The 56,675-nt window shown below is 62.9% G+C and carries 53 protein-coding genes and 2 pseudogenes (1 of these 55 running past the window's edge); 36 read left to right on the top strand and 19 right to left on the bottom strand.

Annotated features, from left to right (window positions below; genetic code table 11):
• The 6 genes and pseudogenes from AC1D3B_RS21465 to AC1D3B_RS21440 form a co-directional block, all read left to right on the top strand.
• On the top strand, positions 1 to 399 hold the 3' portion of the coding sequence (locus AC1D3B_RS21465; RefSeq protein ID WP_478192697.1) for a LysR family transcriptional regulator. It extends 531 nt beyond the left edge of the window; only the last 399 of its 930 coding nucleotides appear in the window; its start codon lies beyond the left edge, outside the window; its stop codon occupies positions 397 to 399.
• A 39-nt stretch (positions 400 to 438) separates the two neighbouring features.
• Positions 439 to 1,707 carry an FAD-dependent oxidoreductase gene (locus AC1D3B_RS21460; protein WP_478192696.1) on the top strand — a complete coding sequence of 423 codons (1,269 nt, stop codon included), beginning with the start codon at positions 439 to 441 and terminating at the stop codon, positions 1,705 to 1,707.
• A gap of 96 nt (positions 1,708 to 1,803) precedes the next feature.
• Entirely contained in the window at positions 1,804 to 2,505 is a 702-nt protein-coding gene (locus AC1D3B_RS21455; protein ID WP_478192695.1) for an alpha/beta fold hydrolase, read from the top strand.
• A 61-nt stretch (positions 2,506 to 2,566) separates the two neighbouring features.
• Positions 2,567 to 3,301, top strand: coding sequence for an aspartate/glutamate racemase family protein (locus tag AC1D3B_RS21450; protein ID WP_478192694.1), 735 nt, complete (start codon positions 2,567 to 2,569; stop codon positions 3,299 to 3,301).
• 132 nt (positions 3,302 to 3,433) lie between these two features.
• Positions 3,434 to 3,850, top strand: a complete 417-nt coding sequence (gene pcaC / locus AC1D3B_RS21445; protein ID WP_478192693.1) for a 4-carboxymuconolactone decarboxylase — start codon at positions 3,434 to 3,436, stop codon at positions 3,848 to 3,850.
• A 98-nt stretch (positions 3,851 to 3,948) separates the two neighbouring features.
• Positions 3,949 to 4,269: pseudogene (locus AC1D3B_RS21440) on the top strand (IS6 family transposase); the annotation flags it as partial.
• 111 nt (positions 4,270 to 4,380) lie between these two features.
• Here AC1D3B_RS21440 and AC1D3B_RS21435 read toward each other — a convergent pair.
• The 5 genes from AC1D3B_RS21435 to AC1D3B_RS21415 all read right to left on the bottom strand — a co-directional run bounded on the left by AC1D3B_RS21435 (position 4,381) and on the right by AC1D3B_RS21415 (position 8,567).
• The gene (locus tag AC1D3B_RS21435) at positions 4,381 to 5,379 is read right to left on the bottom strand and encodes an NADPH:quinone reductase (protein ID WP_478192692.1); all 999 of its coding nucleotides are present in this window, start codon (positions 5,377 to 5,379) and stop codon (positions 4,381 to 4,383) included.
• A gap of 58 nt (positions 5,380 to 5,437) precedes the next feature.
• On the bottom strand, positions 5,438 to 6,346 hold the full coding sequence (locus tag AC1D3B_RS21430) for a zinc-binding dehydrogenase (RefSeq protein WP_478192691.1): 909 nt from the start codon (positions 6,344 to 6,346) through the stop codon (positions 5,438 to 5,440).
• A gap of 109 nt (positions 6,347 to 6,455) precedes the next feature.
• Positions 6,456 to 7,238: an alpha/beta fold hydrolase gene (locus AC1D3B_RS21425; RefSeq protein ID WP_478192690.1), complete on the bottom strand. Its 783-nt coding sequence runs from the start codon at positions 7,236 to 7,238 to the stop codon at positions 6,456 to 6,458.
• Entirely contained in the window at positions 7,235 to 8,119 is an 885-nt protein-coding gene (locus AC1D3B_RS21420; protein WP_478192689.1) for an amidohydrolase family protein, read from the bottom strand. Before AC1D3B_RS21420 ends, AC1D3B_RS21425 begins: the two co-directional genes overlap by 4 nt.
• Before the next feature lie 25 nt (positions 8,120 to 8,144).
• Entirely contained in the window at positions 8,145 to 8,567 is a 423-nt protein-coding gene (locus tag AC1D3B_RS21415; RefSeq protein WP_478192688.1) for a nuclear transport factor 2 family protein, read from the bottom strand.
• Between the two features lie 15 nt (positions 8,568 to 8,582).
• Between AC1D3B_RS21415 and AC1D3B_RS21410 the strand changes: the two genes are divergently transcribed.
• Positions 8,583 to 8,981, top strand: a complete 399-nt coding sequence (locus AC1D3B_RS21410) for a hypothetical protein (protein ID WP_478192687.1) — start codon at positions 8,583 to 8,585, stop codon at positions 8,979 to 8,981.
• 333 nt (positions 8,982 to 9,314) lie between these two features.
• A complete protein-coding gene (locus AC1D3B_RS21405) occupies positions 9,315 to 10,343 on the top strand; it encodes a tripartite tricarboxylate transporter substrate binding protein (RefSeq protein ID WP_478192686.1) in 1,029 nt (342 codons plus the stop codon).
• Positions 10,344 to 10,352: 9 nt separating this feature from the next.
• On the opposite strand, the gene AC1D3B_RS21400 is transcribed toward AC1D3B_RS21405, so the two are convergent.
• Complete coding sequence (locus AC1D3B_RS21400; RefSeq protein ID WP_478192685.1) at positions 10,353 to 11,261, bottom strand: LysR family transcriptional regulator; 909 nt, start codon at positions 11,259 to 11,261, stop codon at positions 10,353 to 10,355.
• A gap of 324 nt (positions 11,262 to 11,585) precedes the next feature.
• Between AC1D3B_RS21400 and AC1D3B_RS21395 the strand changes: the two genes are divergently transcribed.
• From AC1D3B_RS21395 to AC1D3B_RS21370, 6 genes are read left to right on the top strand one after another with little or no spacing between them, the layout of a single operon-like run.
• A complete protein-coding gene (locus AC1D3B_RS21395) occupies positions 11,586 to 12,560 on the top strand; it encodes a Bug family tripartite tricarboxylate transporter substrate binding protein (RefSeq protein WP_478192684.1) in 975 nt (324 codons plus the stop codon).
• Between the two features lie 59 nt (positions 12,561 to 12,619).
• Positions 12,620 to 14,194 carry a flavin-containing monooxygenase gene (locus tag AC1D3B_RS21390; protein WP_478192683.1) on the top strand — a complete coding sequence of 525 codons (1,575 nt, stop codon included), beginning with the start codon at positions 12,620 to 12,622 and terminating at the stop codon, positions 14,192 to 14,194.
• 23 nt (positions 14,195 to 14,217) lie between these two features.
• On the top strand, positions 14,218 to 15,180 hold the full coding sequence (locus AC1D3B_RS21385) for an alpha/beta hydrolase (RefSeq protein ID WP_478192682.1): 963 nt from the start codon (positions 14,218 to 14,220) through the stop codon (positions 15,178 to 15,180).
• 4 nt (positions 15,181 to 15,184) lie between these two features.
• The gene (locus AC1D3B_RS21380; protein ID WP_478192681.1) at positions 15,185 to 15,946 is read left to right on the top strand and encodes an SDR family oxidoreductase; all 762 of its coding nucleotides are present in this window, start codon (positions 15,185 to 15,187) and stop codon (positions 15,944 to 15,946) included.
• Positions 15,946 to 16,635 (top strand): carboxymuconolactone decarboxylase family protein, encoded by a 690-nt coding sequence (locus AC1D3B_RS21375; RefSeq protein ID WP_478192680.1) that lies wholly within the window; start codon positions 15,946 to 15,948, stop codon positions 16,633 to 16,635. The genes AC1D3B_RS21380 and AC1D3B_RS21375 overlap by 1 nt, the downstream gene beginning before the upstream one ends.
• Complete coding sequence (locus AC1D3B_RS21370) at positions 16,636 to 17,598, top strand: fumarylacetoacetate hydrolase family protein (protein WP_478192679.1); 963 nt, start codon at positions 16,636 to 16,638, stop codon at positions 17,596 to 17,598.
• Between the two features lie 496 nt (positions 17,599 to 18,094).
• Here AC1D3B_RS21370 and AC1D3B_RS21365 read toward each other — a convergent pair whose 3' ends face one another.
• Positions 18,095 to 18,997 (bottom strand): NADP-dependent oxidoreductase, encoded by a 903-nt coding sequence (locus AC1D3B_RS21365; RefSeq protein ID WP_478192678.1) that lies wholly within the window; start codon positions 18,995 to 18,997, stop codon positions 18,095 to 18,097.
• Positions 18,994 to 19,881, bottom strand: coding sequence for a DODA-type extradiol aromatic ring-opening family dioxygenase (locus AC1D3B_RS21360; RefSeq protein WP_478192677.1), 888 nt, complete (start codon positions 19,879 to 19,881; stop codon positions 18,994 to 18,996). The genes AC1D3B_RS21365 and AC1D3B_RS21360 overlap by 4 nt, the downstream gene beginning before the upstream one ends.
• 141 nt (positions 19,882 to 20,022) lie before the next feature.
• On the opposite strand from AC1D3B_RS21360, the gene AC1D3B_RS21355 reads away from it, so the two are divergent.
• On the top strand, positions 20,023 to 20,922 hold the full coding sequence (locus AC1D3B_RS21355; RefSeq protein ID WP_478192676.1) for a LysR family transcriptional regulator: 900 nt from the start codon (positions 20,023 to 20,025) through the stop codon (positions 20,920 to 20,922).
• A 94-nt stretch (positions 20,923 to 21,016) separates the two neighbouring features.
• Here the strand turns inward: AC1D3B_RS21355 and AC1D3B_RS21350 are convergent, their stop codons facing one another.
• The 5 genes from AC1D3B_RS21350 to mdlC form a co-directional block, all read right to left on the bottom strand.
• Entirely contained in the window at positions 21,017 to 21,982 is a 966-nt protein-coding gene (locus tag AC1D3B_RS21350) for a Bug family tripartite tricarboxylate transporter substrate binding protein (protein WP_478192675.1), read from the bottom strand.
• 49 nt (positions 21,983 to 22,031) lie between these two features.
• Positions 22,032 to 23,717: an FAD-dependent oxidoreductase gene (locus tag AC1D3B_RS21345; RefSeq protein ID WP_478192674.1), complete on the bottom strand. Its 1,686-nt coding sequence runs from the start codon at positions 23,715 to 23,717 to the stop codon at positions 22,032 to 22,034.
• A gap of 115 nt (positions 23,718 to 23,832) precedes the next feature.
• Positions 23,833 to 24,798, bottom strand: a complete 966-nt coding sequence (locus tag AC1D3B_RS21340; RefSeq protein ID WP_478192673.1) for a Bug family tripartite tricarboxylate transporter substrate binding protein — start codon at positions 24,796 to 24,798, stop codon at positions 23,833 to 23,835.
• A 23-nt stretch (positions 24,799 to 24,821) separates the two neighbouring features.
• Complete coding sequence (locus tag AC1D3B_RS21335; RefSeq protein ID WP_478192672.1) at positions 24,822 to 26,273, bottom strand: aldehyde dehydrogenase; 1,452 nt, start codon at positions 26,271 to 26,273, stop codon at positions 24,822 to 24,824.
• Between the two features lie 36 nt (positions 26,274 to 26,309).
• Positions 26,310 to 27,938, bottom strand: coding sequence for a benzoylformate decarboxylase (gene mdlC / locus AC1D3B_RS21330; RefSeq protein ID WP_478192671.1), 1,629 nt, complete (start codon positions 27,936 to 27,938; stop codon positions 26,310 to 26,312).
• 86 nt (positions 27,939 to 28,024) lie between these two features.
• On the opposite strand from mdlC, the gene AC1D3B_RS21325 reads away from it, so the two are divergent.
• Positions 28,025 to 28,939, top strand: a complete 915-nt coding sequence (locus AC1D3B_RS21325; RefSeq protein ID WP_478192670.1) for a LysR family transcriptional regulator — start codon at positions 28,025 to 28,027, stop codon at positions 28,937 to 28,939.
• A gap of 27 nt (positions 28,940 to 28,966) precedes the next feature.
• Here the strand turns inward: AC1D3B_RS21325 and AC1D3B_RS21320 are convergent, their stop codons facing one another.
• On the bottom strand, positions 28,967 to 29,914 hold the full coding sequence (locus AC1D3B_RS21320; protein WP_478192669.1) for a LysR family transcriptional regulator: 948 nt from the start codon (positions 29,912 to 29,914) through the stop codon (positions 28,967 to 28,969).
• Positions 29,915 to 30,034: 120 nt separating this feature from the next.
• Between AC1D3B_RS21320 and AC1D3B_RS21315 the strand changes: the two genes are divergently transcribed.
• From AC1D3B_RS21315 to AC1D3B_RS21290, 6 genes are read left to right on the top strand one after another with little or no spacing between them, the layout of a single operon-like run.
• Positions 30,035 to 30,640, top strand: a complete 606-nt coding sequence (locus AC1D3B_RS21315) for a nuclear transport factor 2 family protein (RefSeq protein WP_478192668.1) — start codon at positions 30,035 to 30,037, stop codon at positions 30,638 to 30,640.
• Positions 30,641 to 30,656: 16 nt separating this feature from the next.
• Positions 30,657 to 31,667 (top strand): Bug family tripartite tricarboxylate transporter substrate binding protein, encoded by a 1,011-nt coding sequence (locus AC1D3B_RS21310; RefSeq protein WP_478192667.1) that lies wholly within the window; start codon positions 30,657 to 30,659, stop codon positions 31,665 to 31,667.
• An 11-nt stretch (positions 31,668 to 31,678) separates the two neighbouring features.
• Positions 31,679 to 32,884 (top strand): FAD-dependent monooxygenase, encoded by a 1,206-nt coding sequence (locus AC1D3B_RS21305; protein ID WP_478192666.1) that lies wholly within the window; start codon positions 31,679 to 31,681, stop codon positions 32,882 to 32,884.
• Between the two features lie 16 nt (positions 32,885 to 32,900).
• On the top strand, positions 32,901 to 33,746 hold the full coding sequence (locus AC1D3B_RS21300) for an intradiol ring-cleavage dioxygenase (RefSeq protein WP_478192665.1): 846 nt from the start codon (positions 32,901 to 32,903) through the stop codon (positions 33,744 to 33,746).
• A complete protein-coding gene (locus AC1D3B_RS21295; RefSeq protein WP_478192664.1) occupies positions 33,743 to 34,042 on the top strand; it encodes a Dabb family protein in 300 nt (99 codons plus the stop codon). Before AC1D3B_RS21300 ends, AC1D3B_RS21295 begins: the two co-directional genes overlap by 4 nt.
• Before the next feature lie 30 nt (positions 34,043 to 34,072).
• Positions 34,073 to 35,158 carry a maleylacetate reductase gene (locus AC1D3B_RS21290; RefSeq protein ID WP_478192663.1) on the top strand — a complete coding sequence of 362 codons (1,086 nt, stop codon included), beginning with the start codon at positions 34,073 to 34,075 and terminating at the stop codon, positions 35,156 to 35,158.
• A 194-nt stretch (positions 35,159 to 35,352) separates the two neighbouring features.
• Here the strand turns inward: AC1D3B_RS21290 and AC1D3B_RS21285 are convergent, their stop codons facing one another.
• The 3 genes and pseudogenes from AC1D3B_RS21285 to AC1D3B_RS21275 form a co-directional block, all read right to left on the bottom strand.
• A complete protein-coding gene (locus tag AC1D3B_RS21285) occupies positions 35,353 to 37,782 on the bottom strand; it encodes an efflux RND transporter permease subunit (protein ID WP_478192662.1) in 2,430 nt (809 codons plus the stop codon).
• An 8-nt stretch (positions 37,783 to 37,790) separates the two neighbouring features.
• On the bottom strand, positions 37,791 to 38,444 hold the full coding sequence (locus AC1D3B_RS21280; RefSeq protein WP_478192790.1) for a YCF48-related protein: 654 nt from the start codon (positions 38,442 to 38,444) through the stop codon (positions 37,791 to 37,793).
• A 51-nt stretch (positions 38,445 to 38,495) separates the two neighbouring features.
• Positions 38,496 to 38,825: pseudogene (locus tag AC1D3B_RS21275) on the bottom strand (WD40/YVTN/BNR-like repeat-containing protein); the annotation flags it as partial.
• Positions 38,826 to 40,028: 1,203 nt separating this feature from the next.
• On the opposite strand from AC1D3B_RS21275, the gene AC1D3B_RS21270 reads away from it, so the two are divergent.
• From AC1D3B_RS21270 to AC1D3B_RS21260, 3 genes are all read left to right on the top strand, one after another.
• Positions 40,029 to 41,708, top strand: coding sequence for a DUF1302 domain-containing protein (locus AC1D3B_RS21270; protein WP_478192661.1), 1,680 nt, complete (start codon positions 40,029 to 40,031; stop codon positions 41,706 to 41,708).
• Between the two features lie 22 nt (positions 41,709 to 41,730).
• On the top strand, positions 41,731 to 43,104 hold the full coding sequence (locus AC1D3B_RS21265; RefSeq protein WP_478192660.1) for a DUF1329 domain-containing protein: 1,374 nt from the start codon (positions 41,731 to 41,733) through the stop codon (positions 43,102 to 43,104).
• Between the two features lie 616 nt (positions 43,105 to 43,720).
• Positions 43,721 to 45,541, top strand: a complete 1,821-nt coding sequence (locus AC1D3B_RS21260; RefSeq protein WP_478192659.1) for an NACHT domain-containing protein — start codon at positions 43,721 to 43,723, stop codon at positions 45,539 to 45,541.
• A gap of 149 nt (positions 45,542 to 45,690) precedes the next feature.
• Here the strand turns inward: AC1D3B_RS21260 and AC1D3B_RS21255 are convergent, their stop codons facing one another.
• Positions 45,691 to 46,452, bottom strand: coding sequence for an IclR family transcriptional regulator (locus AC1D3B_RS21255; protein ID WP_478192658.1), 762 nt, complete (start codon positions 46,450 to 46,452; stop codon positions 45,691 to 45,693).
• Between the two features lie 206 nt (positions 46,453 to 46,658).
• On the opposite strand from AC1D3B_RS21255, the gene AC1D3B_RS21250 reads away from it, so the two are divergent.
• From AC1D3B_RS21250 to AC1D3B_RS21200, 11 genes are all read left to right on the top strand, one after another.
• Positions 46,659 to 47,813 carry an ABC transporter substrate-binding protein gene (locus AC1D3B_RS21250; RefSeq protein WP_478192657.1) on the top strand — a complete coding sequence of 385 codons (1,155 nt, stop codon included), beginning with the start codon at positions 46,659 to 46,661 and terminating at the stop codon, positions 47,811 to 47,813.
• A 16-nt stretch (positions 47,814 to 47,829) separates the two neighbouring features.
• Positions 47,830 to 48,711 carry a branched-chain amino acid ABC transporter permease gene (locus AC1D3B_RS21245; RefSeq protein ID WP_478192656.1) on the top strand — a complete coding sequence of 294 codons (882 nt, stop codon included), beginning with the start codon at positions 47,830 to 47,832 and terminating at the stop codon, positions 48,709 to 48,711.
• A gap of 1 nt (position 48,712) precedes the next feature.
• Positions 48,713 to 49,621, top strand: coding sequence for a branched-chain amino acid ABC transporter permease (locus AC1D3B_RS21240; RefSeq protein WP_478192655.1), 909 nt, complete (start codon positions 48,713 to 48,715; stop codon positions 49,619 to 49,621).
• Positions 49,618 to 50,400 carry an ABC transporter ATP-binding protein gene (locus AC1D3B_RS21235; RefSeq protein ID WP_478192654.1) on the top strand — a complete coding sequence of 261 codons (783 nt, stop codon included), beginning with the start codon at positions 49,618 to 49,620 and terminating at the stop codon, positions 50,398 to 50,400. Before AC1D3B_RS21240 ends, AC1D3B_RS21235 begins: the two co-directional genes overlap by 4 nt.
• The gene (locus AC1D3B_RS21230; protein WP_478192653.1) at positions 50,393 to 51,133 is read left to right on the top strand and encodes an ABC transporter ATP-binding protein; all 741 of its coding nucleotides are present in this window, start codon (positions 50,393 to 50,395) and stop codon (positions 51,131 to 51,133) included. The genes AC1D3B_RS21235 and AC1D3B_RS21230 overlap by 8 nt, the downstream gene beginning before the upstream one ends.
• Before the next feature lie 4 nt (positions 51,134 to 51,137).
• A complete protein-coding gene (locus tag AC1D3B_RS21225; protein ID WP_478192652.1) occupies positions 51,138 to 51,875 on the top strand; it encodes an SDR family NAD(P)-dependent oxidoreductase in 738 nt (245 codons plus the stop codon).
• 37 nt (positions 51,876 to 51,912) lie between these two features.
• Positions 51,913 to 52,746 (top strand): polysaccharide deacetylase family protein, encoded by an 834-nt coding sequence (locus tag AC1D3B_RS21220; RefSeq protein ID WP_478192651.1) that lies wholly within the window; start codon positions 51,913 to 51,915, stop codon positions 52,744 to 52,746.
• 5 nt (positions 52,747 to 52,751) lie between these two features.
• A complete protein-coding gene (locus AC1D3B_RS21215; RefSeq protein WP_478192650.1) occupies positions 52,752 to 54,212 on the top strand; it encodes an amidase in 1,461 nt (486 codons plus the stop codon).
• Positions 54,182 to 54,634, top strand: a complete 453-nt coding sequence (locus tag AC1D3B_RS21210) for an N-acetyltransferase family protein (RefSeq protein ID WP_478192649.1) — start codon at positions 54,182 to 54,184, stop codon at positions 54,632 to 54,634. Before AC1D3B_RS21215 ends, AC1D3B_RS21210 begins: the two co-directional genes overlap by 31 nt.
• A 16-nt stretch (positions 54,635 to 54,650) precedes the next feature.
• Positions 54,651 to 55,415 carry an SDR family NAD(P)-dependent oxidoreductase gene (locus tag AC1D3B_RS21205; RefSeq protein WP_478192648.1) on the top strand — a complete coding sequence of 255 codons (765 nt, stop codon included), beginning with the start codon at positions 54,651 to 54,653 and terminating at the stop codon, positions 55,413 to 55,415.
• Between the two features lie 565 nt (positions 55,416 to 55,980).
• Entirely contained in the window at positions 55,981 to 56,463 is a 483-nt protein-coding gene (locus AC1D3B_RS21200; RefSeq protein WP_478192647.1) for a hypothetical protein, read from the top strand.
• On the opposite strand, the gene AC1D3B_RS21195 is transcribed toward AC1D3B_RS21200, so the two are convergent.
• On the bottom strand, positions 56,454 to 56,675 hold a 222-nt coding region (locus AC1D3B_RS21195; RefSeq protein WP_478192646.1), incomplete at its 5' end, for an aldehyde dehydrogenase family protein. The two genes, AC1D3B_RS21200 and AC1D3B_RS21195, sit on opposite strands and share 10 nt — an antisense overlap.

Here is a 56,675-nt window from a genome sequence, read left to right as displayed (position 1 = left end):
GCCCCCGTCCATCCGGGCGAGCTCGCCAATCACCCAGTGTTGATATATGGATTCACCAGGGAGCACCTGTCCCAGCGTTTCACCCGAGGCGAGAAATCAGAGACGGTTCAGATCGAGCCCGCGCTGTTGTCTACCGAAGGCCGGGTGTTGTGTGAGGCGGCCCTGGCAGGCGGGGGAATCCTGTTCCAGCCTACGTACACGATCTTCGAGGACGTCCGGGCCGGTCGCCTCGTCCCCGTCCTGCACGATTGGGAACTGGCCCCCGTGGTCGTGAACCTCGCCTATCACACACGGAAGCTGCAGCCGGCGAAAATCAGAGTTTTCATGGACTACCTGCTGGACCAATTCGCGCAGGGAGCGCTCGAGCGCAAGTGGACAGATTGGCCACCGTCGCGATAAGACGGCCTTCAGGATTCCTCCATCTCTCGCAAGAGTGTCGTGCGGCTCGGGCATGTTTTCGAGCACGTAGGGCGACTAACCTCTTCTTCGAAATCACTGACGGAGAAGAAACTCATGCCTGTTCTGGACAGCGTGATCGTAGTTGGAGCTGGCCCGATCGGCCTGTTGACCGCACTCGGGCTCGCGCAGGCCGGAGTGAGAGTGACTGTTGTCGAGCGCGGTCAAGAGATCGTCGCGTCGCCGCGTGCAATCACCTATCACTGGTCTGCGCTTGACGGAATTGCCCGGCTCGGGCTGCTCGAAGAGGCGCTGCAACTTGGCTTTGCCAAGCAGGACTATTGCTTCCTCGACTTCCAGACAGGGGAGCAGATCAACTACAGCCTCGAGATCCTCGAGGGGCGAACCCCATACCCCTACAACCTACATTTGGGACAAGACCTGCTCGCCGACATCGCCCTGCGCCGCCTGCAGCAGCTCCCACATGCTGAGGTTAGATGGGGCACGGCGGTGCGCGGGATCACACAGGATGCCAATGGCGTCACTCTTCATGCCGAGGGCCCTCAAGGGAATGTTGATCTCCGTGCAGGCTGGGTGGTGGGTGCAGATGGCGCCGCCAGCGTGGTCCGCAGGGCCCTGGGTGTCGAGTTCGAAGGAATGACCTGGTCGAAGCGGTTCATCGCTGCCAACGTGCGGTACGACTTCTCGAAGCACGGCTACGCCAGGACGACCTTTCTGATCGACTCGACGTACGGTGCCATTATCGTGAAGCTCGACAAGGACGACCTATGGCGCTGCACTTACAGCGAGCCACTTGAGTTGCCGGAGCAAAGCATCGCGGAGCGCATGCCGGCCTACTTCAATGTCATCTTGCCTGGCGCCCGAGACATCGAAGTCGATGCCTTCGCTCCGTATCGCATGCACCAACGGGCAGCAACCCAGTACCGAGTAGGTCGCGTCCTCTTGGCCGGCGACGCCGCGCATGCGACGAACCCGAGCGGTGCGTACGGGCTAACCACAGGTCTGTTCGATGTATTCGTCCTGTACGACGCTCTAGCGGCAGTCATCCGTGGAGCCGCCGATGATGAAGTTCTGGATCGGTACTCGTCCGAACGGCGACAGCGTTTCTTAGAGATTGTCTCGCCGGCGGCGGTGGCGACCAAGCGGATGATCTTCGACACGACGGATCCGAAGGAACGCGCGGCGGACCTCGAACGACTGCGAAAACTCGCGACCGACAAGGACGTTCTGCTCGACCGCCTCATGCTCACCGCACGCATGCGCACGGAGCCGCTGGTGGCGCGCAACTAGCATTCATTCCTCAAGCATTGGTCGCTTAAAGGCACACCGATCCACATTCACCGAATCGGCAATCTCGAACCCCACGATTGCCCCGAAAGGAAAAACATGCCCCGCATTCCCATGATCCTCGTTCCCGGATTAGCAGCAGACGGCCGCCTGTGGCAGCCGGTGCTGGAGCAGCTGGTTGATCTGGTCGATCCAACCATTGCCGCCTGCCGGGGCAACAGCGTCGCAGACTGGGGCGCCGAGATTCTCTCTGATGCTCCAGACAGGTTCTACATCGCGGGAACCTCGATGGGCGGGTATGTCGCGATGGACGTCGCGCTGCGCAAGGACCCACGCCTTGCAGGGGTCATTCTGCTCAACACGAACGCACGAGGCGCGTCACCAGAACAGCGCCAGCGGGCCGCCGCGTTGGTGGACATGGTTCACAACGGTCTCTTCGACCAGGTCGTCGAGAAGGTGTCATCGTTCGTGGCAGGCGGCAAGACTGAGCTCGCCGAGCCCGTGGGTGCGATGACGCGCGACCTCGGACCCGAGGTCTTCGTGCGGCAGCAACTCGCGGTGGCCGAGCGGCGGGATCGGCGGGCGGAGTTGAAGCAACTCGAAATCCCAGCTCTCGTCATTGCAGGCGATGAGGATCGCCTCGCCCCACCCAGCCTCAATAACGAGATTGCGCGCGCCATTCCGCGTGCCGTACTCGAGATCCTTCCTTGCGGTCATTTATCCACACTCGAGCTTCCATCTGAGGTCGCGAGCACGATGCGACACTGGCTTCTCGCGAGCGAGGTCGCGGGGAAGAACTAAGAGAGCGATGTGATCCTTATTGCTTCGTGTCGAGTGTTGTCACTGAAAGAAAGGTTGAGTCATGCGAATCTGGCATCAGTCCGTCACGGAACTCGACGCGTTGCCTCACTACGCAGCCTCGCTGACACGGCGGTTCGCGGCAGTGGCCAGTCCAGGAACGAAAGTGACACTGCATGGCGTTCCGAGAGGAACGTACGGCGCCTCGTCTCCCGCCCAAGCGATCGCGGACCCTGCGGAGAGGAACAGGATTGCCAGCCTTGTGCTCCAACAGGCCGAGGGCGCTGAGCGTGAAGGGTTCGATGCGGTGATGATTGCCTCCTTCGCGGAGCCGGCGCTGCGAGAGTTGCGCGCGAGCCTGGATATACCCGTCACGTCGATGGCAGAAAGCGCGATCCTCGCCAGCTGCTCGGCGGCGTCGTCGGTGGGCATCGTGACCATATCGTCAGCGGGCGTGCGCATGCTCGAAGAGGGTATCGCTCGGCACAAGCTTGAACGCCGAGTCGCAAAGGTCCTCAGCCTCGAGCCGGAGGTCAATGAGTTCGACCTGCAAGCTGCGTTTCAACAGCCGGAGGCCGTGCGGGCCGCATTCGAGAGGGCTTGCAGGCAGGCGATCGACGCCGGAGCAGATGTCATCATTCCCGGCGAGGGGGTGCTCAACGAGCTGATCGTTCAACTCGGATTGAAAGAGATCGACGGCGTGGGCGTTCTGGACGGGATAGCGATCAATATCCTCCACACGGAAATGCTGGTGCGCGCCTACAAGATGGCCGGTCTGCGCACTGGTCGCCACTGGTAGTGACGCCGGGTTGTAAGCAGAGGTCCGCCGCGCACTTCAGGCGTACGCATCCTGAAAAGCTTCGCATGCAGATTGGAATCGAGCGCAATCCACGCTGCAGTCCTCAAAACTTTCGCTATAAGGAGAAAACCTGTGACTCGTTCCTATTCCCCCACTAACCAAGCACTCTTCGACCAAGGTCTCGCCACACGTCGGCAGGTGCTCGGGGCCGAATATGTCGATGCGGCCATCCAGAACGCCACCGACTTCAATATCGACATGCAGGAGCTTGTGACTCAATACTGCTGGGGTGACATCTGGAATCGACCAGGGCTCGACCGACGTACACGCTCCTTGCTGAACCTTGCCATGATGACGGCCCTGAATCGTCCCCACGAGCTGAAGCTGCATGTCCGCGGTGCGATCAACAATGGGGTGAGCAAGGATGAAATAAAGGAAGTCTTCCTTCAAGCAGCGATCTATTGCGGGGTGCCTGCAGCAATCGATTCATTTCGAGTTGCCGCGGACGCCCTAAAAGAAGTCGATTCACCCGGACGTGGGGCAGGTTAAGCGCGACACATGACGGCGAGTGCTTATGTGAGCATTGTCACGTTGGCGATGTCGTAAGCATTGCCGAATGCAAACGACGACGCGCGGCTTGCCCGGAGGTTCCCCGCAAGCTCGTCACCGATCGAACGCGCAGCTATCCGGCTGCGAAAGCCGAATTCCCGGAGCTGGCGAACGTGCGGCACGTGTTCGTGTAGTCCCGTGCCCGCGTGAACAACCGCGCCGAGAAAAGCAATCAGCCCACCCGTGAGCGCGAGAGCGCGAGCGGCGCTGCGAGGATTTCGCCCGCCTGAGCGTACCGAGGCTTACCTCTCAACCTTTGGCCCCATGCGCCAGCACTTCGCGTCCAGCGTCATCTGCTGCGTCCTTCGATTCTTCGCAAGCAGTTGGCTGCGCGCTTCAATGCCTGGCGCCTTACCACGGGCATGCCCGAAATCCGTCTACCGTCTTCTGAATGGCGGCCCCACCTGCCGTTGTGGTGTCCGCTGACTGCAACGCGCGTGGAGGCCTTCGAAGGCGTGATCTGGAGCAACTTAGTCTGCATCCTGCGCTTCCGCGACATCCACGATGACGCGGCCGGTCAAAGCCCCATCTTCGAGCCGGCGATGGGCATCGCGCACTGCATCCAGCGCGTAGTGTTGCACCGGCATTCCGCGAACTTCTCCGGTTCCGATGGCGCCATCGAGGAGCGCCGCTCCGATCGCATCCGCAGCAAGGCGCTTCGCCTGCTCGGTGATGGTATAGATCAGAACGAACTGGAAACGGGCATTTAGCGTCATCCACTCCCTCACCGGCAATGTCAACTCATTTCCGCCGTCGTTTGCGTAGATCGAAATGACTCCGTTGGGCTTCAGAGTCTCTTTGATCAGAGCCATGTTGGCGACCGACGAGACCTCCACCACGATATCCAACCCCGCAGGCGCGATGGCGCGTACCCGCTGGGCGACGTCTTCCACTTTGTAGTTAATGACGTTGACGGCGCCGGCCGCTCGAGCGAGTCGCTCCTTTTCAGCACTGCTGACGGTGGTGATCAAAGTCGCCCCTGCCCACGTGGCGAGTTGGATGGCCGCATGACCGACAGCGCCCGCACCTCCTGCGACGAGTACGACGTAGCCGGCAAGTGCGCCCGGGCTCAGTCGATCGGGGCCTCCCTCGCAAACAGTGAGTGCCCGGTGAGCCGTCATGTAAGGGATGCCGAGCGATGCCCCTGTGTCGAACGAAACAGGGTCGGGCAGCGGCTCAACGCGGGAGATCGGCAGGACGACGAACTCCTGTGCCGTGCCCCCCAATCGACGATAGGCTGCCTGCCATACCCAAACTCTTTTGCCGATCATCTGCTGGTTCACTCCGGCGCCCACTGCAACGACCACGCCTGCCCCGTCGTGATGGGGAATCTGATAGCCGTCTTTCGGGATGGGGATGTGCAGCGCACCCTTGCGAGACTTCCAATCCGTGGGGTTTACGCCAGACCTCAGGATCCGGACGCAGACTTCGCCTGCCTCGGGATGGGGAGTTCCAGGTATGTTCAGCATTTGCAGGACTTCGGGCGCCCCGGTTTGTGAGTATCCAACTGCGCGCACGGTGATCTCCTTACGTTAGGGCTGATTCGACATAGTGGTCATCCGGAATCAGGAGGACCTTGCCAGTGGTTTTCCGACTCTCCAATGCCAGATGAGCATCGCCCGCGCGCGACAACGGGAAACGTGAACCTATTGTGGGCTTGACCACCCCTTTCTTCATCCATTCGAAGACTTCAGCCAGGCGACGATCGAGCCCACCTGCGACGAGGAATTCGTTCAATCTCGGCCGGACGAATGTTCTGGACGCCAGTCGATCCAAGTCAATGCTCTTCACGGGCCCGCTCACCCAACCGTACAGCACAAGCGTTCCGGTCGGGCTCAGCGCGTCCAGGCTCGCCTCGAATGTCTGCGCCCCGACACCATCAAAAACCGCTGCCGCGCCGTTGCCGCCGGTCATCTCCTTCGCCTTGGCCAGAAAGTCCTCATATCCTGTCACAGCGATCGCGCCGGCCGCGACCGCAGCGGGCGCCTTGGCGGGAGTCGAAACCGTTCCAATCACCCGCGCGCCCATGTGCGTCGCTATTCGCGTCAACAGCAATCCAAGGCCCCCGGCAGCGGCATGCACGACGATGCAGTCCCCGCATTGGATGCTTGAGCACGAAGTCATGATCACGTGCGCAGTCAGGCCTTGGAGTTCGATGGCTGCAGCCTCCTCGAAGGTAATGTCGTCTGGAATGCGAGTCGCGGCGGTGTGCGGTACCGCCAACCGGCTGCAGTACGCGCCCTTCGGGACCATGACGACGACCCTGTCGCCGCGCCTGAACCGACCAGCCCGTGGACCGGCCGCGGCGACGACGCCGGCCGCTTCCTGTCCCAGTACGTAGTCCTTGCCGCTGGGATACATCCCTCGACGAAAGTAGATCTCCCTGAAGTTGACCCCGATTGCTCGAACATCGACGAGGATGTCCTCCTCGCCCACCGCAGGCTCCGGCAGTTCCTTCCACCTCAATACTTCCGGGCCTCCGACACCCTCCATACAGACACCGTACATGGCTACACCTTAGAGAAATGGTTCGTTGAACTGCGCGCTACGCGAGGAAAGCGACGATTCGTTGCGCGATGGCCTTCGGCGCCTGCTGAGCCATCATGTGACCGGCATTCGCGACGACTTCGAGCGTCGCGTCGGGAAGGCGTTGCAACAAGGCACGGATCGCCTCCACGGGTCGCACATCAAGGTCACCGGCCAGGAGCAAGGATCGTGTGCGCAATTGCTCAAGTGCCACATCCGACTCGGCGAATGCACGGGTGGCATGCGCAAAGGCGACCGGATCGTTCGCGAGGAAGCGGGCGTGATGCGTGGCGAATTCGGGCCCACGCAGAGGCGGCGGATACATGGCGTCCAAGGCTGCGTCAACCACGCGTGACATCTCCATGCCGATCATCCTTTCCGCACGCTCCAGTGTCGCCGCCCGCATCGTTTCGCTCAGTTGCAGTGCGGGGGCACATAGCAAGAGCCTATCGACACGACCGGGAGCCCGGATCGCCAGATCGCAAGCGACGGCACAAGCGCTTGCCACCGCTACCACTCCAACAGGCCGAGTGATTCCCAGCTCGTCGAGCACGGACCTTACGTCATCAGCAAGGACGGCAAAGGGATAGCTCGAATGCGGCTTCTCCGACTCACCGAAGCCGCGCTGGTCAATGCGAACGATTCGAAGGGGTTCGTTACCCAGAAGTCTTGCTACCTCGTCGAAGCTTCGTAGACTTCCGCCCATTTCATGAAGCATCACGATCGTTCTGGCGCCGGACCCTTGGCATTGCCAATGGATCGAACGGTCGGTGCGGACCCATCCCTCGGCGGTGCTCGTCATTGGCCGTAGACCGTCTGGGGATTGTTCACCAGTATCTGGCGGAGGGCCTCGTCTCCGCTCCATTCCCGGAGTCGCGAGAGCAGCTGGTTCAGGTTGGGCAGAGCGTCTCCCATGCCGATGAAGGGCCAGTCGCTGCCCCACAATAGGCGGTCGCCGGCCGCTTCCAACAGGACTTCGTGGAAGGGCCGTATGTCATCCATTCGAGGAAGGGCTTTGGAGTTCCTGAAGGCGGTGGTCTTCACCCAGGCGACGCCGTCACGCGCAAGGTCGACCACGGCCCGGAATCCCGGATCCTGCGTGCCTCTTGCCACATCGAACTGGCCCATGTGGTCGAAGACGATCGGAAGCTCCAATGACCGCAGCAGGGTGCTGCAGTCGGCGATGACATCGGCGGGCGCCCACACCTGAGCGTGCCATCCCAATTCTCGAAGACGGGGGGCGAAGGCACGAAGATCATCCAGCTTCAGGACACCGGTGGTCGCATTGGCCATCTGGCGCGACATCGTGAACCTCAGACCGCGCACACCCGAGTCGTGCAGGTCTGCAAGTTCACTGTCGGCTGTGTCGACAGGCACGACCGCAACGCCTCTCAGTCGCCCCTGTGCTCTCCGGAGTGCCTCGACCATCGCTGTGTTGTCGAAGGCCATGGCTGAAGGATGGACAAGTACACCATGGGCAAAACCCGCGCGGTCCAGGGTTTCGATGTAACGCTCATAGGGAGCGAGGGGCGGCTTGTATACAGCGCTCGGCGCGAGCGGGAACACGTCGTAGGGGCCGAAGACGTGTGCATGAACATCCCAGGCTCCCGGGGGCAAAGCCGGGACGGTGGGGGTAAGGTCGCGCATGAACTGGTTCATGTCCTCGTGCATCTTTTGGCTCATGGAGTCTGGCTCCTTGAATGCTGCTTCATGAAGCCAGCATGCGGATATGCCCCGCGTGGGATTTGATCTTCCAGCCGTCGGAGGTCTGCTCATAGCTCGTCGTGGCATCCACGACCGCTCGAAGCTGGAGCGAGGCTGGCTTTCCTTCGTCCTTCGGTGAGCCGGCGTACACCGTGACGAGCGCGCGAGAACTTGCTTGGTCGTTCGAGACATCCTCGAACTCGACGTTGCCTACGAGGTGCCTTATGACGGTTCCGGGGAACCTGTCGGCGAGCACGCGAGAGATTTCCTCGGTTCCTTGCAAGGGTTCACCCATCCTCGACCAAACGGCGTCGCGGGTGAATGCACTGACTGCATCTTGCACCCTGCCCGCATCCAGTGCGTTGTAGAACGTCATGAGGGTTCTTGCGCACAGCGCTTCAATATGGAGCAGCAGCGTTGGGTCCATTCATGTCTCCTTTGTTTGACCGAGATCGCCGGCCGCCAGTTCGACGTAGATCCCGTACCTGTCCAGCCCGTCGACTGCCCTGGTCTTGTGGCCGAGACCGAAGGTGTCCTCCACCAGCAGAATCTCGCCGGCTCGCACAATCCGGCTGTCACCGTCGCTCGTAGTGAACTCTGCTGCACCACCATGCAGGGTGATAACGAGCTGTCGACGGGGTGCGACGTGAAATCCAACGTCTTGGTCAGCCGGGGCGATTCGAAACCATACGTTGCTAGCCTTCGCGGGCTCGGAAACGACGCCTCCGGCGGCGACAAATGGCTGAAGGTCCACCGTGACATGGCGGAAGTGAGAGTGACCTTGGGCATCAGCCCAGATGTTCAAAATCTTGAGTCCCGCTGGGAACATGTCGGTACCTAGAGTGATGAGGGAAAGGGCCGACCCGGACGCTGCAGGTCGGTGCCGTCGTAACTCTAGGGATGATCGGGCCGCTCCCAAAGTGGGGCGCACGCAAGTCAGATGTGCAGTTAGCGCAAGTTTGAGGCGTCTCCAAGTCGCCCTCGGGAAGTGAAAGACTCTGCATCGTTGTGCAGGCGAGAGACCTGGACCGAGGCATCGGGAGGCGAGAGTCGGGTGCCTCAAAAGCTGCACTTCAGACTTGCAACTTCCGTGAAGTCCCCGGTGGGTCCAAAGCCTAGAGTAGGGCCTCGGGGGCGTTTCCGTCTATGGCAAGCAAGACAACTTGGAGAAGCAATGAGTACTTTGCAGGAGGCTGCGCCCGAAGTCGCACGCCGGAGCGCGCGGCAATCCTTGTCGCATGTCGTCCGGTCTTCGATTGCCGTGCTCGCGGCCTGCGGTAGTCTCGTTGCTGCAAATGCGCAAGCGACGGACAAGCCGATTCAACTCCTAGTGGGTTTCACCGCAGGTGGCATCGTAGACACGATGGCTCGGGCCGTCGCCGATCAAATGGGCAAGGCCTTGAGCGCTCCCGTCGTGGTGATCAACAGAGAAGGTGCCTCTGGAAGCATCGCGCTCATGCAGCTGCTTGTGGCCCCGCCGGACGGGCAGACGCTGAGCAACACCGGCTCCAGCTCGATCACAACCCTACCGCACGAAAACCCCCATATCAAGTACAACCCGGGTTCGTTCGAGTATGTCTGCCAGACCGTTCGAATCGAATACATCCTGGCGGTGCCTAGCAATTCGAGGTTCAAGACCATTCAGGATCTCATTGCGGCGCTGAAGGCCGAACCGGGGAGCCTGACCTATGGCCATGGTGGAAAGTTCGCAGCGCCGCACTTGGCCGTTGAATCGATCTTCTTTCCTGAAAAGTTGCATGCGGTCGATGTGCCGTACAAGGGTGAGGCTCCGATCGTGCCGGCGCTCGTGGGCGGGATGGTCGACTTTGGAGTCATTTCGGTCATGAATGCGGTCAAGCTTCAAGATCGCGTGCGGCCGCTCCTTATCGTCTCCGACTCGAGGTCGGACCTGCTCCCGCATGTGCCGACGTCGATCGAAGCGGGATTCACCGCGGCTCCCATTCAAGGTCTGACCGGAATAGTTGCGCCGAAGGGAACGCCTGCTGTCAAGCTGGCACGCCTGACGGACGCATGTAAGGCCGCAGTGGGAAGCCCGGCCGTTCTGAGTGCGGCAAAGCTGCATGGTGTACGAATCGCCTTCCAGGATGCGCAAGCATTCGAGCGCTCGGTCACCGAGGACTATCGGCGAAGTGGGGAGATCGTGAGGCGTCTTGCCACGGGCACCAACAATGTGACCCGGTGAAATTCCGCATCACCCGTCCCACTCTCCGCTAGCGATCATTTCTGCCGCTACTTGACGGATGAGCTTGGCCAATTCCCGTGCCGCCCGGCTTTCCGCTTTGCGGTGCGGTGTTGCCAGGAAGATGGAGCGCATGATCTCCGGGTTGACGACCGGAGCAGCGCTCAATTCTCCCCGGTCGAGCTCCCGGCGAACGGTGGTCCTAGTTAAAAGCGCGTAACCAACGCCGGCGGCCACCATGTCCTTCATCAGGGTCATGGAGTCGATTTCCGCGACGACGTTCAGCTTGATGCCCAACTTGCGCGCTGTGTCTGCGACCGCGATCCTGAAGGTGCTGGGCGCGGCAGGCTGCAGCAATGGAAGGCCATCTAGTGCTCTGAAGTCGATTTCGGCCTGCTGCGTCACGCGGTCCTGCTTTGGACCCACGAGACAACCTCGTGCGATTGCGAGAGGCGCTTCGTCGCTTTCCGACGGCGCCCGGAATACGAATCCCAGGTCAACCTTTCCATCCACCAGCCATTGCTCGATCTGGTTCGGGTAACCCTCGGCGGCATGCACAACCACTTCAGGGAATCGCTCGCGGGCCAATCGGACCACGCGCGTCAGCACAGGAGAGACCAACGCCGGCATGCAGCCGATATGCACCGTGCCGCGGCACATAGACGCAGTGTCGCTCATCTCCCGTCTGATGGCGGCCGCCTGTTCGAGGAGGGCGGCCGCCATCGGCAGGACGCGCTCGCCAAGGTGAGTCAGCTTGACGCCTCGGCCCGTCCGGTGCAGCAGAGGGCCGCTGCTTTCCAGTTCGAGCGCCGCCAGCTTGCGGCCAAGCGCAGAGGCGCTCAGGTCTCGCCGGATCGCTGCTTTCGAAAGGCTCTTCAACTCGGCGACGAGTACGAATAGCTGAAGCTGTTCAAGGTTCATGGACTGGCTGACACTCCCGGGCAGGGGAAAAGGGCTAGTTTGCATCATTCGTCCCACCTGAACATTCGGAATCGGTTGGCTTGGTGTCTTGGGCTACGCAGACCTGGTCGCTTCGTGTCGCGCTGTCTGCGCGCTCCTCCGGTCACCTGTGCGAATACCTGCACGGCATCCTGCGCTGGGCCTCTTTGCACGAGTGTCGCCGATCCGGACAGTCCCCGCGCTTGCTGGGAGGGCTGCTCGAGCTGCATGTCAGACTTGCGGCATTCGCACAGTCGCTGCCACCCGGTCAGCCTAAAGTTGGCATGTCGAAAGAACGGAGACGACATGAACCGAATCACTTTAATGTGGGCCGCCGCAGCGGCGGCGCTGATGATGGCTGCTTCCCCGGCGTTGGCGGAAACGTGGCCTGCCAAGCCTGTCCGGCTCTTGGTTTCGTCCACCCCGGGTACGGCCCCCGACGTACTGGTCCGCGCTCTGGCCGAGCGTCTCCACCAGCACTACAAGCAGCCGTTCGTGGTCGAGAATCGTCCGGGCGCCAATACGCTGATCGCTATGCAGGCCTGCGCCCGCGCCCCTGCCGACGGATACACGTTTTGTGTGACCACGAACGACAGCATGTCGCTCAACCCGCACCTCTACAGCAAATTGCCCTACAACCCGGACAAGGACTTCGCGCCGGTCGCGATCCTTGCCTGGCCGCATGGCGTGATCGTCGCCAACAGCCAGCTTGGCGTGCGAGAGTTCAAGGAAGTGGTGGCCCTTTCCAAGCAAAAGCCTGGAACGCTCAACTGGGGATCGTTCGGCATCGGCAGCAGCTCTCACCTCTACCTGGAGTGGATCACCTCACGCACGGGCTGGAGCATGACGCACGTCCCGTACAGCGGGCGCAGTGTGGTGCCGGTCGTCCTTTCAAACGAGGTGCAGGTCACCTATGCAGCCATCGGCGCGCTCAAGCCCTTCATCGACAGCGGTAAGCTGGTCCCGCTTGCGGTGCCCGGCAGCAAGCGTAGCCCGTTCCTGCCCGAAGTTCCCACGCTTGCCGAATCGGGCCTTGGAGACTTCGTCATGAGCAACTGGTTCGGAATGTTCGCCCCCGCGGCGATACCCGATGCCATCGTGCAGGACTTGAACAAGGCGATTGTTGCCATCACCCATGACGCAGCGTTCCGCTCCGCGACGATGGACGTGCTGACGCTGGTGCCGGATGGCGAGACGCCGGAGGAGGTGCGCGCCTTCCTGGTCAAGGACCGGGCCGCGGGAGCCGAACTGGTGCGCATCTCCAAGGTCAGGCTCGACTGAGCAATCCGCGCGGCGAGCATCGCTGCTTACATCGGAATCACCCACCGGCATGCGATGGCATGCGGCTGGAATCGATACGTCCATTTACTAGTTTGGAGGAGCTCGGCATGAGCGTGCAATCGAATGAAGGACCTCGTGTCATCGTGATCGGGGCCGGATTTTCAGGGCTGATCGCGGGAATCGAACTCCGCCACGCAGGTTTCGGCAACTTCACCATCTACGAGCGGGAAGCGAGCTTCGGTGGCACGTGGTACGTGAATCGCTTCCCAGGATGCGCCGTCGACACGGAATCCGAGATCTATCGGCTTTCGTACCTGCCCTACAACTGGAGTCGCAGTCATGCCACCGGCGGCGAGGTGCTGCAGTACATGCAGTACGCCGTCGATCGCTTCGGGCTGTCTTCGCACATTCAGTGCAAGTCGGTCGTCCGGCTTGTCGAATGGGATGAGGATCGCTCGATCTACAAGGTTCGGCTTGCGGACGGCAGGGAGGACGAGGCCAACGTCGTGATCAGCGCCGTGGGTATGCTGAGCGAGCCCAACTATCCCGATTGGCCGGGCCTGGACTCGTTCGAGGGGACGGTTGTACACACCGCCCACTGGGATTCGGCCATTGACTATCGGCACAAGCGCGTGGCCGTTGTGGGTAGCGGCTCGACCAGCGCGCAGGTCGTACCTGAGATGGCGAAGAAGGCCGCGCAAGTCCTCGTGTTCCAGCGGCAACCGGGCTGGGTGTTGCCCAAGACCGAAACTTTCGAGCAGGCCGAAGCCGGTCCGACGGCAAGTCCGCAGCAAGACCTCGCACACGATGAGGCGCGCCGATTGGCGCTGAAGGTCGCTGCGAAACTGTTTGCTGACGGTCGTTTGAGCCAGTTGGGCAGCGAGGCCAATCGCAGCGCCAAGGAATTCGCCGAAGCGCACTTGAGGGCGAGCCTCAAAGGGCGCCCGGATCTTGTCGACAAAGTTCTTCCGAACTATCCGTTCCTGGGAAAGCGGCCGGTCCAGAGCAACGAGTTCTATCCGGCACTGATGCGCGACAACGTGAAGCTGGTTGCCGGCGCGGTGACCGGGGCTACGGCCAGGGGCCTGATCGATGCCGACGGAGTCGAGCATGAAGTCGACGTCGTGGTGCTGGCCACTGGATATCGCGCCACCGAGTACTTGCGTTCCTTCGATGTTCTCGGAAGGCGCGGAAGGTCGCTGCAGTCCTTCTGGGGTGGCGAGGCGCGCGCCTACCTCGGTGTTGCCGTCCCGCAGTTCCCAAACTTCTTCATGATGTACGGACCGAACACCAATGCCACGGGTTCGCTGCTTCAGATGTTCGAGGAACAAGCGCTGTTCGGCGTCGAGTGCTTGCGCGTGATGGAACAGGAAGGTGTTGCCGCCATGGAAGTGAGCGAGCAGGCGTTCATAGACTTCAATGAGTGGCTCGACAAGTGCTTCGAGAACTCTGCGTTTCGATCGACGAGGAACTACTTTGTGAGCGAGAGCGGTCGCGTTGTCACCAACTGGCCGAGGTCGGTCCAGAGATACTGCGACATGCTGCGGGTCGGGCGCGCAACGGCGATGGTTGATGCCCGAACAGTCCAGCGGGAGACCGTCGATCTTGGAGCCGCTGCTGCGGCAGCGGTATGAAGGACGGGAGCTTCGAGCAGCAGGTGGCGATCGAACTCCGGCCTGGCCTGGAGGCGCTTCGATCGTCGATGGTTCACCCTGACCGGCGCCCCGAGACTCTTGCCGCACTGCGCGGGGTGAAGCTTGGCACTCTTTCCGAGGATTCGAAGGAAGCGGCGGGTGCCGAGGCTGGCGTCGCGTTCCGTGACCATGCTGTCAGGCGCGACGATGGGACGGCGCTGAAGGTCAGGTGCTACAGCCCGGACTCTGCCGGCGACCTGCCCGGCATTCTCTACATTCATGGCGGCGGGATGATCCGCGGCTCTATCGAGCGTGAACATTCCAGTGCGCTGCAGATGGCTGCCAATGTAGGCGCGGCTGTGGTTTCCGTGGAGTACCGCCTGGCGCCCGAATGCCCCCACCCAGCCCCGGCGCAGGACTGCTACATGGCGCTGTCGTGGATGGCACAGAACGCGGGTCGTCTGCGAATCGATGCGGGTCGGCTCGCCGTTGTGGGCGCAAGTGCCGGAGGCGGTCTTGCGGCGTCGGTCGCCGTGCAGGCGCGTGATCGCCAGGGACCCGCTCTGAGGTTGCTGGCACTGACATCCCCAATGCTCGACGACCGCACCATTGGCAAGCCGAATGACCTCTTCGAGGGCATTCCGGGCTGGAGCAATGCTATGAACCGGTTCGGGTGGAACTGCTTGCTGGGTGAGGGCGCGGGGTTGGACGACGATATCGACGCCTACGCGGCACCTGCCAGGGCCCGAGACCTCCGCTCGCTGCCTCCGACTTTCCTGATGTTGGGCCAGCTGGAAGTATTCCGGCAGGAAGGCCTCGATTTCGCGACGCGGCTTGCGTCTGACCTTGTTCCCGTGGAACTGCACATGTTTGCAGGTGCCTATCACGGCTGGGAACCGTTGAACCCCACGGCCTCCATTTCCCGAGCCGGTGCGCTCCTGCGCGAGAGAGCGTTGCGGGGCGCGCTTCATCCCAACTGCGAGTAATCCTATGACAGACAAACGCGTTGTAATTACCGGTGGTGCCGCGAACATCGGATTGGCGATCGCCAAGGCGTTCGATGCCGCCGGCGACCAGGTTTTCATTTGCGACATCGATGCCGAAGCGCTCGCGCAAGCGATGCAGCATGGCCGCTTGAGCGGCGCCGTGTGCGACATCACCGATCCCGGGCAGGTCGAGCGCTTCTTCGCCGAGGCGGTCCGAGTCATGGGCGGCATCGATGTCCTGGTGAACAACACCGGGGTGCCCGGCCCGACAAAGGCCCTGGAGGATATCGAGCCCCACGAGTGGCGCCAGGTGTTGGATGTCAACCTCACAGGTGCCTATCTGATGTGCCGGGCGGCCATTCCGCATCTCAAGGGGTCCAAGGAAGCGTCGATCATCTTCATGTCCTCGGTATCGGGACGGATGGGACACCCCAACCGCAGTCCTTACTCGACCTCCAAGTGGGGCATCGTCGGCCTCATGAAGACGCTCGCCAGAGAGCTGGGCAAGTATGCGATCCGATGCAATGCGATCCTGCCCGGCGCGGTCGACGGCGAGCGTTCGAGAAAAGTCATCCTCGCCAGCCTTGGCAGGGAAGTGGACGATGTCGAGGCAGCGGTGAGGGAGGGTTTGGCCTCGCGTCAGTCCATCCCCCAGTTGGTACCGATGGAGGCAATCGGAGACCTGGCTGTCTACTTGGCGTCGGATGCAGCCAAGCTGATCTCCGGACAGTCGATTCCCATCGACGGCGACATGAGGGCGGGGTGATGCCGATGCTGGACTCTCTTGCTGATTCTCTGCGCTCGAACGATCCCGAGTTCGCTCAGGCGTTTGTGAAATTGACAGCAGGCGATGCTGGAACGGGTCTGACGCCAAAGCTGCGCGAACTGACTTCCTTCGCGCTCAACATCGCCGTCAGCCACCTGAATGAAGTCTGGGCCAAGCACCATTTGCTGGCTGCGGTGGCACACGGCGCGACCCGCGAAGAGCTCCATCAGGTCTGCCGGCTTGTACTGCTTATCGGCATCCACTCTGTCACTCTGGCGGCCCCTTTTCTCGTGGAGGGGTTCGCAGACGCAGCATCCTCTCCCTTGTCTTCCAGCCAGCAGGAAGTTCGTGACGACTTCATCGCCGAGCGCGGCATGATTCCGGAGCCGCTCGACGCACTGATCAGACTGGATGCCGATTTCGTCGATGCGTACCGAGGGCTCTCGGCTCTTCCTTTTCGCGGCCCCTTGTCGAACAAGGATGCCGAACTGGTCGTCGTGGCGTTAGACGCCTCAGTCAACCACATGTTTGCACCGGGATGCAGGCACCACATCCTGGCGGCCCATCGCGCCGGCGCGAGCTTCGCGGAAGTGCTCGAGGTCCTGAAACTCGCCACCGGCATGGCGGGCCAGGGGACAGCGCTGGGACTGAATCTGATACATGACGCTATTCAAGCAAAGGAGATTTGAATGAAACTGGTCAAGGCCAAACTCGTATCGGGCGTGGAGATCGCTGGTCAATTGAAGGCGGGAAAGATCCATGTCCTGCCCGATAAGATGGACATCCTCGATGTCCTGGCACTCGGTACGGCTGAGAGACAACAGCTGGAGGCGAGTCTCGCGACTGGCCATTGCGTGGAGCTGTCGGCCGTCAAGTTGCAGATTCCGGTGCGCCCGACTAGCCTAAAGGATTTCATGGGCTTCGAGCGGCATTTCGCAGGAGCGCTCAAATGGATGTTTCCCAATGGCGGCGGCCCCGGCGGTGGAAAGGCCGGTGGCCTTCCCGCGAAGCTCTATGAGCGCCCTATGTTCTACGTCTGCGACAACAGCGCGCTGCTCGGCCCCGAGGAGCCGTTGATCATGCCCCCGCGAACCAAGCAACTCGACTGCGAAGTGGAATTGGCCGCGGTTCTCGCCAAGGGCGGCCGAGACCTCACGCCTGAACAGGCGCGCGAGGCCATCGGTGGATACACCATTTTCCTTGACTGGTCCGCTCGCGATATCTTGTCGGAAGACGCGCTCGCTCCTACCAAGGGCAAAGACTGCGGCAACACGCTGGGCCCCTGCGTCGTGACAGCCGATGAAATCGAGAGGTACCGCGTGGGCGATCGGCTGAAGGTACCGATGAAACTGTCCCGCAATGGCGAGGTGATCGGCGAGGGGGACACGGAGGAATCGATCTATTCGATCGAGGAGATGATTGCCTACGTATCCAGGGGAGCGACGGTATTGCCGGGCGATGTGATCGCCATCGGTACCGCGCCGCAAATGTGCTGGGTGGAGCACTGGGGCAATAACGGCGAGGCGCGGCCTGCGCCGATCGCTCCCGGAGACGTGATTTCGATGGAGGTTGCAGGCATCGGTTCGATGGCCATCTCGGTGAAGGCGTCCGCCCCCTTCGTGGAACTTCCGCCGGCACGTAGCTACCTCTAGGCTGGCGGGACCTGGCGAGAAGCCTATGCGGAGCAGGAGAAAGGCCGTCTGGCGTCGGTGTGTCCGTTCATTTGGACCGCACGCGCTTCCCTAAGGTCATGCGGGCCGGGCCAAGGCCGCCGCTCTCGCTGCCACCCCGGGACAAGCCCAGTGACCCACTACGCCAGCATCTGCTCGCGGATCGAGTGGCCTCTTAGCGGCCTGGCTTGTGATCGATCTCAAAATGGGCGGCCGTCTGTACGAAGCTGCATTCGCCGAATTCGTTCGGCTGTATGACACGGGTTCGCGAAGCGCAATCACCTGTATGACGCCGTTCGCCGATTTTGCGAGCGGGGTCAGATGGTTCTTGCGTTCGAAGGTCTGGTCGGCGCAGGCAAGCATCCCAGATTTGCCGTGATTGCTTGCATCGGAAAGCTCCTGACAAAGCTTAATGCCGTGGTCAAAGAACGCGGCCTGAATGCAGCGCTGAATCGCAATTGCTTTCGAGACTGGCTGCTCAGTGCCTCAGCACAACTTTTCCTTGCGCGCCGGCTGCAACCTCGTTCTGAGCTTCGCGGATCTGCTCCAAGGTGAAGGTCCGTGCGATAGGGATGACCAGCAGGCCACGTGCGGCGGCATCCAGTACCGCGTCAAGCGTGGCTCCGTCGGTGTGGTGATAAAGCTCGTGAATGTTCACGCGGTCGTCCGCGTTGGCACCCTCGGGCACCGGGACGATGCTGGCGACTTGTCCGCCGTCGCGGACCAGCGCGATGAGGTGGCCTGCCACGGGTGCCGCGGCGCTGATGGCGAAGTCGAACGTGGGCATTGCAGGCGGAACGGTGATGTCGAGCGCCTCGCCAGCAAGTTCACGCGCCTCGGCGAGCCGTTCGTGTCGAACGCCTGCCACCGGCGTAGCACCGAGCTGCCGTAGGTATTGGATAGCGGCACGTCCGACGGCGCCCAGGGCTCCGGAAATCAGCACGCGATCGCCGGCCTTGATACCGAGTGCATCGACGGTCTGCCGTCCCGTGAGACCTGCCTTCACGAGCGCCGCTCCCTGCTCGAAGCCAAGGCCTGCGGGCAGCTTTGCGATCGAACTGGCGGGGACCACCCCATACGCGGCATGCGCACCCCTGCCATTTGCCGCGAAGTCTGCGACGACACGGTCTCCGATCAGCCATCCGGTGACGCCCGCGCCCAATTCCGCAATCGTGCCGGCGGCGTCACCGCCCAGGATGGCGGGCAACGGGAGCGGGATGTATTGGGCCATGAAGCCCTGCCGCAGGATGAGGTCGAATGGATTGACAGCCGACGCGGCGATCTTGATGAGTACCTCGCCTGGCCCGGGCTTGGGCGTCGGCACTTCTTCGATCGAGAATTGATCGACGCCGCCGTAGGATTTCAAAAGCGCAGCCTTCATTGCATTTCTCCGGAAGTTGAATGTCGCCCCTGCGAAGGTTTCGGGTCGACGGTGCGATCGGCGGATGAGGTAGGAAAGCCGAATCGAAAGCTCGATGCGGTCAGGCCGCCAGCAAAATCCGTCTGGTGATAAGTGGTGGCTCCTGGCTCGTCCCAGGCCGCGCCCACAGCGACCATCAGCGGAAGCAGATGGTCCTCCCGCGGGTGGGCGATACGAGCTGAGGGCGCGGCTTCCCACCGCATCAGCCGTGCTGCCAGGTCATCCGATGAGGCTTGGACGAGCGTCTGCTGCAGCCACGCATCGAATTGTCGGGAGGGCTCGTACGCGCTCGTGTCACGCATGAGTCGCAGGTTGTGGAAGCTGAGGCCGCTCCCGACAATGAGCACGCCCTCGTCCCGCAACGGCGACAGGGCTCTCCCGGCGGCGAGGTGCAACGCGGGATCGAGGCCGGCGACCAAGGACAACTGGACGACGGGCACGTCCTCATCGGGATACAGCGGCTTCAGGATGCTGAACGTGCCGTGGTCGAAGCCGCGCGCGGGGTCGGACCTCGCGTCGAGGCCGTTGGTGCCCAGTAGCTCCGCTACACGCTGCGCAAGCGTCGGAGAACCCGGCGCGCCGTACTTGATTCGATACAGGTATTCGGGAAAGCCGTGGTAGTCATACACCATCCCGGGATGCGGATTCGAAGAGACCGCGAAACCCGGTTCTTCCCAATGACCTGAGATCACCAACACGGCCTTGGGCGCGTCACGGAGCTCCGCGCGCATGGCCACCAGGGATCGTTCGAGCTGGGCGAAGCGGTGGCGGAATCCGTCGGTCATGAAAGGCCAGGGGCCGCCGCCGTGGCTGATGAAATAGGTCGGGAGTCTCGGATCGGACATCTTGCGTTGCTCAAACCGCTCGCGCGATCTATGACCGGGCCGGCCAGCGTTGGAATTTCTGATGCCGCAAGGATCGTGGTCCTCAACTGGTTGATCAACCCATAATCAGTGGATGGATCATTTCCTGTATGTTGATGATGTATGGACACCTTGACCAGCCTGCGGGTGTTCAGCGTCGTGGCGGAACTGCGAAGCTTTGCCGCTGCGGCCAAGCGCCTGAACCTCTCACCGGCGATGGCCAGCAAGCATGTGATGAACCTGGAGAGTCGCCTCGGGAATCGCCTGCTCAATCGGAGCAGCCGCCGTGTGAGCCTGACCGAGGTTGGTGCGCTCTACTGCACTCAGGCCCTGCACCTGCTCAACGGCCTGGACGAGGTGGAGGCGGCGATCGGCAATGTCACCCAGACGCCACGCGGAACACTCCGGCTGAGCGCCCCGGTGTGGACGGCCAGTCCCAGCTTCACGAGCCTGTTGGCCGAATACGGGCGACGCTACCCCGATGTGTGCCTGGACATGGACCTGAGCGGACGGATCGTCAACCTCGTGGACGAAGGCCTCGACCTCGCCCTGCGCGCGACGGCGCCCGAACGCCTCGACCCGGGCCTGGTCGCGCGTCCGCTCACGCAGATCGAGTTCTGCCTGATGGCATCACCTGACTATCTGCGCAGGGCCGGCTGCCCCAGGGAATTGTCAGACCTCAATGGGCACGCCCTGCTTCGCTACAGCGGGATGGGGGGCAACGAGGGCGTCGTGCTAGGCGGCCCGGATGATCGCCAGACCGTGACGTTTCGTACCGTGATGCAGAGCGAGAACGAAACGCTCCTCCATCTTGCTGCCCTCCAAGGCATGGGGCTCGTCTTCCTGCCGACCTGGATGGTCCAAGCGGATGTCACTGCCGGACGGCTGCAGATCGTCCTTCCAGGTGCATTGAATTTCACCTTGACTCTGCACGCTGTATACCCAAGTCGGAAGTTCCTGTCCCCCAAGGTCCGCACCTTCATCGACTTCATCGCCTCAAAGGGTTCGTTCGCCAGCGGATGATCGAGCACCATCGGGTCAGCCTCAGGCAGTACGGCATTTCGGCAGGACCGCCGTGGACCGGGGCTCAGCACAGTCTTCACGCGCTTGGCGCCCTTCAATCCAGCTGCACCCCGGCTCGCTGTGCCACCGCTCCCCACTTGGCAAAGTCTTCGCGGCTGAGCTGCTGTGCTTCGGCAGTGGAATTGGCTTCAACACGCAGATCCATCTCCGCGAGTCGAGATTTCATTGCGCTCGTGTCGAGCGCGGCCCGTACGTCGCGCTGAATCTTGTCGACGACCGGCAGCGGCAGGCCCGCAGGTGCCATGAGAGTCTCATGGAAGGTCGCGTCAAAGCCAGGATGGCCACTTTCCGCCACTGTCGGCACGTTTGGGAGCACGCCTGACCGTTCCGCTCCGGAGACCGCAATTGCGCGCAGCTTGCCGCTCTGGATATGCGGCAACACCACGGACCCGACGATGAAGCCGCAGTCGACGGTGCCTGACATCACGTCCAAAGCGGCCGGTCCTGGCCCCTTGTACGGCACGTGAGTCAGTTTGGTGCCAATGGTGGTCTGCAGCATTTCCATCGTCATGTGGCTCGGCGTTCCTGCACCGCCGGACGCATAGGTCCGGGAGGCCGGCAACTTCGCGAATTGCTTGAGGGAAGAAATGCCAGCAGCCGGATTGCAGACCAGCACTTGGTTGAAGCTCGCGAAGTAGGTGACAGGCTTTAGCGAGCGCCGTAGATCGAAGCTCATCCGCTTGTAGAGGTGCGGATTGATCGTGAGTACCGTGTCCGGTCCGACCAGCAAGGTGTGCCCGTCCTTCGCCTGCGCGACTTCCGCCGCGGCGAGATTGCCACCAGCGCCCGGCTTGTTATCGACGACCACAGGCTGTTTCCAAGCGGCCTGAAGCGCGGGCTGGATCAGCCGCGCGATGACATCGCCTGGGGTGCCGGGCGGGAACGCTGCGACGAGGCGAACGGGCCGGGTCGGCCACTCCTCGGCGCTCGCTTGGGACACCATGGCGCACGTCACGGCGATGGCCGAAACTCGGAAAAGTTGGGCAGGGATGAGCTTCATATGTGTCTCTTTTCTTATGGATCGGATTGGCAGTCTCTGGGCGGCCGTCCTATTGGCCGGTCAATTGTGCGAGCACCGCGCGCGCGCCGTCCGCGGTGGTTCCGCGCCACGCGACGATCTGGTCAGGACGGATGAGCGCGAGCGGTGTTTCGTAGAGCGACAAGAGGGAAGGCTGCGGTAGGCGCACCACGCGCAGGTCGACTGCCAAGGCATCGGCCGCAGATTCAAATGCCTCTGTGGAAGGCGGCTGTGGCCCGAGCGCCAAGAGCGTCCATTCGGAATGGAGCAGGTCGAACAATGAGCGTCCGTCCTCGATCCATGCATGCGGCGGGCGGCCTCCTGGGCTGGCGGTGGGTTTATAGCTGTTGGGCTCGTCAGGCGGTAGGGCCGCGCCGTCGCGGATGATGATGGGCGATTCGTCGTAGCGCCCGCCGAACGTCACGCCGGGGATGTTGAATTCGAGGCGCGCATGTTCGTTGAAGTGGCGGCTCGCCCGCTGGCGTTCTGTCGCGCCCCTTTCGGAGTCCTCCTCGAGTTCGGGCTTGGCCGTAAACAGCCCGACCGAGTCGGCGAAACGCCTCGCATAGGCGGTGTTGCGCTCGGCCAGCGGCTTGCGTTCTGCCTCGTAGCTCTCCAGCAGCGAAGTCGGCGAATGGCCCCGAACCACACTGGCGAGCTTCCAGGCGAGGTTCACCGCGTCTTCCACAGCGGTGTTGTAGCCCAAGCCGCCGGTCGGCGTGAAAAGGTGCGCGGCATCGCCCGCGATGAACACCCGGCCTTTTTGGAAGCGTTGTGCCACGAGCGCATGGCCTGCGAGCCAGGTGCCCATGGACAGAATCTCGATGGGGACCTCGGTGCCCACGGCTTCAGCGAAAACGCGGCGCGCGTCGACCTCGGTCCATGATTCGGCATCTTCGCCCGGGCGCAGGGCCGCGTGAAAGGCATATTCGGCCACGCCATCGACCGAAGCCATAAAAGCTCGTCGCTGCGGATTGACCGCCACGTACATCCAGGCCTTGGGGTGACGGAGCACCGAGACAAACTGCGGAGCGCGCAGGTAGATCGCGAACATCTTGCCGCCCATGAACTCGCGCTGGATGCCTGTCACTCCGCCCCATTCGATGCCAAGTTGCTGGCGCACAAAGCTGCGGGCGCCGTCTGCGCCGATGAGAAACTTCGCCTGCACCTCTTGCGCCGGGCTGTCGTCGGTCGGCCGGATCGTGGCGTTGACCGCTCTACCCAGGTCGCGGAAAGCCTCCAGCTTCCACCCATATCTCACGTCCGTGGACGGCCATTTCTGAGCGTGGCGACGCAACGCTTCCTCGACGAACTTCTGCGACACGCGATGAGGCAGTTCGGCTGCGCTCCAAGAGCCCGTCATGCGCTTGACGTTGACGGTGGCTTCCGCGGCGGTGGGAAGGCTGATGCGCGCCAGCTCTTGGCGAGCGAAACGGGTCAGATAGACGATGTCCGTTGGATGGTCCGCGGGCAAGCCGAGCGCACGAATCTCTTCAGCGAAGCCTAGCCGCCTGAAATGTTCCATCGTGCGGGCTTGCGTCGCATTCGCTTGGGGATTGAAAGCGGTGCTTGGCTTGGCGTCGACAACGAGGCAACGGATGCCGCGACGGCCGAGTTCGTTTGCGAGCATCAGGCCGCACGGGCCGCCTCCTGCGATCAACACATCGGTCTCGATGACAGGACGCCTGTCTGCGGCAGGCTGAAGGGGGGCAATCATTGGGTCTTCCTATGAGATACGGGACCTGGTGGGCGGCGCCAGATGTAGCGCGACGCCGCCGAGCAGACGGGAATGAGAGGAACTGGCGCGGTACCATCTACCGCCGGGCTTTGCATCAATCGGCGCGAATTCCGCGTTCCTTGATCAGGGCTCCGAACCTCTTGGAGTCCAAGGCGCCCTTGTCGCCGAACTCTGCCGGTGTGAGTGGCTCCGGGACATTGCCCAGGGCTTCGATGCGCGCGCGCACTTCGGGCGTTTTGAGCGCACGATTGACTTCAGCGTTGACCTTCTTGATGACGGATTGCGGGGTCCCGGCAGGCGCGTAGAGCCCGAAGACTGTATCGGCATCGAAGCCTTTGAGTCCGAGTTCATCAAGCGTCGGCACGTCCGGTACCAACGGCGCCCGCTTGAGGCTGCCCACCGCAAGCATGCGCAGCTTGCCCGTCTTGACATGCTGGATTGCAATCCCCGGGTCGAACAGGAAGTCGATCTGGCCCCCGAGCAAATCAGTCAATGCGGGCGCTGCACCCTTGTAGGGCACGTGGATCGCCGATGTGCCTGTCTGTATCGTCATCATCTCTGCGGCGAGGTGGGGCGAACTTCCATTACCGGGCGAGCCGAACGCGCGCTTGCCTGGATTCGCCTTCAGGTCCGCGATGAGGCCCTTGAAGTCCTTGACTGGGCTGTCCGCTCGGACGACCAGATAGAAGGGGACGAGCGCGACCGATGCAACAGGGACAAGGTCCTTTGCCGGATCGAAGGTCATCTTCGGGTAGATGTGCGGATTGATCGAAACCATGCCGCCTGAACTCATGAGCAGCGTGTAGCCGTCAGCGGGGGCCTTGGCAACGAACTCGCCACCCAGGTTGCCGTTCGCGCCACCCTTGTTTTCAATCACGACAGGCTGGCCCAGCGCTTGTTGAAGCGGCACGGCGACCACGCGTGCGAGCTGGTCCGCGGCGCCGCCTGGCGCAAAGTTGACGATGACCCGGATGGGTTGCTTCGGCCAATCGTCGGCTTGCGCGGTTGCGCACAAGCCAAGACTGAACAAAAGAGCTGTGATTTTCAGCAGGAGCTTCATGGGTATGTCCTTTCGGCTTGCGTTCAGAACGGGTAGTGGCGCTCGGTGGTCTGCACCGTGAGCCATCTCAATTCGGTGAAGGCGTCAATGCCGGCGCGACCGCCGAAGCGGCCGTAACCCGAGTCCTTCACGCCGCCGAAGGGCATCTGCGCCTCGTCGTGCACCGTTGGGCCATTCACGTGGCAGATGCCGGAATCGATGCGATTGGCCACATCCCAGGCGCGCGCGATGTCGCGCCCGAACACGGCGGACGAGAGACCGTAGGGGTTGTCGTTGGCGATGGCCACGGCTTCGTCCACGCCGTCCACGCGCACCACCGGCTTCACAGGTCCGAAACTCTCCTCGTGATAGATGCGCATCTGCGGCGTCACATGGTCGAGCAGCGTCGCAGGCATCAGTGTGTTCTCGGCCTTTCCGCCGCATACCAGCTTCGCACCCTTGGCGAGCGCGTCGTCAATCAGGGCGTTGCAGCGTTCGACCGTGCTCGCATCGACCACCGAGCCGAGCACCACCGGGCCCTTGCGCGGGTCGCCCAGCGGCAGCTTCGAGGCCTTGGCAGCGAGCCGTTCGACGAATTCGTCCGCGATACGACGGTCGACCACGATGCGCTCTGTGCTCATGCAGATTTGCCCGCTGTTGGCGAACGCACCGAAAGCTGCGCCGTTGACCGCTGCGTCGAGGTCGGCGTCGTCCAGCACTACGAGCGGCGCTTTGCCGCCCAGTTCGAGGATGGCCGGCTTCAGGTACTTCGCACATGTCTGCGCAATCAATTTTCCGACTCGGGTCGAGCCGGTGAAGTTGACTCGGCGAAGGGCAGGGTGCGCGACGATGGCCTCGACCACTTCTGCCGCGTCTGCGGGTGCATTGGTCACGAAGTTGACGACGCCGGGCGGGAAGCCCGCATCTTTGAAAGCCTCGACGATCAAGCCATGAGTGGCAGGGCTGAGTTCCGAGCCCTTGAACACCACCGTGTTGCCGCAGGCCAGTGGCGTCGCGATGGCACGCACGCCCAGGATGACCGGTGCATTCCACGGTGCGATGCCCAGCACGACTCCTGCGGGGCGGCGCACGCCCAGCGCCAGGCTGCCCGGCACGTCCGAGGGAATGACTTCGCCGCTGATTTGCGTCGTGATGCCGGCCGCCTCCTGCAGCATGCCGGCCGCGAGATGGATGTTGAAGCCGGCCCATGGTGCAGCCGCGCCGGTTTCAGAAGCCATAGCCTCGGTCAGTGCCTGTGCCTTGGCCTCGAGTGCATGCGCCGCCTTGAGCAGCAGGGCCCGCCGCTCGCCAGGGCCCGTGCGGGACCACGCCGGAAATGCCGCTGCCGCGGCCTCGACTGCTGCCACTGCGTCGGCGCGGGTGGCCGCCGGCGCCGAGGTCGCAACCGAGCCATCGAGCGGATTGCGACGCTCGAAGGTCGCGCCGTTGGCGGCCTGGCAGGCTTCGCCGTTGATCAACATCGAAATAGTGCCCACGGGCTTGTCTCCTTGAAATGAATCGTGATGGGGGGTTTAGGCGACCTCGACTTCGAGCAGCGTCGGGCGGGTCGCCGTCAACGCTTGCTTGAATGCCTGCCGGAACTGCGCGGCAGTCTCGACGCGCAGCCCTTGCATGCCCTGAGCTGTGGCCAGCGCCACGAAGTCCAGGTCCGGGAGGTCAGTGCCAGGGATCGGCTCGTCCGGTCGGTAGCCGAAGATGCGCGCGAACTCATGCAGCGCGGCATAGCGGCGGTTCTTGAGGATGACGGTCGTCACTGGCAAGCCCAGTTGCGCCGCACTCCAAAGCGCCTGGATCGCGTACATCGCGGAGCCGTCGCCGATCAACGCGATGACCCGCGCGTTCGGCTTGCCCATCGCAACGCCCATCGCCGCCGGCAGCCCGAAGCCCAGGCCGCCGCTGCACATCGTGTAGAAGGTCTCCGATTCGAAGATCGGCAAGTGGCCGTGCATGACGGGCCGCGCGCTTGGCGCCTCTTCGACCACGATGCTGTCGCGAGGGCGCAGTTCGTTGAGCGTCTGCAGGACCCAGTCCACAGGCAGACGTTCTCCCAGTTCCGGCTCCGCCACGCGCGGCGGTCTCACATGCGGCGGCGGCGTTTCGCGCGGCCGGGGCGCGCTGAGTTCCAACAGGTCGCGCAATCCGAGGCGGATGCTGCTGACCACGGAGGTGCCGGTCGGTGCCCGTGCCGCGACCTGAGGGTCGTCGGTGAGTTGGACCAACTTCGCCCCTGCGGGTAGATGCGGTCCGTTTCCTTCCACGTGATAGGTGAATGCGGGCGCGCCCACCGCAAATATCAGGTCATGCCCGGCCAACCGCTCGACGACGCGCTCGCGCATCGGTGGCAAGAAGCCCGCCCACAGTGGATGGTCCTCAGGGAAACTGCAGCGCCCCGACATCGGCGCAACGTAGACGCGTGCGTTGTGCCGCTCGGCCAGGCTCACCGCCTCGTCCCACGCCCGGTCGCGGTCCACGGCCGCGCCGACCACGAAGGCGGGCGCGCGGGCGCCATCGAGCGCTTGCGCCACACGCGCCAGAAGGTCGGGGTCTGCTCGAAGGTGGCGGCTGACTTCCCGCGCGTCGACCGGCAAGGTCTCAACTTCCCAGTCGTCCGAGGGAATCGAGACCAGCACCGGGCCACGCGGTGGCGTCATTGCGATGTAGTAGGCACGTGCGATGGCCAGCGGCACATCTTCGGCCCGCGCGGGTTCGACGCTCCACTTCACGTAAGGTTTTGGCAGATCGGGCGCCTGCGTGGACCCGAGGAAGGGATCGAAGGGCAGGATGGAGCGCGCCTGCTGACCGGCGGTGATGACCAGGGGCGTCTGATTTTTATAGGCGGTGAAGATGTTGCCCATCCCGTGGCCAACGCCGGCTGCGGAGTGCAGATTGATGAACGCGGCGTTGTGCGTCGCCTGCGCGTAGCCATCCGCCATGCCGACGACCACGCATTCCTGCAGGCCGAGGACGTAGCGGAAGTCGTCCGGAAAGTTCATGAACAGGGGCAACTCCGTCGAGCCAGGGTTGCCGAAAACAGTCGTCATGCCGAAGGCGCGCAGCAGCCTGTAAACGGCGTCGCGGACGGCCAAGGGGCGGGCCGCTGCGGTTGTCTCCACCACAGCAGGCTCGGCGCATTGATCCATGAATGCTCCTTTGTTGATGCCCCTCAGTGTCTGAACCTTGGTCATATTCATCAATACAATGAACTGACTATCGAAAAATCCACCAAATGCATAAAGACTATCTGGATATGAACCTGCTTCGCTTGTTCGAAGCGGTTTACCGGCTGGGAAGCGTCAGTCTCGCAGCGGAGGCTCTGGCGCTTTCGCAGCCAGCGGCGAGCCAGGGGTTGACGCGCCTTCGAATCGCGCTAGGCGATGCGTTGTTCGTGCGCGCGAATGGGCGCATGCGACCGACCCTCAGGGCCGAGCGATTGGCCGAGGTCGTACAGCCGGCGATGGTCTCGATCCAAGAGGTCCTGAAATCGGAGGACACCTTCGATCCATCGCGCTCGCGCATGACGTTGCGGATGCACATGAATGACATCGGAGAAGCCCGGTTGCTACCCGAGTTGATGGCGGCGCTGCATCGTGAGGCGCCGAACATCCGTGTTCACACGACGCCATTTGCTCACGCGGAAATCGCCGACGCGCTGGAAACCGGAGCAATTCACTTCGCGCTCGGCTTTCTGCCCTCGGTCAACGGAGTGGAGAGAGTTGAATTGCTGCGGGACCGCTACACGGTCGTCGTGCGCGCTGGCCACCCGATGGCGTCAGCCTCCCGTGGGCGGATGACCATTGGTGCCCTACGGCGGCTGGAATACGTGGCCGTTCGCTCGCACTCCGAGACGCTGCGCATCCTCCAGCAACTCGGTCTGGACAACCGGCTGGTACTGACATCGGCGCACTTCCTCGCGCTCCCGTCAATCATCTCGCGCACCGATCTGGCGGTCGTGATGCCCGAGGCGATTGCGCGCCGCTTCGTCGACGCCAAGAGCTACGCGCTGCTTCCGGCCGAACTCCCGCGCAGCGCGTTCACGGTGTCGCTCCACTGGAGCCGGCGCTTCGAGTCAGACCCCGCTCATCGGTGGATCAGGCGCCTTTTCATCGGCCTTTTCGAGACCAACAAGAAGCCTGCGGGCTGAAACCGTGCCAGGACCTCCTGGAGGGGGCTACTTCTTCGGCGCGGCACCGCGCAGGCCCATGTAGCTGGTCCACTTGCGCTCGTAGTCGTTGCGCTCGAACTCATCGACCATGAAGTCGATGAAAGACCGGACCTTAGTAGGCAGATGCTGGCGGCTCGGGTACGCAATGTTGATTTGCAAACGCGGCAGGTCCCACTCGTTCAGCACGGGCACCAGACGCCCTGCGACGATGTCGTCGTAGACGATGTAGTTCGGCTGCACCAGGATGCCCATGCCGTCGAGCGCGGCGGCGCGCAGTATCTGTCCATCATTGGATTCAAGCAGCCCTTGTACCTGGATGACTTGGGTTACGTCACGCAACGTCAGTTTGAGCTCGTGCCACTTGTTCGCAAGAACATACAGCAGGAAGTGGTGCTTCGTCAGGTCCAGCGGCTCCTGGGGCACGCCGTGAGTGGCCAGATAGTCCGGTGAAGCGCATAGCACGCGCCGAGTGCTCGCCAGGCGACGAATGGTGATGTTGCTGTCGGACTCGAATTCCCGCGTGCGAATGGCTACATCGATGCCGCTGTCGATCATGTCCATGTAGCGATTGGACGCTTCCAGGTGCACCCTGACGTTGGGGAAAAGCTGGTGATACCGCCGCAGGCGAGGGGCGATCTGATGCAGCGAAAACGACAGGGACGCACTGACCCTCAGCACGCCCGAAGGATTGAGGTTCTGAGTTTGCAGTGCCGCCTCGGCGTCCTGCAATTCGGCAAGGGCCCCCCGGGCGCGCTCATAAAACTCCTGACCCTCGGCAGTGAGATAGAGCCGCCGCGTGTTGCGTTCGACGAGCCTCGTCTTGAGGCGGTTCTCGAGCGCGCTCAGATAGCGGCTCGCCGCGGCATTGGACAAGCGAAGCGCTTCTGCAGCGCGGCCCATGCTTCCGCACTCGGCGATCTGGACGAAAAGCTCTAGCTCGGTAAAACGATCCACTTTTCCGGAAATCGAAAATCTAATTTGCCAAAGTAGAAGTTTACCTTCACGTATTGAAAAACTAAAGTCTTCTGCCGCCCTCTCAAGAGGGGCGCGCGGCTGATTCCCAAAGGAGACAACATGAGTGACACGCTGAAGAACGAACTTGAAATCCGTCAGATGGTCGAGCGCTGGGCCGTCTGGCGCGACGCCGGCGATTGGGAGCGATTCGCGACCGTCTGGCATCCCGAAGGGGTGATGATGGCCACCTGGTTCCAGGGCCCCTTTGCGGACTTCATCCGCGTCACCAAGGAAGGTTGGGCCAAGGGCGTGAGCATCCTTCACTTCCTCGGCGGCTCGTCGATCGAAGTCCAGGGTGACCGCGCCATCGCGCAGACCAAGATGACCATCTCGCAGCGCGGCGAAGTCGATGGCGTCCTCTGCGATGTCGTGTGTACCGGCCGCTTCTACGACTTCGTCCTTCGCCACGAAGGCGAATGGAAACTGCTGCACCGCCAGCCCATCTACGAGAAGGACCGCATCGACCCAGTGGACCCCTCCGCGACAGTATCGCTGGACCAAGGTGCGCTGGCCACGATGCCCGAGGGCTATCGCCACTTGGCGCTGATCCAGACGCGCATCGGCTACACCGTCAAAATGGACATGCCCATGCTCAAGGGCGAGGCTGTTCAAGCCCTTTATCGTCGGGGTGCGGCCTGGCTCGCCGGTGGCGCGCTGGAACGCTGAGTTCAGGACCCGACCAATGAAAACTGGGGAGAACTCCTGCATTCGTGCGCACGTAGGCCGTCGCAGCGTTCTGGCGACGGGTGCCGCTGCCGTGATGTCGAGCATGCTGCCTGTTGCATGGGCGCAGGACAAATGGCCAGTGCGGCCCATCACCATCGTCGTGCCCTTCACGCCCGGCACCAGCATGGATGTGCTGGCCCGAAAGATCGGGCCGCAGCTTTCGGCGTCGCTCGGCCAGCCCGTCATCGTGGACAACCGCGCGGGCGCCAGCGGCAACATCGGAACGGGATTCGTCGCGAATGCCCACGCCGATGGCTACACGCTGCTCATGACAGTTAGCACGCTGGTCATGAATCCGAGCCTTTTCAAGAGCGTGCCCTACGACCCAATTCGCAGTTTCGCGCCCATTGGTCGCGTCGCCGTCGGCTCGCTGGTTCTCGCGGTCAACCCGGAGCTTCCGGCCAAGTCGCTCGACGAGGCCATCAAGTTGTGGAAGGCGAACCCGGACAAGTACACCTACGCTTCGCCGGGCAACGGAACGCCGCAGCACCTGGCCATGGAACTGTTCAAGCTCAATGCCGAGGTGAGCCTGCGCCATGTGCCGTACAAAGGCTCGGCCGGGGCCATCACCGACCTGCTGGGCGGCCACGTCGACGCGATGATCCTGCCGGCCAATACGGCGCTAACCCACAAGGCCGCCGGCAAGCTCCGGGTTCTGGCCGCGCTCAACGACAAGCGCCTGCCCGTGATGCCGGACGTGCCCACGTTGTCCGAGCAAGGCGTGCACAAGTCGGAGGTCGACCTGTGGTTCGGCTTGCTGGCGCCCGCACAAACGCCGCCTGCAGTCATCGCGCGCATCAACGCTGAAATGGCGAAGGCATTGAAGACGCCCGACGTGCGCGACGCGCTCGACAGCCAGGGATTGACCGTGAGCCCGAGCACGCCGGAAGAACTCGGCAAGCTCGTCGCTGACGAGAGCGTGCGCTGGGCCAACGTCATCAAGGCCGCCCGGATCACCGCGGACTGACCAGGAACGTCATGGACAAGAAGAGCGAATTCATCATTGCCGGCGCTGGCATCGGAGGGCTTGTTGCTGCAGCGAGCCTGCTGCAGCGAGGCTTTCGGGTACATGTGTACGAGCAAGCGTCGCAATTGGCCGAGGTCGGTGCTGGTATCCAGTCCAGCGCAAATGCTGTCAAGGTCTTGTACGACCTGGGCCTTCGCGACGACCTTGAGAAAACGGCGGTTCGTCCGCGGAGCTTCGAGTTCCGCCGCTTTGACATCGGCGACGTCATGCACAGCATTCCGCTCGGCGATGAGCATGAAAAGCGCCATGGGGCGCCGTACTTCCACATCCATCGCGCGGACCTGCACGAGCTCTTGGTGCGCGCCGTCCTGAGGCTGGCTCCCGATTCGATCACACTCAATGCGAGGGCGACCGGATTCGAGGAAACAGCTGACGGCGTCACCCTGCTGCTGGCCGATGGCACACGCGTGCGCGGCGACGTTCTGGTGGGGGCCGATGGCATCAAGTCGGCCATCCGAGCGCAAATCCTGGGGGAAACGCCGGCAACCTACACGGGCGACGTAGCGTGGCGAGCTGTCGTTCCCATGGATCGCTTGCCCGCGGACATCATGGAGACGGTGTCCACTGTTTGGTGCGGCCCGCACAAACATGCCGTCATGTACTACCTGCGCGGCGGCACGCTGATGAACTTCGTCGGCCTGGTGGAGCACGCGCAGCCCGAGACCGAATCGTGGACGCAGAAACGACCCTGGGCCGACCTCAAGGCAGACTTTGAGGGCTGGCATCCGACGATCCAGACCGTGATTGATGCCATCGACAAGGATGGCTGCTACCGCTATGCGCTCAACGACCGGTCGCCTGTGGACCACTGGAGCACAGACCGTGTCACGCTTCTGGGAGATGCGGCGCATCCGACCCTTCCATATCTCGCCTCCGGCGCGGCAATGGCCATCGAGGATGGCGCCGTCCTGGCGCGCTGCCTGGATGGATTCGACACCCCAAGCGAGGCACTGAAAACGTACCAGGACCTCCGCACCGACCGCACCGCGCGCGTCGTCCGAGAATCCGCGGGGAACCGCGACCTGTACCGGATCGAGGATGAGAACGAGATGCGCAAGGCGTTCCATGAAAAGAACATGAACAAGACCCGGTCAGAGTGGCTCTATGCGTACGACCCCCTGACCGTCCCATTGCCGCAGTCCAAGCCGGCTGCTTGATTCGGAGGAAACTCAAATGCGCAACCTGAATCAGGACAACATCACGCAGGCGGTCATCGCCAGTTTCGCCGGCACGACGGACGCGCGCCTCAAGGAAATCATGACGCGGCTGGTCCAGCACTTGCACGCCTTCGCCCGCGAGGCGAAGCTGACCGAGGCGGAGTGGATCAAGGGCATCGACTTCCTCACGCGATGCGGCCACATCACTGACGACAAGCGGCAGGAGTTCATCCTGCTGTCGGACGTCCTGGGCTTGTCCATGCTCACGGTTGCGATGAACAACGACAAGCCCGACGGCTGCACCGAAGCCACCGTGTTCGGGCCATTTCACGTCGCCGGTGCGCCGCGGTACGAACTCGGTGCCGATATCGCGAATGGCGCCAAGGGAACCCCTTGCATCGTGGAAGGCACTGTGCGCGGCATAGACGGCAAACCTGTGCCGTATGCCGAGCTTGACGTATGGCAGTCCGACGAGGATGGCCTCTACGACGTGCAGCACGTAGGGCTCGCGCAAGCGCAGGCGCGGGGCATCTTGACCGCCGACGAGGAAGGACGCTTCCATTTCCGTTCAATCGTCGCCGTGCCGTATGCGATCCCGCACGATGGCCCCGTTGGCGAGATGCTCGAAGCGACTGGTCGGCATCCTTGGCGCCCCGCCCACCTTCACTTCATGGTGACCGCGCCGGGCTATGAGACCCTTATCACCCACGTGTTCCGCAACGAGAGCGACTACTTGGATTCGGATGCCGTCTTCGGCGTGCGGCAATCGCTCGTGTGCGATTGGCAACGGCAGCCTGACGGCACTTACCGGCTCCTGTACGACTTCGTGCTGAAGCCGACTGCGGAGTCGGCGACGCGATGATCCGGCACATCGTCATGTGGAACGTTCGCGGCGAGAGCGTCGAAGAAAAGACCGCCAACATCGAAACCCTTAAGCGATGTTTCGAGAAGCTGCGCGGCCGGATTCCTGGCCTGCTCAAGCTGGAGATTGGCGTGGACACGAGCCGCGTCGACTACGCATGCGACGTGGTGCTGTACAGCGAGTTCGAGTCGCAGGCTGCGCTGAGCGCCTACGGGACGCATCCTGAGCACGCGCGGGTCCGACAGGAAATCGGCGACCTTCGGATCGCCCGCTACCAAGTGGACTACGCCCCTTGAGCATGGCCTCAATCGCAGAAAGGAAAGCACGTGCATGATTTCATCCATGTAGGCCAGCCAACGCGTGTGGTGTTCGGAGCCGGTTCGCTCGCCCATCTTGAACGCGAAATCGACTTGCTGGGCGCGAAGCGCGCGCTGCTACTGTCCACGCCGGAGCAGGCCGCCCAGGCTGCGAGCGTGGCGGAGCGCCTGGGCGCGCGCGCCGCCGGCGTCTTCGCGCGTGCCGTGATGCACGTGCCAATCGAAACCGCTCGCGAGGCGCGCGAGGAAGCCCGACGTCTCCAGGCCGATTGCGCCATCGCCATAGGGGGCGGGTCCACTATAGGCCTGGGCAAGGCTATCGCGCTGGAGTCAGGCGTGACAGTCCTGGCGATTCCGACGACCTATGCCGGCAGCGAGATGACGCCGATCTACGGTATCACCGAGGCGGGCCTCAAGAAAACCGGCCGCGACCCGCGCGTGCTTCCACGCACGGTGATCTACGATCCGGAACTGTCCGCCACGCTGCCTGTTGCGCTCAGTGTCACCAGCGGCATGAACGCCATTGCGCATGCCGCGGAGGGCCTCTACGCGCAGGACAGCAATCCCATCATGGACTTGATGGCGGAAGAGGGCATCCGTGCGCTCGCGCAGGCCATTCCACTGGTGCGGCAGCGTCCAGGCGATATGGGCGGGAGGTCCGACGCGCTCTACGGCGCTTGGCTGTGCGGCACGGTGCTGGGTAATGTCGGCATGGCGCTGCACCACAAGCTCTGCCATACGCTGGGGGGTAGCTTTAACCTTCCCCACGCGGAAGTGCACGCCGTGGTGCTGCCGCAGACCATCGCCTTCAACGCCGGCGTCGCACCGCAAGCGATGCAGCGCATCGAGCGAGCCCTCGGCATTCAAGGAAAGTTGAGCGCGGCTGCTGGCCTGTTCGACCTGGCGCAAGCCAATGGCGCGCCTGTCGCACTGCGCGACATCGGGATGCAGGCGAGCGACATTGACCGCGCCGCCGACATCGCGGTCAGCAATCCGTATTGGAATCCCCGTCCCATCGGGCCCGGCCAGCGTGCCGAGGTGCGCGAACTGCTGCAGCGGGCCTTTGAAGGCGTTCGGCCCGATCACGCGGGCTGACGGAAACGCGCGGTCCGCGCGCGTCTCACAGGATCACGAGGTCTGTCAGTCCGCAGAAATTGCGATCGATCCGTACGTGACCCACCGCAACGCTATTCCCAAGCCTTTTATCTGGACGCCAGCACAACCGACACCCTGGCCGAGGTCACGCGAGCCAAGCCCGGGTTGGCACGGGTGGTCCATTGCTTTCGAGTTCACGAGACCTGTGCGGCAGCGCCGCCGTCGATCACAGAGTCGGCGCTGTTCGTCGAGCGCTCTGCTGGACGGAGGACGCTTTTCGGCAACAGGAAATAGGCCAAGGCGGGCAGCAGCACAAGCGCGCCGAGCATGTTCCAAAGGAACATAAATGCCAGGAGCACGCCCATGTCGGCTTGGAATTTGATTGGGCTTCCCATCCAAGTCACGACGCCCACGGCGAGAGTCAGCCCGGTGAGCATCACGACCTTGCCCGTGAAGAGGAGCGCCCGGTAATAGGCCTCAGAGAGAGTCTTGCCTTCGCGCAATTGTGCCAGCGTGACCGACAGGATGTATAGGGCGTAGTCGACGCCGATTCCCACGCCCAAGGCGATTACTGGCAGTGTGGAGACCTTGACGCCGATCCCCAAGGCCACCATCAGGGCCTCCGCCAAGATGGACGTGAGCATTAGCGGCAACACGGCTACGACCACAGCACGCCAGGAACGGAATGTGACGAAGCAGAGCAAGATGACCGCGCTATAGACCAGGAAGAGCATCTGACGCCACGCGTCCTTCACAACGATGTTTGTGGCCGCCTCGATGCCCGCGTTGCCTGCAGCGAGGAGGAAGCGCGCGTCGGCGGAATCGTTCTGCGAAGAAAAGGCCTCGACGTGCTCTCGCACGCGTGTCAATGTGTCCGCTCGGTGATCCCGAAGGAAAACGTACATCGTCAGCAGATTGCAGGCGTCGTTGTAGAGGCCTCGCGGGGCCCCTGCAGTCACCGTATTGAGCATGTCCTGGTTCGGAAGGAACTCAAACCACTTCGGATTTCCTTCGTTCAGGCCGATGAGTACGCGCCGGTTAAGCAAGGCCAGCGTGTTTGTGCTCTCCACACCAGGCAACTGCCGCAGTTGCCATTCCAGTGCGTCGACCTTGTTCAAGGTCGCATAGGAGGAGCATCCGCCGTCCGGAGTTTTCACCATGATCGCGAGTACGTCACTCGAGGCGCCATATGCTTCGTTCATGAAGGCGACGTCACGGTTGTAGCGGCTGTTTGGCCGCAGTTCCGGCGCTCCTGGGTCGAGATCGCCGATGCGAAGTTGGCTACTGGCGAACAAACCCACTGCGCTCAGCACTCCGGCAACGATCAAGGCCAACGCAGAAAAACGTCTCTGTGTGAACAAGTCTAAAAACGCCCACAACTGGCTCTTCGAAACCGCTCCTTGCTCGGCCCGCAGACTGCGCTGGGCCGCCTTGGTGCTCACGCCGGTGTAGCTCAGCAGGACGGGCAACAGGATGAGATTGGTGAAGATCAGGACACCTACGCCGAGGCTCGCGGCAATCGCCAGCTCTCGAATGGCCTGGATGTCGATAACTAGCAAGACGGCAAATCCCACCACGTCTGCGAGCAGGGCAGTCAGCCCGGCAAGAAAGAGGCGCCGAAACGTCAGCCTTGCGGCTACCAGCTTGTCGACACCCCGGCCGATGTCCTGCATGATGCCGTTCATCTTTTGCGCGCCATGACTCATGCCGATGGCGAAGACTAGAAACGGGACCAAGATCGAGTACGGGTCGAGAGCGAAGCCGAGCAAAGGTAGCAAACCCAACCCCCAAAGGACTGCCACTAGGGATGCAAAGAGAACTAGCGTGGTCGACCGCAGGCATCGCGTGTACCAGAACACCATCGCTGCAGCGATCAGCACCGCGATTCCGAAGAACAGAAGGACGGACCGTACGCCCTGAATCAGGTCACCGACGATTTTTGCGAATCCTGTGACGTGGATGGTGACGCCCTCCGCTTCGTACTTCTTTCGAAGGGACTCGAGCCGATCGGCGAGCAGTCCATAGTCCAATGGCTGACCCTTCGCGTCCTTCGTCAGCAGCGGCACATAAATCACGCTGGAGCGCGCATCTACCGCCACCAGTTGGCCGATCTCGCCGGACCGGGCGATGTTGGCCTGCAAATTTCCTAGACTTCGGGCCGAACCGTCGTAACCGTCCGGGATCACCGGGCCCCCTTCGAGTCCATCCTCGGTCACTCCCACCCATCTCGTCGTGGGAGTCCAGATCGATTTCATCAGGTTGCGCGCGACGTCAGGGATCAGAAAGACCTCGTCGCTCAAGCGACGGATCGTGTCGAGGTACGGAGCCTCATAGATCGTGCCCTTGGGATTCGCAATGGCAATGCGCACCGCGTTTCCTAGTCCACTGAGATCCGCCTGGAACCTGAGATAGTTCTGGATGTAAGGATGGTGGACCGGGATCGTCTTTTCGAAGCTGGCGTTGAGCTGCAGCCTTGTGGCCTGCCAGCCCAGCACGATCGTCACGATGACGCAAAGCCAAACAATCACACCGCGATGGTTAAAGATGGCCCGCTCGAGCAAGGATCCGGTCGCCGGGTCGAATCCAGCGCTTGCGAGAGGAGCGGCGCTCGCCGTAGAGTGCATGAGGAGGCTCAGTTCGATTTGTTGATGGAAACGAGGTGCACGCCTTCCACGCTGAGCGCGAGAAGCGTTTGGCCGCCTACGGGTAGTACACCCGTCAGGGGAGGCAGCGGGGAACCTTGAACAGGGGCCAGCACGTCGCCGTTGCCGGCCAGAAGTTGCCCGGCCTGACTGGCGAGCACGTAGCCGCCACCAGGGCGCAGGCTTGATCCGGTGATAGCGGCCGGGGAAGGCACTTGCACTTGGTGCCAGCTGCCCCCCCTATCAGCGGAGCGCCAGACATTCCCGCGCATGCCCGCAAGGACGATCTCTTTCGGGCCAGGCAGTTCGAGAGCGAAGAAGCTGCCCTGGTAGGGCACTACTACGCGGCGAAAGCTGGATCCCGCATCGTCTGACCACAAAAGCAGCCCCTGCTCTCCGGCAATGGCCACGGCCTGGCCGCGGCGACGGACCGCATACAAATGCAGATCTTTGGGGTTGTCTAACTCGGCCGAGCGCAGGGACCAGGTCTTCCCACCGTCGATGGTGTTCAAGGCCAAGCCAAATGCTCCTACGACGAACACCTCCGAGGTGCTCGCGACGATCAGGTCCAGCAAGGGTTTGTCGGGGCCGTCCGCGACCATCCGCTCCGCGGCTTTCTGCAAATTGACGTCTGAGCCACGCATTGCAGCTTGCTGGACCAGTGTTGCGATGCCTCGTCCATCTAGTCGACGCGTCCATGTCAATCCACCGTCTTCGGTCCCCAACACTGTCCCGCCGTGCCCCGTCGCGAACCCGCAGCGATCGTCCGCGAACGCGACAGCTGTGAGCGTGACACTGACAGGTACCTGCCCCTGCTGCCAGGTGCGTCCGCCATCATTTGAAAGGACGACGAGTCCCCGCTCGCCAACGGCGACCCAGCGCGCGCCCGCGAGCGCTGCCCCGAGGAGTACGGAACGAGAAGGCGAATGGACTGCCACTGCAGGTCGGTCCAAAGCAGAGCCTACCGGCGCGGCCCACGCGGTTCCGAAGCTGGCGAGAGTAGCAAGAAGGGCGCGACGATGCATTGAGTTGAGGTCTCCATTTTCGATGGCCGTGCACTATTGCGAGACGATGCGTATTTGTTTAAATCGTAGGCGCCGGAACGTCCGCGGTCAAGCGGTTGATCCGGCCGCAATCCCCTGCAGAAACACTAGGGTAAACACCGCCAAATTCAAAGTAAATCGAGCCGTACAGTTTCGCAATCAAAACAAATGGGCATTGGGGTCAAATTGAAGCTAGGACGGTTCTTGGTTCAAGGTCTCGGCGGCCTCGTCCATCGCGTTTGCCTGGTTCAGTCCGAACAGTCGCGCGTCATCGATCTGCGTGCTGCGAAATTTCTCCGGCAGCAATCGCGTGGGGCCAGTCGAGAGGCTTCAGTCCGGTATGCCTCGACGGGCTCTCCCGAAAGCATGTCCGCAGCGATCGCGCTCGGGGAGGAGTTCCTGGAAGCGGCCTTCGAGGCCGCACACCGTTTTGGCGACCCGGGTATTTCAAGGGCTCCCCGTGGACGGTGATCGGACACGAAGCGGAAGTGCCATGGCCGGCCCGCGCCGAGAAGGTGGCGAGAGGTTCGCCGCCATCTGCTCCGACGAGCGTGTGATCGCGCTGGGCCTTATTGATGCGCAGGCGGTGCGCAGCGGCGCGGTCGGGCATGAAGGCGCTTCGGTACTTGGCCATCTTCAGGCCTGGGATCTGCATTTGCCTAAGCTGCACGCACTAGCTCAGGAGTTCGATTCCCAGCCCGAAGCCGGGATCCCTGTGAGCAGCGTGCGTGTGCACCCGCCGTTGGATTTGTCGCGCAGGCCGTCTGTACTGGGAGCCGGAACGAGAGTGATGTCGAAGGGCCGGAACGTCACGTGCGAGGGATCGGTCACTTGGGCCCCGATGCACTCCCGGGCCATTCGAAGCGGCGCTTCAATCGCGTGAAGACGGTGTACGACGCGCGCTGCACGGCAGCCCTGCTAATGCAGACCTACGAGTTCCGGGGCCAGCCCATGCGAACCCCTACACGTGGCAAGAGACGAGATGCGTCACCTGCACCGCGGTGGGCCGCCCTGTGCCCCAACGGCGCAGCTCCGCTCTCAGCTGGTTCGAGCACCTTGTGCCCATGTACCTGACGGGCCGGGAGCATGCCCCCTATTCATCGAGTCACGGGACGACGCTCCATTGCCGAGCGGCTTCGTTCCCGACTTGACAACAAAAAACAGATCACACCACGAGGAGACAACTTGAAAAGAGCCAATCGGAAGATATGCGCAGCGCGCCAGGTCGCGTTGGCGGCCCTCGCGTCCCTATCGGGCGTACACGCGTCAGCTTTCGAATTCGACACGGGCAACCCCGATCTCAGTGTGCGCTGGGACAACACCTTCAAGTACAGCGCCGGATGGAGGGTGAAGGATCAAGACCCTGCTCTGTTGGGCAAGCCCAATACGGATGACGGCGACCGAAATTTCAACAAAGGCTTGGCCGCTAGTCGCGTAGACGTCCTCACCGAAGTGGATGCCGTGTATGCCAAACGCTACGGTATGCGATTCAGCGCCGCTGGTTGGTACGACTCGGTATACAACCGCAAAAACGACAACCCTGGATTCCAAGGAGGAGCATTTCCGAACCAGGTCACGGTCCCGTATAACGAGTTCACGGTTCCCACTAGCCACCTTCATGGGCGTGAAGCTGAGGTGCTCGACGCGTTCGCGTTTGCCGGCTTCGACATTGGCAGTGCCGCAGGCACAGTCCGTTTGGGACAGCACAGCTTGGTGTGGGGCGAAAGCCTGTTCTTCGGGGCAAACGCCATCGCGGGCGGCATGAATCCCGTGGACGTCATCAAGTTGACTTCCGTGCCGAACACTCAGTTCAAAGAAGCGATTCTGCCGACTCCTCAAGTGTCCGCACAATTGCAGATTACGCCGAACCTCTCGGTTGGCACGTACTACCAGTTCCGATGGCAAGCCAATCGCTTGCCGGCAGTGGGCAGCTATTTCTCTGGAATCGACACCAATCCAACTGGCGGCGAGCGGCTCTTGTTGGCCGGCCCCGGAAGCCCGTATGCGTTCAATGCCCCGCGTTTAGCCGATCAGTTGGCCGAAAATAGCGGTCAGGGTGGCTTCCAGTTGCGGTTGCGGACCGCTGAAACGGACTATGGTCTCTATCTGATCCGTTTCCACGAGAAGACCCAACAGCAGGTCACCTCCATCGGCCTGGTGCCTTCGAGCTTTGGAGGCCTGATCCCTGGTCCCCTCGGATACCGATTGGTGTATCCAGAAGACATCACCGCCCTTGGTGCCAGTGCATCGCGCACGTTCGGTGACGTCAATGTCGCGATCGAAGGTTCGATCCGCCACAACCAGGATCTGGCGAGCAGTAGTGGCGCAGTGGATACCGCTTTTTTCGGCGGCCCTCCAACTAACAACAGCGACAACCCGGCCTATGCCGTAGGCAGGACGGCGCACGTGAACCTCAACGCCATTTGGAACGTCCCTCGCACGCCGCTCTTCAACGAAGCGACCTTCATGGGCGAGGTGGCCTGGAACCGCGTGTTGTCGATCACAAAAAATGCTGCCGCGGTTGACGCCAACTCTACGCGCGACGCGTTCGCGCTTCGTATGCAGTTTGAGCCGCAGTACCGTCAGGTCGTTTCCGGTCTGGATTTATCGGTGCCTGTTGGTGTCGGGTACTCACCAAAAGGGTCCCGTTCACAAGCGTTGGGCATAACCATGCCACCGGATAACGGAGGAGACGTCTCCATCGGTCTGAATGGCATTTACCTGGGAGTCTGGAAGTTCACTCTCGCCTACACCCACTATTTTGGCCCCAAGGACACCCTGCTGGATGCCAACAACAACTTCTCTTACCGGCAGTACCTGAGTGATCGGGACTTCTTCGCGCTGTCGGTGAGCCGCACGTTCTGAGACCCGACAAGGAGATTTGCTCATGAAGATAACGACAACCCAGTACAGCGCGATCGTGCTCGCCGCGCTTGTTGCTGCAGGCGCCGCACACGCGGGCGTCAGCGCAGCAGAGGCCGCCAAACTCAAGGGCGGCGAGTTGACGCCGCTCGGAGCTGAGAAAGCGGGCAATCAAGCGGGAACTATCCCAGCTTGGAATGGAGGCCTGACCACGCCGACACCCGGCTTCCAAAACGGGGGGCGCCGCCCCGATCCCTTCGCGTCCGAAAGGCCGACCCTTCAGATCACTGCGAAAGACATGGATCAGTATGCCGACAAGCTGACTGACGGCACGAAGGCCATGCTGAAGAAGTATCCGGACAGTTTCCGCGTCGATGTCTATCCGACGCATCGGACGGCGGCCGCACCGCAGTGGGTTTATGACAACACGTTCCAGAATGCCACGCGCGCGTCCGTTCAGGAGACGGCTGCAGGCCCGATAACGAAGGGAGCCTATGGTGGTATCCCATTCCCGATCCCCAAGAGCGGGGAAGAGGTCATGCTCAACACCCAGGTGCGGTGGAGAGGTTCCGCGTGGAACCAACAGAGTACTGGCTATCAGGTCACTGCGGACGGCCGACCCGTGCTCGTGCACCAGGTCAACGTGGACAACGTCGCTCCGTACTACTACCGCGATGCCAAGGCCGATAACTTTGACGGAGCCTACTGGATGGTCCGCGTAAGCACCTCTGCCCCGGCTATCCGGGCGGGCGAGGCGATTCTCGGACACCTGCTCATCGACGAGAGCAAGTCCGCGACGTGGGTGTATCTCACCGGCCAGAGGCGCGTGCGCAAGCTACCCAATTCCTGCTGCGATACGCCCCACCCCACCTCTGCCGGCATTGTGACGTTCGATGAGATCGAGACGTTTGCAACCAAGCTGGAGCGCTATGACTGGAAGCTGGTCGGCAAGAAGGAGATGTACATCCCGTACAACTCCAACCGGATTCTCCTTCCGACAAAGGACACCGACGTGCTGGGGCCCAACCATCTTCAGCCTGATCACGTCCGCTGGGAGCTGCATCGTGTCTGGGTCGTGGAGGCTGCGCTGAAACCAGGTCAGCGACATACCTCGCCGAAGAGTCGCTACTACGTGGATGAGGACAGCTGGTGGCCCGTGCTCGCGGATCGCTGGGATGCCAATGGCCAGCTCTGGCGCATGCCGTTTTCTATCCCGGTCGCGATGCCGGACCTCCCCGGCGTCGTCGGCACTGCCTGGGGGACCTATGACCTGCTCTCCGGCACCTACTTTGTTGCGGAGCTCATGAATTCCGCGAAGGAACAGTACCGGTTGCTGCCGGAGGGATTACCGGAGAAGCACTTTTCACCGGATGCACTAGCTGGCGACAGTGTGCGGTAATGTTGGCGCCGACTGGAAGTTGAGCCAGTTTTGCGGGTAGTGCCGAAGTAAAAGGGAGGATGAAGAAGGCTGACGCGTTCTCGCAAGGGCAATGGGCGAGTACAGGCGCTGCCGGCTTGGGGCTTTGATCGAACGATCTCCACAGGCCCAATCCCCGAATACACGGTTTCGCCGGTCTTCAGCGCGACCACTGTCCATCGGTCGCCTGGCGTGATCTCGTAGTCGCTTGGCTCGAAGGGAAGCTCGCGCACCTCGTGCACGCCTGGTCCCAGCCACGAAGGCATACGGAGGAGGGCGGGGGAGCAAGAGAACAGATCGATGGTGTCAGGCATGGCGATATCGTACCTGTCGGAGGTCTCGGCGTTAGGAGGTCTGATGACAACGTTCAGGCCTCCCAGTTGCGTTCAGACCGGGCGCGGTCGGAGGAATGAGCGTTCATCGAGGGAAGGCAGGGGCCGTATTGATGCTTTCATCGCACCTTCATTCGAAGTCAGGGCGACGAGTCGCCGATAATTCCCGACGATGTCCCAGGGGAATCGCATCCGCGCCCCAGACCTGGACTCGCAATGCGCTTGGCCTTATTGGCTGAAGTGTTCGACGGAGACTAAGGACTGCGATGACGACCCTCACCGGCGATGCCACCTCTGACCAACTTGCGGTCGCTATTGGCAAGGAGTTGATCAAGGACGTGATCAAGTCGACCTGGAGCAAGGTCGCCAAAGTGCCCGACTGGGTGAAGCAGCGGTACGAAAAGGAGGACCCCTTCGGGCTCGAGGCAGCAAAGTACTGCGAGAGGGTGCAGGAGAGGTACGGCACGATGCGCATCGTCGGTATGGCACGGCCGATGCCGATCCGAAGCATCTTCGTGCGAGTAAACATGCTTCACAAGATTTCGGCGCAGCGACGCTCCACCATCGAAGATCTGGAAGAGCAGCTCAATCGCGACCAGACCGGTTTCGGCCAGGTGGCCAACACGCTCGAAGGGCATCAGGTGGTCAATCGTGAGCCTCGGCTTGTCGTATTGGGAAAGCCGGGTGGCGGCAAGACAACCTTTCTGAAGTGGATCGCGTTGTCGGCGATCGACGGCCAGTTCACTGAGCGCCGCATGCCGGTCTTTATTCCGATGAAGGACTGGAGCGATGGTAAGGAGACCTTGCTCGAGTGCATCCGCGATGAGTTCAAGATCTGCGGCTTCGAGGATCCCAAGGTGTTTGTGGAAGGGATGTTGGAGGCCGGCGCTCTCATCTTGCTGTTCGATGCGCTCGACGAGATCAATGACAGCGATCGGCTGGTCAAAGCGCACAAGGAAATCCGAGATCTGGCCAGCAAGTATCCCCTGGTACGAATCGTCATCAGTTGCCGGACGGCCGCGTACAACTATCTGTTCGAGCAATTTGCGGATGTTGAACTGGCCGATTTCCATCACGGTCAGGTCCAACAGTTTGTGCGCAACTGGTTCGGCGATCAACCTCAGAAGGCCGACCTGTGCCTTATCGACCTCGCGCTCGACAGGAACAAGGCCATCCGCAACCTGTGCCAAACGCCATTGCTTCTAGCGCTGATGTGCCTAGCCTTCGACGAGGGCATGACTTTTCCCAGCAACCGCGCCGAGTTGTATAAGGAGGCCCTGGACGCGCTATTGAAAAAATGGGACGCCTCGCGTTCGGTTCGGCGCAACACTGGATACCAGCAACTTTCATTGGCTAAGAAAGAATTGCTGCTCAGCCGTATCGCGGCCAAGTCGTTCGAGCAGGGCGCCTACTTCATGCGTCAGTCAGACATCGAACGGGAAATCAGCGTGTTCATGGCGAACCTGAAGATGGCGCCCGGCACTGATGCGGGGGATGTGGATGCGGCGGAAGTTCTCAAGGAGATCGAGTCGCAGCACGGTGTGCTGGTCGAGCGCGCTCAGCGCGTCTATTCGTTCTCCCACCTGACGTTTCAGGAATTCTTCACCGCGCGCACCATCACCGAGAACACCAATCAGAGTGGGCCCGCTGACCTGGTCGAGCGGCATGCCACGGAGCCGCGCTGGCGGGAAGTTTTCGTGTTGACCACTGGGTTGCTGACGGAGGCCGATGACTTTGTGAAGCGGATGCGTGGCCGACTATCACTGATCGCGCAAACAAGATCGGAGGTGCGGGACTTCCTCAACCGCAACGCCGCACTGGTCCATGCTGCCGCAGGCATTCCGCTGCCGCTACGACGTGCTCTGGCGCTCGCGCACGTTGCCGACCAACTTCAAATGATTGAGCCGAGCTACGGTGCCGTCGTCAACGCGTGCAAGGAACTGGTCGACGATATGCAGAAGGAGTTCGGTCGCATCAGGAAGATCGAGGTGGCGACCATCCAGACCCTCAAGATCGGCCTGACCCCGAGCGAGTTCGTCCAAAAGAGGTCAGATCAAGAAGCCGGAAGCCGTCCAACTCCAGTTTAGAAGTGACCGGATAAGGGGGAGACGTCAGTCTCGCAGGCCGACGGCGGTGGCAGTTTCGTCGGCAACAAGAAGCGACGTGAAGAATTGTTCTATGGACATCACAATTCGGCCCTATGCCTTTGAGCAGAGAATGGGCGCCTTCGTTCATCCTATCCGCGCCCGAGGGCTCGGGCAGCCTCGATGACTAGTGGTGCGAAGCGTTGTGTGAATGACTCGCGGTTCCATTCAGAACAAGACCCGGCAATATGGACGGCCGCGATGGGTTGGTTGTTGTGGTCGAGGATTGCCGAGCTGACTGCGATCTCGCCAAGCAGGCTCTCCTCCAGTGACAGGCCGTAGTTGAGTGCTTTCGCCTCGGCGACCTTCAACTTGATCTTCGCCTTGTCCGTCACGGTCTTGGGCGTCAGGGGCGCAAGCACCGAACGATCCAGGATGTCGTCGACCGCTTCTTCACTCAAGAACGACATGATGGCTCGCCCCCCCGATGAGCAGTAAGTTGGGATACGTCGTCCCACCAGTGTCGCGAAAAACGTCTCGCGCTTACTCTGCCTGCGCATCGCATAGATGATGGACAAGTCGTCGAACAGGCTCAAGTCGACGCGCTCACCCGTCTGCCGCTGCAGATCGGCAAGGACTGGTGTAGCACGTTCCATGAGCGGATTGCCGCGCAGAAAGTCGAACGTGCGCTCCAGCAGTTTCTTGCCAAGAACGTAGCCGCGGCCATTCGGCCCCTTTTCCAGATATCCCAAGGTGGCCAGGGTATGTGCCATGCGTTGAGCCGTGCTTCGGTCCATGCCGGCCTGCTCCGCAAGCTCATTCAGGCTGAGCGGCCCCGGCCGCGCCCCCAGTGCTTCCAGCACGCTCATGCTCTTCGCCACGGACTGCACAAACAAGTGATCAGGGGCTGACATCCGGTTTTCCAGGGTAGGTGAATCGACGCGATCCAGGTCAGGGCAGCACAAAATCTGCGTACTAACCCGGATAAATGGACTTATCGTACTATTGTAGAATCATTATGTACTGCATTGCAATACAGTAAGCCCAAATTTATGGATCTGTGTCGAAACGGTGCATTTCCGAGACTTTGTTGATGACCCCCCAAAGAAGGATCCTTGATATGAAGCGAATCGTCATGCCTCGTGCCGTTCTGGCACTGTTTGCTGCTGCCGTCGTTCCCATGGCTGGTGCCCAGGGTCAGAGCGAACCGATCCGGCTCGGTGTGATGCTCCCCTTGACCGGGCCCGCCGCGCTGGCCGGCACCTCCATCCTTGAAGGAATTCGCTTCGCCGCGGACGAGGCCAATGCCAAGGGCGGCGCCAACGGCCGCAAGGTGCAGCTCTTCGTCGAGAACGACGAGGGCTCGTCGACCAAGGGCGTGACCGCCGTGCGCAAGCTGGTGGAGTCCGACAAGGTCATCGCCATCAGCGGCACCTATGTGAGCGCGGTTGCGCTGGCTGCATTCAAGGTGGCGCGGGAGTTCAAGGTGCCCATGGTCTCGGCAGGCTCGACCTCGTCGAACGTGACCGACGCGAACACCGCAGGCGACCCGTGGTTCTTCCGTGCCTTCCCCGGCAGCGACGAGCAGGGCGAGCAATCGGCACGCGACATCGTCAAGAAGCTCAATGCGAAGAAGGTCGCGCTCATCCAGGAGAACTCGATCTACGGTTCGTCCCTGGCCGAGCAGATGAAGAAGGTGATTCCGCAGTACGGCGGCCAGATCGTCGGTGTCGAAAGCTACAACCCCGACGAGCGCGACTTCTATTCGGTGCTCACCAAGGTGCGCATGAAGCAGCCCGACGCGATCTATATCGCAGGCCTGATGGATGCCGGCGCGCAGATCATCAAGCAGTCGCGCGAGGTCGGGCTGAAGGCCGAGCTGGTGGGCTCGGGCTCGATGATGAGCGACAAGCTGATCGAGTTGGCGGGACCGGCCTCGGAAGGCTTCGCGGTGTCGTCCATGTTCGAGCCGTCCACGCCCAACAAGGTCGGACAGGCATTCACCGCCGACTTCCGCCAGAAGATGAAGAAGGAGCCCGATGTCTACAGCGCGCTGGGCTACGACTCGATGCACCTGTTGATCGAGGCTGCCCGCCGCGCGCCGAAGCTCGACGGCGCCGCCATGCAGGCCACGCTCAAGTCGATGAAGGACGTGCCGCTGGTGCAGGGACCGGACGGCACGGTGGCCAAGTTCGATGACAAGGGCAGCGTCAGCTTCAAGATCGGCTTGGCCGTGGTGCGCAACGGCAAGCGCCAGTGGCTGCCGTTCGACTGACGGGCCCCAGGTCAAAATGGATTTGCTCAGTCTGTTCCCGCAGTTCCTGGCCAACGGACTGGTCAACGGCGCCAGCTACGTGCTGGTGGCCGTCGGCCTGACCCTGGTCTTCGGCATCCTGCACATCGTCAACTTCGCCCATGGCGAGTTCTACATGCTGGGCGGCTATGCGGCCGTCACAGCCTCCGCGGTGTTCGGCCTGCCTCTCTTTCTCACGCTGCTCGTGGTGGTGCTCTGTCTTGCCGCATTCGGCATGCTGGCCGAGCGGATCGTCTTCAAGCCGCTGGCCAATCGAGATCCGGGCAACGCCATCATTGCGTCCTTCGGTCTCTCGGTGCTGCTGCAGAACGGCGCCCTGCTGGTGTTCGGCGCCCAGCCGCAGTCCCTGAAGACCGACCTGGCGAGCGTCCCGGTGCAGATCGGACCGGTGTTCCTGACGGGGCAGCGCGTGCTGATCATGGGCGTCACGGTCGCGATCGTGGTCGCGCTGCTGCTGGTGCTGCGCTTTACTTGGACCGGACGCGCATTGCGGGCGATGGCGCAACACTCTGTCGTGGCGCTGATCAGCGGTGTGAACGTGCGCAAGATCGCCGTGATCACCTTCGCCATCGCCGCCGCCATGGCCGGTGTGGCAGGCGCATTGATGTCATCGGTGCTTCTGGTGCAGCCGACTGCGGGTGCCATGCTGGTCATGAAGGCCTTCACGGTCGTGATTCTCGGCGGCATGGGCAGCATCGGCGGCGCCGTGATCGCCGGTATCGGCCTGGGTGTGATCGAGGCGATGGTGTCCGGCTACATCGGCAATGAACTGCGGGACATGATCGGCTTCTTCCTTGTCATCGCCATGCTCCTGATCCGCCCGCAGGGCCTTCTTGGCCAATCCACGGAGCGTTCCTGACATGCGTCATCTTCTTGCATTGCTGGCCGCCATCGGCGCCCTGCTTCTTCTGCCGGCGATGGGGCCGGGCGGCTATGTCCTGAACATCCTGGTGATGATCTTCATCTTCGTCATGCTCGCGGTGAGCCTCGACCTGGTCATGGGCTGGGCCGGGCAGTTCTCCTTTGCGCATGCGGCCTTCTTCGGGATCGGCGCTTATACGACCGCCATTCTCGAGCGGGATTTCGGGACCGGCATTTGGCTCAACCTGCCGGCGGGCATGCTGGTCGCTGGCCTGTGCGGTCTGCTGCTCGGACTGCCGGCGCTGCGGCTGCGCGGCCACTTTCTGGCAATCGTGACGATCGCGTTCCAGACCATCGTCTACCTCGCACTCACGCAGTGGAAGGGGCTCACCGGCGGCCAGTTCGGCATCGAAGTGAAGCCGGTCGCGGGCTTCGAGTCGATCGACCGCTTCTACTACCTGGCCCTCGGACTGAGCGTGGCGAGCGTCGCCATCGGCTGGTACCTTGCGCATTCGCGCCTCGGCATGGCGTGGAAAGCCGTGCGCGACGACGAGGTGCTGGCACGGGCCATCGGCCTGAACACCACGGCCAGCAAGCTGACGGCCTTCGTGATCGCCTCGGCGCTGGCCGGCGCGGCGGGCGTGCTGGTGGCACATCACATCCGCGGCGTGACGCCGGACGACTTCACCGTGCTGACCTCCTCGACGATCGTCGCGATGGTGGTCGTGGGCGGGCGCGGCACGGTCTGGGGCCCGCTGCTGGGTGCGGTCGTCTTCACCGCGCTGCCGGAGGTGCTCGGTTTCGCCGCCAACTACAAACTGATCATCTATGGCCTGCTCATGATCGTGATGGTGATCGTGATGCCGCAGGGCGTGTTCGGCGCATGGGTCGGAAGGACGAAGAAATGAAGGCGCCTCTGCTGCGATTCGACTCCGTGACGCGCCGCTTCGGCGGGCTGGTGGCGCTCAACGGGATCAGCTTCGACGTCGGCGAGGGCGAGATCGTGGGGCTGATCGGGCCCAACGGTTCGGGGAAGTCAACGCTCGCGAACATCGTCACGGGCGTCCTGCCGCCGAGCGCCGGGACGGTCTACATGGGAGACACCCGGATCTCCGGCACCGCGCCGTGGCGCATTGCGCGCGCGGGCGTCGCGCGCACCTTCCAGATGCTGCGGCTGTTCCCCTCGATGTCGGTCGCCGACAACATCGCGCTGGCGATGCAGCCGGGGCTGAAGAGCGGTTACGGCGCCTCGATCTTCCGCCTGGCCTCGGCCAGCCAGGAAGACGGCGAGGTTCGCGCGAAGGCCATCGAGATGCTCTCGTTGTTCAACCTCGAGAAGTTCATCGACCAGCCTGCCACGGCGCTGTCGATCGGCCAGCAGCGCATGGTCGAACTGGCGCGCGGCCTGGCCACGGGACCGCGTGTGTTCGTGCTCGACGAGCCGGCCGCCGGGCTCTCGCCGCCCATGGTCGACCGCCTGATCGAAGTCATCGGGCGCATGCGTGCCGACTACGGTGTGACCGTGCTGCTCGTCGAACACGTGATGCGCGTGGTCCAGGCCGTGTGCGACCGCGTGGTGGTGCTCGACTACGGCGAGAAAATTGCCGACGCCACGCCGTCGGAGGCCATCAACGACGCGCGCGTGATCGAGGCGTATTTGGGAACAGGACGGTCGAGGCATGCTTGAGGTCAGGAACATCGAGGCCGGATACGGACGCTCCAAGGTGCTGTATGGCGTGTCCTTCTCCGTGCCCAAGGGCGGGCTGACGGCGGTGCTGGGCGGCAACGGATCCGGTAAGTCGACCACGCTGAAGGCGCTGGCCGGCCTGGTGGTGCCGACCGCCGGCGAGATCCTGCTCGACGGCCAGCGCGTCGATCAGGTGCCGGCGTACCAGATGGCCGGCAAAGGCCTGGTGCTGGTGCCGCAGGGCAAGGAAGTCTTCGCCGGCATGTCGGTGGAGGAGAACATCCTGATGGGCGCCTATCACCGTCGCAGCGAGAAGGCGCGGATCCGGCGCGACCTCGACGAGGTCTACGCGCTCTTCCCGCGGCTCGTCGTGCGCAGGAAGGCGCTGGCCGGACTGCTTTCGGGGGGCGAGCGCCAGATGCTGTCCATCGGGCGCGCGCTGCTGGCCAAGCCCCGCTTGCTGCTGCTCGACGAACCCTCTGCCGCGCTGTCGCCGAAGGTCGTGGGAGAGATCGCGGACATCATCCGCGACCTGCGCACCCGGGGGCTGTCCATCCTGCTCGTCGAGCAGAACGTCTCGATGGCACTCGAGCTCGCCGACGAGATCCACATCCTGCGCGAAGGCCGGGTGGCGCACTCGTGCGTCAACGGACCCGATGTCGACCTGGCCTCGCTGCAGCAGTTTTACCTGGGCGCCGCGCCGATGCCGGTCGCCACTTCGAAGGAGGCCTGAGCGCATGCGATTCAAGGACAAGAACATCATCGTCACCGGCGCGGCCCGGGGCATCGGTCGCGCGACCGTGCAGCGCTTTGCTTCCGAGGGGGCCAGGGTGCTGGCCGTCGACCTCGATTTCGAGGCAGGCGAGGCCATCGGCGCCGGCGTGCACACGCTGGCGCTGGACCTCGCGAGCGACGAGGCGCCCCGGCGCGTCCTAGAGGCGGCCCGGGGGCTCGGCGGCGCCGTCGATTTCCTGGTCAACAACGCGGGCGTCGGCGGCTCCAAAGCGCTCGCGCTGTCGGACGATGCGCTGATCGACCGCATCCTCGGTGTCAACCTGCGTGCGGTGCTGCGCCTGACGCGCGATGTGCTGCCCGCGCTCGCGGACGGCGGCAGCATCGTGAACGTCGCCTCGGTCTTCGGCGAGACGGGCTTCCCGGGTTCGACCGCCTACGCGGTGGCCAAGGCCGGCATCTCGCAGCTCACCCGGCAGCTCGTGTCCGATCTGTCCGCGCGCGGCATCCGCATCAATGCGGTGGCGCCCGGCGTGATCCATACCGCGATGACCGCGCACCGTCTGAATCACGACGCCGCCTACCAGAAGGCCATGGTCGACGCGACGCCACTGAAATCGATCGGCACCGGTGCGCAGGTCGCGTCCGTCATCGCGTTCCTCTGCAGCGAGGACGCCTCCTTTGTCACAGGCCAGGTCATTGCCGTGGACGGCGGGTGGCTGGCCTGCCACGCACACGCCTGAGCGCCGCGTGCCTTCCATCCACTCCAAGGACATACCGATGAATCCCAACGATCCCGTGATCTGGCCGAACGGCGCGCGCTGCGCGGTCATGCTGGCCTTCGACTTCGACGCCGAGACGCTCTGGCTGTCTCGCGATCCCGCCAATGCGAAGCGCCCCGGCACCTTGTCGCAAGGCACCTACGGTGCCAAGGTCGGCGTGCCGAAGATCGTCGAGACGCTGAAGTACGCCGAGGTGCCCGCCACGTTCTTCGTTCCCGGCTGGACCGCCGAACGGCACCAGGACAAGGTCGAGCTGGTGCTGCGCCACGGGCACGAGGTCGGGCACCACGGTTACCTCCACGAATGGATCGACCCCGACAAGCCGGAGCTCGAGGAAGAGGTCTTCGTCAAGGGCCTCGAGGCGCTTCGGGCCACCGTCGGCGTCAAGCCCCTGGGCTACCGCTCGCCGGCGTGGGAGACGAGCCACAACATGATCGCGTTGATCCAGAAGTACGGGCTGCGCTACGACAGCTCGCTGATGGACCAGATCAATCCCTACCGCCATGTGCTGGCCGACGGCAGCGCCGGCCCGATCGAACTGCCAGTCCATTGGAGCCTCGACGATGCACCGTTCGCGCTGTTCTCCATCAAGACGCCGCGCACGATCGTCTCGAACCAGCAGATCCTCGAGGTCTGGAAGGACGAGTTCCGCGAGATCTACCGCTGGGGCGGCCTCTTCTCGCTGACGATGCACCCGCAGGTCATCGGCCGGCCGTCGCGCATCGCGATGCTGCGCGAATTCATCGCCTGGATGCAGCGTTTCCCCAATGTGTGGTTTGCGCGCGGTGGCGAAGTCGCCGACGCTTGGGCGAACGCCGAGGCCAACGCCTGAGCTCCATGCAAGATCACGAGTACGAAAAGCTGGACGGCCTGGGCCTGGCCGCGTTGCTGCGAGCCGGCGAAGTTACGTCGCAGGAACTGATGGAGTGCGCGATCCGGCTGGCGCGCGCGCGCGCCCCGGCCCTGAATGCGCTGAGCTACGAGCAGTACGAGGAATCGAAGGCCGTCGCGCGGGCGTGGACGCCGCGCGGCGCCTTCGGCGGGATCCCGTTCCTGTTGAAGGATTCCGGCCTGGCCTCGACCCGGCTGCCATCGAGCCTGGGTTCGAGGCTGTTCAACGACATGCGCTACACGCGTAACGCGACCCTCGTGGACCGCTTCGAGATGGCCGGCTTCATCGCGTTCGCACGCTCGAACGTGCCGGAGCTGTGCATGGCGCCGACCACCGAGGCGGTGCGCAACGGCGGCCCGACGCGCAACCCCTGGGATGCAGGCCGTTCGGCCGGCGGATCCAGCGGCGGAGCGGCCGCTGCGGTGGCGGCCGGCATCGTTCCGGTGGCCCATGGCAGCGATGGCGGCGGATCGATCCGGATTCCCGCCTCGTGCTGCGGGCTATTCGGCCTCAAGCCCTCGCGCGGCCTGGTGCCGATGGGGCCGTTCCGGGGTGAAGGATGGGGCGGCCTGGCGGTCGACGGCGTGTTGAGCCGCACGGTGCGCGACACCGCGGCCGCCATGGATGCCATCGCCGGCGCGGAGCCCGGCGCGCCGTATGCCGGGCCGATGTTCGAGAAGACCTTCCTCGCCGCGCTCGATCAGGGCCCGGCGCGGGCGTTGCGCATCGGCGTATGGCGCAAGCCCTTCGGCGACATGGTGCTGGCCCCCGAATGCCTGGCGGCACTCGAGTCGACGGCCAGGCTGTGCGCATCGCTCGGACACGAGATCGTCGAGATGGACACGCCCGCCTTCGACTACGACGGCTTCGTCGATGCGCACGCCGAGGTGCTGGCGGCCAACATCGTGGTGTCGGTCGATGCACGCCTGAAGGTGCTCGGCCAGGCCTTGCGCGACGATGATCTCGAAGCGGCGATCCGTGACGGCTACGAGATGGGCCATTCGGTGTCGGCGGCGGTCTACGCCTCGGCGATCAACCGCTTCCATGCCATCGGGCGCCAGATGGAGGCTTGCATGGATGGCGTCGACGTGCTGATGACGCCGGGGCTGGTCCAGTTGCCGGCTCCGATCGGCGAGCTGGCGATGACCGGCAGCTTCAGCGACTTCCGCCGCCGCATGGGGCGCTACTCGACCTTCTTTGCATTGATCAACGCTTCGGGGCAGCCCGCTGCGAGCCTGCCGACCTACTGGACACCCGAACGGCTGCCCGTGGGCACCCAGATCATTGCGCGCCTCGGGCGTGACGACCTCATTCTTCAACTGGCCGCGCAGATCGAAGCGACCGGAACCTGGCAACCTCAGAAAGGCACAGCGACATGCCAAGCGCGGTCTCCATCCGTCTCCTGACCTCGGCCGACTTCGATGCCTGGGCGTCGCTCTGGAAGGGCTATCAGCAGTTCTACAAGGTCGACCTCGCGCCGGCGGTGAGCGAGCGCACCTTCGCGCGCCTGCTCGACGCCGCCGAGCCGATGCATTGCGCGCTGGCCGTGCAGCACGGCCGGCCCGTGGGCTTTGTGCATTTCATCTTTCATCGCTCGACCTGGACCGAGGGCGACTACTGCTACCTGCAGGACCTGTTCGTCGAGCCGGCATGCCGGGGCAGCGGGCAGGGCCGGAAGTTGATCGAGCACGTCTACGACACGGCCCGCAAGCAGGGCGCCTCACGCGTCTACTGGCTGACCCACGAGACGAACACGGACGCCATGAAGCTCTACGACCAGGTCGCCGAGCGCTCGGGCTTCGTGCAGTACCGGCGTGCCATGCCCTGACACGGGAGACCCATCGATGACCCAACGTTTCGAAGGCCGCGTGGCGGCCGTGACCGGGGCCGCGAGCGGCCTCGGAAAGGCCACCGCGCTGGCGCTTGCCGGGCAGGGCGCACGCGTGCTCCTGTTCGATCGCGACGCGGCCGGCCTGGCATCGACCGCCGCACGGTGTGCCGGCTCGGTGAGCGTCGTGGGCGATGCCTCGTCGGCCGACGACGTCGCGCGCGCCGCCGAGACCGCGCGCCACGAGCTCGGCCCGGTCGAGCTGCTGGCCGCCGCCGCCGGCATCCTCGGCCCGGCCAAGCCGGCCATCGAGATCGAGGAGGCCGAGTGGGATCGGCTGTTCGCGGTCAACGTGAAAGGCCCGTGGCTCGCCGCACGCGCTTTCGTGCCTCAGATGCGGGAGATCGGCCGCGGCTCGATCGTGCTGTTCTCGTCAACCGCGGGCCTGATCGGCTCGCCCTTTCTCTCCGCGTACTCGGCGTCCAAGGGCGCGGTCACGATGCTCACGCGCAGTCTCGCGCTCAACCATGCGGCGGAGAAGATCCGCGTGAACTGCGTCTGCCCCGGGACCATCAACGGGCCGATGACCGACGCGAGCTTTGCGCAGGCAGGGGACAGCGACGCCCGAGCGGTCCGTGCGCAGACCATGCTTTCGCGCATACCGAGCGGCCGCTTCGGCGAACCCGAGGAGATCGCCGCGGCGGTGCTCTATCTGCTCGGGGACGAGGCCGGCTTCACTACCGGCATCGCGCTGCCGGTGGACGGCGGCCGCGTCGCCTGAGCGGGAAAGGCTATGAGCTCGCATCCCACACCCATCCCCTCGAGCGACGGCGATCCCAACGAAGACAGCGTACTCGAAACGCTTTTTCGGGATGCACGCCAAGGTGCGGCAGGCCGGCCCCGTCGGGTTCCTTTCGCGGTGCGGCGTCGACGTGATGGGCCGCCATCGCAGCGTCCAGCCGGCGCTGAAGGGCTGGCAGACCTTCTCCTCTGAAGGCGGTTCGGGCCTGCCCGACATCCGCAAGCCGGACGCCTGGCGCGCGCCCAGCCCGATCGTCGAAGTCGATCCGCCGCGCCACACGCAGGTGCGCACGGCCGTCCAACGGATCCTGTCGCCGCACAGGGCACGTTCGACGGCGTGCAGGACTTGGCGGAGGCCTATGTCGGCGAGACTCTTCCGAATGCGCCCAGGCTGTGGCACTCGCCGGAGCCGCGCGCCAACCGGTTCCTGCTGGGCGAGCGGACCTTCGACGGCCAAGGGCCGCGCAATGCGCGCTAGGAGGAGAAGCAGCGCCGCGCCGACCTCTTCGCAGATGGGTACAACGCGAACATGCAGCGAGAGAGCCTTGATTGCTGAGCAGTTCGCAATCCTCAAGGCCGATCCGGCCAAGGCCCGCATGGCATTGGAAGAGTCGATGCGGCTGGTGGTTGCGCACGATGGTGCGGTTTTGCGGCGGCTCGCGCTCCTGGACGACCTCGTAGAAGGCATCTCTCTTCATACGTCTCACAAAGATGACGCCCCGGTTGTCCACCACGATGGTGCCGGCGCCGAAGTCAGTCAACTGGGCAACCTTCACGTCGGGCACCTTGCCGTCGGTGACCACGCCGAGGCACGGCAGGTAACTGTCGTGGTCGAGAACCAGGTGCAGCTTCACGGCGCCCTTGCTACGCTGCTACTTGGCCCAGGCGTACATGGACAGGCTCAGGTCAATGACGGTGGAGTCGATGCTCACCAGTGGGGTCAAATGCACTATGTGTATCACTGGTTGCCCGGGACACCGGTCCCCTTCGCACGCACCGTCATTCGTGGGAACCCGGCTCAATCCTGAAGGCATACATACTTGAGTTCCAGATAGTCCTCGATGCCATGCCGCGAGCCTTCGCGGCCCAGGCCCGACTGCTTGACGCCGCCGAAGGGCGCGACCTCGTTCGAGATCAGCCCGGTGTTGACGCCCACCATGCCGGTCTCGAGCGACTCGCTGACGCGCCGGATGCGGCGCCTGTCCTCGGTGAAGACATAGGCGGCGAGCCCGAACACCGT

The sequence above is a fragment of the Variovorax sp. P5_A3 genome, from assembly GCF_056400665.1.
Note: the sequence above shows the minus strand (reverse complement) of the source record. Positions and strands in the feature narration are given on the sequence as shown.

Coding starts and splice junctions, on each gene's coding strand:
- AC1D3B_RS21205 (WP_478192648.1), top strand. CDS start 54,651: ATGACCCAACGTTTCGAAGGCCGCGTGGCGGCCGTGACCGGGGCCGCG.
- AC1D3B_RS21240 (WP_478192655.1), top strand. CDS start 48,713: ATGCGTCATCTTCTTGCATTGCTGGCCGCCATCGGCGCCCTGCTTCTT.
- AC1D3B_RS21255 (WP_478192658.1), bottom strand. CDS start 46,452: ATGTCAGCCCCTGATCACTTGTTTGTGCAGTCCGTGGCGAAGAGCATG.
- AC1D3B_RS21300 (WP_478192665.1), top strand. CDS start 32,901: ATGCGCAACCTGAATCAGGACAACATCACGCAGGCGGTCATCGCCAGT.
- AC1D3B_RS21425 (WP_478192690.1), bottom strand. CDS start 7,238: ATGACGAGCACCGCCGAGGGATGGGTCCGCACCGACCGTTCGATCCAT.
- AC1D3B_RS21375 (WP_478192680.1), top strand. CDS start 15,946: ATGCCGATGCTGGACTCTCTTGCTGATTCTCTGCGCTCGAACGATCCC.
- mdlC (WP_478192671.1), bottom strand. CDS start 27,938: ATGGATCAATGCGCCGAGCCTGCTGTGGTGGAGACAACCGCAGCGGCC.
- AC1D3B_RS21230 (WP_478192653.1), top strand. CDS start 50,393: ATGCTTGAGGTCAGGAACATCGAGGCCGGATACGGACGCTCCAAGGTG.
- AC1D3B_RS21260 (WP_478192659.1), top strand. CDS start 43,721: ATGACGACCCTCACCGGCGATGCCACCTCTGACCAACTTGCGGTCGCT.
- AC1D3B_RS21280 (WP_478192790.1), bottom strand. CDS start 38,444: ATGCGTGGCTCAGACGTCAATTTGCAGAAAGCCGCGGAGCGGATGGTC.
- AC1D3B_RS21360 (WP_478192677.1), bottom strand. CDS start 19,881: ATGTCCGATCCGAGACTCCCGACCTATTTCATCAGCCACGGCGGCGGC.
- AC1D3B_RS21345 (WP_478192674.1), bottom strand. CDS start 23,717: ATGATTGCCCCCCTTCAGCCTGCCGCAGACAGGCGTCCTGTCATCGAG.
- AC1D3B_RS21325 (WP_478192670.1), top strand. CDS start 28,025: ATGCATAAAGACTATCTGGATATGAACCTGCTTCGCTTGTTCGAAGCG.
- AC1D3B_RS21435 (WP_478192692.1), bottom strand. CDS start 5,379: ATGCTGAACATACCTGGAACTCCCCATCCCGAGGCAGGCGAAGTCTGC.
- AC1D3B_RS21350 (WP_478192675.1), bottom strand. CDS start 21,982: ATGAAGCTCATCCCTGCCCAACTTTTCCGAGTTTCGGCCATCGCCGTG.
- AC1D3B_RS21215 (WP_478192650.1), top strand. CDS start 52,752: ATGCAAGATCACGAGTACGAAAAGCTGGACGGCCTGGGCCTGGCCGCG.
- AC1D3B_RS21245 (WP_478192656.1), top strand. CDS start 47,830: ATGGATTTGCTCAGTCTGTTCCCGCAGTTCCTGGCCAACGGACTGGTC.
- AC1D3B_RS21370 (WP_478192679.1), top strand. CDS start 16,636: ATGAAACTGGTCAAGGCCAAACTCGTATCGGGCGTGGAGATCGCTGGT.
- AC1D3B_RS21450 (WP_478192694.1), top strand. CDS start 2,567: ATGCGAATCTGGCATCAGTCCGTCACGGAACTCGACGCGTTGCCTCAC.
- AC1D3B_RS21405 (WP_478192686.1), top strand. CDS start 9,315: ATGAGTACTTTGCAGGAGGCTGCGCCCGAAGTCGCACGCCGGAGCGCG.
- AC1D3B_RS21420 (WP_478192689.1), bottom strand. CDS start 8,119: ATGAGCCAAAAGATGCACGAGGACATGAACCAGTTCATGCGCGACCTT.
- AC1D3B_RS21400 (WP_478192685.1), bottom strand. CDS start 11,261: ATGAACCTTGAACAGCTTCAGCTATTCGTACTCGTCGCCGAGTTGAAG.
- AC1D3B_RS21340 (WP_478192673.1), bottom strand. CDS start 24,798: ATGAAGCTCCTGCTGAAAATCACAGCTCTTTTGTTCAGTCTTGGCTTG.
- AC1D3B_RS21365 (WP_478192678.1), bottom strand. CDS start 18,997: ATGAAGGCTGCGCTTTTGAAATCCTACGGCGGCGTCGATCAATTCTCG.
- AC1D3B_RS21355 (WP_478192676.1), top strand. CDS start 20,023: ATGGACACCTTGACCAGCCTGCGGGTGTTCAGCGTCGTGGCGGAACTG.
- AC1D3B_RS21390 (WP_478192683.1), top strand. CDS start 12,620: ATGCGGCTGGAATCGATACGTCCATTTACTAGTTTGGAGGAGCTCGGC.
- AC1D3B_RS21265 (WP_478192660.1), top strand. CDS start 41,731: ATGAAGATAACGACAACCCAGTACAGCGCGATCGTGCTCGCCGCGCTT.
- AC1D3B_RS21220 (WP_478192651.1), top strand. CDS start 51,913: ATGAATCCCAACGATCCCGTGATCTGGCCGAACGGCGCGCGCTGCGCG.
- AC1D3B_RS21315 (WP_478192668.1), top strand. CDS start 30,035: ATGAGTGACACGCTGAAGAACGAACTTGAAATCCGTCAGATGGTCGAG.
- AC1D3B_RS21235 (WP_478192654.1), top strand. CDS start 49,618: ATGAAGGCGCCTCTGCTGCGATTCGACTCCGTGACGCGCCGCTTCGGC.
- AC1D3B_RS21295 (WP_478192664.1), top strand. CDS start 33,743: ATGATCCGGCACATCGTCATGTGGAACGTTCGCGGCGAGAGCGTCGAA.
- AC1D3B_RS21380 (WP_478192681.1), top strand. CDS start 15,185: ATGACAGACAAACGCGTTGTAATTACCGGTGGTGCCGCGAACATCGGA.
- AC1D3B_RS21305 (WP_478192666.1), top strand. CDS start 31,679: ATGGACAAGAAGAGCGAATTCATCATTGCCGGCGCTGGCATCGGAGGG.
- AC1D3B_RS21415 (WP_478192688.1), bottom strand. CDS start 8,567: ATGGACCCAACGCTGCTGCTCCATATTGAAGCGCTGTGCGCAAGAACC.
- AC1D3B_RS21395 (WP_478192684.1), top strand. CDS start 11,586: ATGAACCGAATCACTTTAATGTGGGCCGCCGCAGCGGCGGCGCTGATG.
- AC1D3B_RS21455 (WP_478192695.1), top strand. CDS start 1,804: ATGCCCCGCATTCCCATGATCCTCGTTCCCGGATTAGCAGCAGACGGC.
- AC1D3B_RS21250 (WP_478192657.1), top strand. CDS start 46,659: ATGAAGCGAATCGTCATGCCTCGTGCCGTTCTGGCACTGTTTGCTGCT.
- AC1D3B_RS21310 (WP_478192667.1), top strand. CDS start 30,657: ATGAAAACTGGGGAGAACTCCTGCATTCGTGCGCACGTAGGCCGTCGC.
- AC1D3B_RS21285 (WP_478192662.1), bottom strand. CDS start 37,782: ATGCACTCTACGGCGAGCGCCGCTCCTCTCGCAAGCGCTGGATTCGAC.
- AC1D3B_RS21210 (WP_478192649.1), top strand. CDS start 54,182: ATGCCAAGCGCGGTCTCCATCCGTCTCCTGACCTCGGCCGACTTCGAT.
- AC1D3B_RS21225 (WP_478192652.1), top strand. CDS start 51,138: ATGCGATTCAAGGACAAGAACATCATCGTCACCGGCGCGGCCCGGGGC.